This window comes from Methanobacterium spitsbergense (assembly GCF_019931065.1).
Classification (GTDB): Archaea; Methanobacteriota; Methanobacteria; order Methanobacteriales; family Methanobacteriaceae; genus Methanobacterium_B; species Methanobacterium_B spitsbergense.
Genome location: NZ_JAIOUQ010000009.1, coordinates 75,517 through 133,187, shown reverse-complemented (window position 1 = coordinate 133,187; position 57,671 = coordinate 75,517). Strand labels below are relative to the sequence as shown.

Sequence of the window (57,671 nt, the reverse complement as noted above, 5' to 3'; positions counted from 1 at the left end):
ATCCAGCAGGAGATATGGCAGAGATAGATTACTATATACCCGGGTGTCCTCCTAAAGAAAATTTAATCAAGGATGTTCTTGTGCCATTAATAGCGGGAGAAATTCCAGAAATACCTAAGAAATCTGTATGTGCAGATTGTAATCGTACAATGGAACATATTGAATTTGATAAGATCCATAGAAGGATAGAAGGAGAACCAGACCAAGAAAAATGTTTCCTTAGTCAAGGATATGTGTGTCTTGGATCTGTAACTCTTGGAAGATGTGGTGCATTGTGTTCAGCTGCTGGAGTTCCATGCCATGGATGTGGTGGACCTTCAATGGATATTTTAAGAGAGCCTAGTCATGATGTTTACAACTGCGTTATTAACCGTATCGCACATATCTCTAAGATGCCCCACAAGGACGTTGAAAAACAACTATACGATATTGGACATATTGTATACGGATTTGTTATTGGAAGCACAATAATGGAGGATAAAAAAGTTTCCTTGATCCCTCAATTGATCAAGAAATAAAAGGTGATACCATGAAACAAATAGAAATAAGCCCAATATCAAGAATTGAAGGGCATGCAAAGATCACTGTTCAAATGGATGATGCAGGAAATGTTTCAGATGCTCATTTCCATGTAATGGAAATAAGGGGTTTTGAAAAATTTTTAGAAGGTGCTGCCATTGAAGAAGCTCCTAGAATAACACCAAGAATATGTGGAGTTTGCCAAACAGCACATCATATAGTTTCTGCAAAGGCCACAGATGCTGTTTTCGGTTTACAACCTCCAGAAACAGCTCAAAAATTAAGGGAATTAACTTTGCTTGGCCAATATATCCATTCTCATTCACTTCACTTCTATTTCTTAGGTGCACCAGATCTAATTCTTGGACCTGATTCTGACCCTGCAGAAAGGAATGTTGTTGGACTCATCAAAAAGAATCCTGACCTTGCAAAAATGGCAATTAAAACCAGGAAAATTGGACAGGAAATAACATCCGTTGTAGGTGGGAAACCTATACATCCTGTTACATCGATTCCAGGAGGCCAATCAAAGCCTCTTACATCAGAAGAAAGAGATGGTTTACTGCCAAAAGTTAAAGAAGGAATAGGATTAGTTGAGTCAGGTTTAGAAGTAGCAAAACCACTTTTTGAACAATATGCCGATGCCATAGAAACACTTGGACCAATTGAAACCCACTTTGGAAGTTTAACCAATGGAGGAGCTCTTGAATTTTACAATGGACCAATGAAGATGATTGACAAAGATGGAAACTCTGTTTCTGAATTTGACCCATCAAATTACTTGGATCATATTGAAGAAAAAGTACAACCATGGTCCTATATGAAATTCCCATTTATGAAACAACTAGGATTCCCCGAGGGAAACTACCGTGTTGGACCTCTTGCAAGAATAAATATTGCAGACAGCATCCCTACTGAGAGAGCATCTGCACTCTATGGAGAATTCAAAGACAAATATGGAATGGCACAAAACCCATTACTCTATCATTATGCCCGGCTTATCGAACTCATGTACTCGGTTGAAAAAGCAGTGGAATTGTTAGAAGACGATGCAATAATTGGCACCAACATAAGAACCGCACTTAGCGAACCATTAATGAGTACCGACGACGCCAAAAATTCAGACAAGAGGATGAGAGGAGTTGGAGTAATAGAAGCACCAAGAGGTACTTTATTCCATGATTACGAAACAGATGGTGCAGGTATTATTCAAAGAGCGAATCTCATTGTTGCAACAGGCCAAAATAATCTCTCCATGGATATAGGTGTTAGAGAAACTGCCAAAGCCATGATTAAAGGTGACGAAGTATCAGAAGGCCTAAAAAATAGGCTTGAAATGATAATAAGGGCTTATGATCCTTGTTTATCATGTGCTACACACATGATAAATGGTGATTCACCTCTTGTTGTGGATATTCATGACAGTGAAGGAATTCTGGTTAAAAGACAAATAATATAAATATGGGAATTAAATTCCCTGTCCTTATTTTTTTTAATTGATAAAAAAATTCCATAAAAACTCTATTCAGCACTCTACTACTGTTAGAACCATAGATTAATATGTATTTCATATAGTAACACAATTTTTTTATTGTGAATTTAAATTATAGAACTCATTTTCATTAAATTATATCTTTTTAAAAACGATAAACATAATAGCTTGAATATTAAGATTAGATTTTAATTACTATCTTAACTGTGATTCAATGAAAGATCATAATCTAGAGGTGGAACTTGAAAGGATCGTTAATGATCTTGGTAAAGTTGATGGGGTGGAAGGAAGCCTAATTATAGATGGCAATGGAGATATACTGAGCCAACGCATATTACAAGACGTAGATATAGGCTTATTTGGACCAATGGCACATGTAATAACCAGTTCATCAAAAAGGTTACTTAACTCTTCTAATCAGGGAGATATTCAACGAATTTTAGTTGAATCTGAAAATGGAAAAGCATTATTCCTCCATTTGGGGAAAGTGCACTTCATTGTTCTAATGAAAAATCGTGCCAACGTAGGATTGATTATGGTTTCATCCAAAAGGGCAGCAGAAAAAATTGTTGAACTAACCAAGGATCTTGAAATAGTAGCAGAAGAAAAGATATCCATAACGCCTGAACCACTTCAAGCAGAACCAATATCGGATGAACCTAAAGAAATAATTTCAGAGAAATTAGAACCTGAAAAAATTATAGCCGACAATCTTTCAGAACAAAGTAACGATATGGGAATAGATAATGAAATTATTTCATCAGATTCTCAAGTAGAAGTACAAGTTGAGACAAAATCGGTTAAACCTGATATTCCAAAAGAAGAAATAATTTCTGAGGAACATACAGCTAAAGAAGTTGAAATAGATTCAGATGTTAAACAAGGAATATCCATCCCTGTAATAAAACCTCCAATTGCATTTCCCGATATTAAAAAGGTAGTTGAGATACCAGAAAATATAACAGAACGTACCGATTTAATTTTAGATATTTATGAAGCTATATTCCGAGCTATGTCAATTGGTGCAAGTAAGATTATGGGAGTTGCACCAGCAAGAGGGTTAACCCAGAAGTTTCTGCCTATTGAACAGTGCAAAAAATTACTCAATGGAGTTAATGTTAAAAGCAACTCTACAATAGATTTCACCAAGATCAGAGAAAATGCAAATAATATCCCAATTGAGGAGAGAGAATCCCAGTATATAGAAGATTTCACCAGAATTTTAGATGTTGTAACAGATAATTACGGAAAAGTTATGGGTTATGGTGCATTCAGAGGGATGGTAAGACCAGAATTTAAGATTATCACCAATTCATATGGGCCTGTTATGAAAAAACTTGGAATCACCACCAAAATGCATCCGGAAATGGCAGAACTATTCGAATAATTTTAATTAAATCTCTTTTTGGAGTTAAAATTCATTGAAACTCTTTTTACACGTTTTTCTATCTTTTCATTTTAGGATATTTTTACAATCCTCAACTTCTGATAAAAGTTAATAATCATAGTATACAATATGAAAGTGGTGATATGGATGAATGGACCATGGGTTGAAAAATACAGACCACAAACCTTAGATGAAGTTGTGGGTCAAGATCATATAATTTTAAGACTTAAAAGATACGTTAAAGAGGGTAGTTTACCCAATCTCATGTTTACAGGCCCTGCTGGTGTTGGAAAAACAACAACAGCAATAGCTCTTGCAAAGGAAGTACTTGGGGAGTATTGGAGACAGAACTTCTTAGAACTCAACGCTTCTGATGCTAGAGGCATAGATACTGTAAGAAATGATATAAAAAGTTTTTCACGTTTAAAAGCCGTTGGATCTCCTTTTAGAATAATTTTCTTAGATGAAGTAGACAATATGACCAAAGATGCCCAACATGCCCTAAGAAGGGAAATGGAAATGTATACTAAGACATCATCTTTCATATTATCATGTAATTACTCATCCAAGATAATTGACCCTATCCAGTCCAGATGTGCAATATTCAGGTTTGCTCCTGTTAAAGGACATCAAATAATTGGAAGGTTAGAATACATTGCAGAGGCTGAAAATCTTAACATTAGTACAGGTGCAATTGAAAGTATTGTTTATTTTGCTGAAGGTGATGTAAGGAGAGCTGTGAATATTTTACAAGCTTCAGCCTCGTTAGATGAAGAAATAACAGAAGATAGTATACATGATGTTGTTTCAAAGGCCAAACCAAAAGATGTGAGAAAGATAGTAAACAAAGCTCTTGATGGTGACTTTCTAAGCGCTAGGGAACTATTAAGAGATGTTATGGTAGTTCAAGGAACTAGTGGAGAAGATATGGTAACCCAGATCTACCAAGAAGTATCAAGAATGGTTTTAGAAAAACGCATAAGAGAAGATATCTATATAAACTTGATTGAAAGTATTGGTGAAACAGATTATCGGATAAGGGAAGGATCCAATCCAAGAATTCAACTTGAAGCACTTTTAACCAAGTTTTTAATAAATGCAAAGGCAGATTAAATGTTGTGGACAGGAAAATACAGTCCTAAGAATTTTGATGAAGTTCTAGGAAACGTCAAGATAAAAGACGCAATAGTGGAATGGACAGAAGAGTGGTTAATGGGTAATACCCAGAACTGCTTACTTCTAATAGGTCCAGCCGGTACTGGAAAAACTACACTTGCACATTTGGCTGCAAATGAGTTTTCAGAATATATTGAACTCAACGCAAGTGACAAGCGATCATACGACATTATTCTAAATACAATAGGAGAAGCCTCTGCATCAAAATCATTATTTGGAGATGGACTTAAACTAATAATATTGGATGAAGTGGATGGAATTCATGGAACTGAAGATAGAGGCGGAACAAGAGCAATAAGTAAAATCATTAAGGAAGGTCATCACCCCCTTATCATGATGGCCAACGATCCATACAGCAAAAGGTTGAAAAGTCTTAAAACTAAATGTAATACTCTAATTTTGCGTAAAGTTCATACAAATTCAATTGTGGCTCTGCTTAAGAGAATATGTGTTAAGGAGGGTGTTGAATTTGAAGAACATGTTATACGGAATCTTGCTAAAAGTTCAAACGGAGATTTAAGATCTGCAATTAATGATCTTGAGGTAATTGCACGTGGAAAAACAAAAATCACTTCTGAAGACCTTGAACTATTATCCAAAAAAGATGATATTATCAATATCTTCGACTCTGTTAGAACAGTTCTTAAGAGTAAAAATCCTCGTAGAATAAAGGATGCAATGAAGGTCGAAGCAGAACCTTCATTTCTTATTGAATTGATAGCTGAAAATATTCCCCGAGAATATGAAAAGGTTGATGAACTTCAGAAAGCTTATGAAATGATATCTCTTGCAGATATCTATCTTGGAAGGGCATTTAATACACGCGTATATTCCTACTGGAAATACACATACGAACTCATGAGCCTGGGTGTTGCACTGTCAAAGGAAGAGACATACAGAAAATTTTCAAGGTTTACAAATTCATCAATCTTTGCAATGCTCTCTAAAAGCAGAGCAAAACGGGATTTAAAAGATAAAGTTGCCAAAAAAATGGGTGAAAAGCTTCACACATCAAAGAAAGTTGTTAAAGAACAATTCCCATACATGGAAATAATGTTCCAAAACGATGAAACAGCCTATGAATTAGCTACCTATTATGGATTAGCTGATGATGAAGTTAAACTTTTCAGATCAAGAAAAATTAAGGTAAAAAAATCTAAAACTAAAAAATCTGTTCCTAAAGATTCCAAACCAGATAGTTTTAATGGATTTAGATCCAAATCTGCAACTAAAAAATCGGATAGTCCTGCAAAAAAGACAGAAAAATCTTTAAATGAAGAAAATAAAGTTTTAAAATCTGAAAATAAAAAGAAAGATAAAAAAAGGAATAATAAGAAGTTATCAGATACTAAATCATCAGTAAAATCAGAAGATAAAGAAAAAAAATCTGATAAAAATGGAAAAGATAATTCACAGACTTCTCTTTTTAATTTCTAGTGAAACATATTTTCTAATAATATATTTCATTTTTTTATAATTTTCTTTCTTTAACTTACTAATTATTGTATACTTTCCTTATCAACGTACAATGCAGATTTTAAAATATTTTCACGTACATCTGGAATGAATCCTTCAAAAAATTCTATTAGATCACTTTCAGTACTTTCATTAGAATATTTATATTCAAAATCAAGTTTTTCAAGCCATGATACCAACCAAGATCTAGGCACGTTTATTAGGGGATATATTAATTTTAAATTGTTTTCAGTATCATATCTATTTTTTAAACTGTAAACTTCAATTTTTTCACCGTTTAAAATCTTTCCAAGGATTTTTTGCACTTCATCATCCAAATTTAATGGTAATGCAACTGAATCTGCATTATGTTTATTTGCATCTTCTAAATCATTACCATAAATTATTTCGATACCATATTTTCTTTTGTAAGGCTCAATAATTACATCCAGGATAAAATTGGAGCATTTATCATTTTCAATTATAAAAATTCTTTCTCCAGGTTTTAATGAATTTGCAAGAATCCTTGAAGCCCGGGTACATATTTTCTGGAATATTTTTGATCTGCTTATGGAAAAACTTGGAAATTTCTTAATGAATGTTTCCTGTCTTTTATTTGAAAATCTTGAAAATCTTTGATTGTTAATTAAGATATGTTCATCAATTATACTGATAAACCTAGTATCAACACCTATCTGGTGTAAAAATTTAATAACATCCCTATTAATTTGTTTTGGGTTCATTTTTATTACCTACAATTGAATATTAGAATCATCATAGATATAAATAATTTAAATATAATCAAAAATCGCCTAATTTATAATTTAATCTGCTAAGAACTATGATTATCCCAGAAATAATATAAGAATATTTGATTTAATATCCTAGGGGAGTTTTAAAAACCCAATTTTTGTTTATCTTCTTAAATACCCCATACATCTAGATAAGAACTACAATTATTATTCTTACAATTTGGAACAGCCTCGTGAAATTGATTTTACAAAGCCTATTGTAAATATAAATAATCAAAAGTCCATATTATATTCATTAATTGTTAAATTAATACAAGATTGTAGAGGGGTTTTAATTGTTTAAAATCTTCGGTAGAAAATCAGAAGACAATAAACCAGATCTATTAGAAATAACACTTCAAAAACCTGTTGACTGTCTCTGCGATTTCACATACAACTTCTACTGGCAACATAATGGTGAAAATCTAGCTCCTGATTGGAAAGTCCCAGATAATAATTTAACTTTTGGAGATCTTATTAAACATTTAAAAAAAGGCGGTAATCTAAAAATAAATGGGAATGTCGGCCACAGATTATGTTCAAGTATGGGTACTGACTTGGTTTACTTTGGAGGTACAGGTAAAGAAATACCTGTAGGAAATGTATATGTTGATGGCAATGTCGATACCAGAATGGGCATCAGTATGACAGGAGGCAATATCTATGTTAAGGGTCATGTTTCTGAACCAATGGGAAATATTTTAGAGGTTAAATCCGATTTAAAGGGTTATAGAAAATTCAGATCAATAACGGATATTGTCTCAAATGGGTTGAAAGGAGACAATCCACTTGGATTTAAACTGCTAGGTAATAAACTAACCATAAACGACCAAACAGTTAAAGATACAGTTGGAGCCAGACTAGATGTTGATTTTGAAATAATTGTAAATGGAAATGTTGATCTAAGCACAGGAATTTTAATGAGGAATGGCTCTGTTAGAGTGAACGGTACAGCGGGGAAAAATACAGGTGCCCTTATGAATGGTGGTACCGTAGTCATTAATGGAGATACTGATGATTTTACTGGTATCGACATGATTAAAGGTCAAATAATAGTAAATGGTGATGCTGGAAAATTTATGGCAGCCAATAAAAAAGGTGGCGTATTAATGGCACATAAAGGAAGCCCAATACCTCCCACTACAATAAAAACACTTGAAACTTCTGATCAAAATTTATTAATTGTAAATGGGTTCAATCCTAGAAATTTTATCAAGTTTGAATAATTTAATTGTCTCAATATTTCATATTTTTTAGATATATTTTAATATTATTACAATATTTTTATAAATAAATAATTAATTTTTTTCAAATCCAAATTAATGTACAATTTGGGAAAAACCTTTTATCTAATGTCAAACTAATTTTGGTTCATGATCGGAATTCTTGAGAACTTAAGCAATTTTGCCATCTATCTCATTCAAAGTCTTGGTTACTGGGGAGTTTTCATAGGTATGACGCTTGAAAGTGCATGTATACCTCTTCCAAGTGAGATTATAATGACCTTTAGTGGATATGTTGTATGGCAGGGTAACACAAACATGACCTTGCTGGGAATAACTCTTGTAGGGGCAGTTGCTAACCTTTTTGGATCATTAATAGCTTATTATGTAGGTTTAATTGGTGGAAGACCTATACTTGAAAAATATGGTAAATATATTCTTATTACACACAGTAATCTAGAACGTGCAGACAAATGGTTTGAAAAGTACGGATACGAAGCCGTATTCATAAGCAGGGTTCTTCCCGGAATCAGAACGTTTATCTCGCTTCCAGCCGGAATTGCACATATGGATATTAAAAAATTCATTATTTACACATTCATTGGATCTCTTCCATGGACATTTGCATTGGGCTATATTGGAGTTCTCTTAGGCCCACACTGGGATTTGATAGAAAGTTACTTTCATATATTGGATATAGTGGTTATTATTGGAATTATAGGGTTCATAGCCTATATTATTTATAAATACAAATATAAACCAAATAAAAATGTATAAATGGGATTATTTTGATCCCTATTAGACGATTATTAATTTTTTTAATCTTTAAATGATTTATAAAATAATATTAGAATTATAATTTAGAATTTAAAGCTAAAAATCAATTTAAAAAAAGTTATTTATAACAGATGGACTATAGAATGAATTATAAAAATTACAGTTTAGGAGATGAATGAATGGTAAGGGCAAATACATTTTTACTCAAATTAAGATTATTTATAGCCACAACTCTATTAATGTTGATTCTTTTGGCTATAATCATAATCATCACTTCATACTTAGGATTTGGAAGTCCGTTGGTCTTCGCTTCATTCGCCATTGTATTGGTCTTTGTTCAATACATGATAGGTCCTAAGATGGTTGAAACCATGATGCATGTACATTATGTTTCTGAACAGGAAGCACCAAATTTACATGCAATGATTGAAGATCTGGCAATGAAAGCTGGGGTGCCAAAGCCAAAAATAGGAATTGCTGAAATAAACATGCCTAATGCCTTTGCTTTTGGAAGAAGTAAAAAAGACGGTAGAATTTGTGTTACCCGAGGTATATTGAAACTTCTGGATAAGGAAGAACTTGAAGCTGTTCTTGGACATGAAATGTCACATATCAAACATAGTGACATGGCTGTAATGACACTAATTAGTGTTGTTCCATTGATATGTTACTACATATTCATTAGTACACTGTTCTCAGGTGGTAGAGACAACAATGGATACGGTGTTATCATAGGCGTAGCTGCATTAGGTGCGTATTTGGTTGGACAACTTTTAGTTCTATTTGTTTCACGTGCTAGAGAATATTATGCCGATGAGGGAAGTGTGGAATTAGGAGGAAAACCTCATAAACTCGCAAGTGCACTATACAAACTTGTTTATGGATCTGCTACAACAAATAAAGATGAACTGAAGGAAGTTGAAGGTTTAAAAGCATTTTTTGTAAATGATATATCAGATGCAGGTAATGAAATAAACGACCTACAACAGCTTGATGTAAACATGGATGGAGTTATTAGTGAAGAAGAACTTGCAAGACTCAGATACTCAGACACCAAAATTGGTACAACTAAGAGTGTTATGGAACTTTTATCAACCCATCCAAATATGGTTAAAAGAGTTAAAAGACTGTCTGAACTCGTTCAATAACTTTCAGACAATCTTTTTTTTTATTTTAAATTTTTTCAATAAAATGATATTTTGTTATTTACTGTTATCCGATACTTCTTTAATAACTTCTTGAACCCTTCCAACTTGCCCATTTTGTAGTCTTACTTTAATGCCATGAGGATGGAAAGATTTTTTGGTCAATAAATCTTTAACAATACCTTTTGTTCTTTTCCCGGTTCTTTGATCCTTTTTCAATACAATATAAACTTCGGATCCAATTTTAATATTCTTTCGATTTTGTCCATTCATTTTTTCATGTCCAATTAATGATAAATGCCTGTCCATCTGCAAAAAAAATAATGGCAGACATATGTGAAATATTTAACCCAATCAGAGCTAAGAAATGATTCAACATTCTATTTCATAGTTACTCTAAAAATCTAATATACTTTCACAACTCCAATTACATTTGCTGTTGGAAGCCAAGTATTCAGTGGAGTTTTTTCAACTGTTACAGTTTCAACAGATCCATTTGGTAGTGTTGTTTGAGTGTTGATTATCTCGATATTTTTGTTGTCACTAGTTAAATAAACTTGATTCACTTCAATAATAGAAAGTCTCTTAACTATCAACCCATATGTTGGATGTATTGCAACTACAATATCCCCAACAGTTAGATTATTAGTTTTAAGTACTAAAATACTCTGTCCATCTTTTAATGTTGGAACCATTGATGTGCCCTTAACTTTTGCTGCCATGGGTAGTTGATTGATACCGTACTGGGAAAAAATGTTAACATTAGCATTATAACCATATTTAGATGCAATTGATTTGATATCTGATTTTATATTATCAACAGTGCTATTAGGTGATTGTACATCTCCAGAAGCTTTATTTTTTATTTCTTTCTCCATTTCAGAAGGCACAGTCCATACTAAAAATGTTTGGTAGTTTACATTTGTACTGGTACCATCTGTGTTTATTGTTATCGACAGGTTATTTGATTCCACAATAGAATAGATTGATAAAGCTAGAATTAACACTAGTACAACTCCTAAAATTAGCCAATTGTTTGATCTCATCAAATTCACCGCCAATTTCCAAGTTTATATAAAAAATTTTTAGTGGTAACTATGTCTAGTTGACCTGGAGCGGATTTATTATTTAATGATGCAAATGTGATTGGAGAACCAAAAAGAGGGGCAATAATCCTTGTATACATTCCAATATCACCCATTGCAATACCAATAGTATCTTGAACCTGGGATAACACATTCAAAACAACAAGTGTATCAGAAATATTTTGGGGCATCACAGAAAACTTAGCAATAACTCCCAGCTTTTTTTCCCTTCTAACTATTTCTAAAAGAAAATCAATTGAAGGTGTTTTATTAAAATCATGATATGAAATAATGGTAGATTTAGAGCCATTAATAATCTTTTTTAAGTATTCATCTTCAGTTTCAAGCTCTATATCGACAATATTAGCGTGTTTAGCTGCCCCCAGTAGAATATCAATTCTTTCAGACTCTGAACCCTTGAAAAAGCCTCCCTCTTCCATTTTTCTATTGGTTGCAATTAATGGAAAGTTAATTTCCTTGATTATGCTTGAAACATCATCAGGATTGGGATTATTCATTACATCTATACGAAGTTCCAGCAAGTCTGCACCTGCTTCAATTGAATTTTTAGCAGATTGTAAAACAGACTCATAATTTTTTTCAAAAATTGGAACACATATCATGGCTCTGTTATTCAATTCCCATCACAACTCCCATTTCATATCCTGCTAAACAAGGATTAAGAATACTTTTGATAATTATTATTGGGTTTTGTTTCATAAATATTCATATGCAATCCATGAAACATGTAATTGTACAGCAATTAACACTGGATAGATCAATATCTTACACAAAAATCTATAAAAACAAGTTCCCACAATATAGCCCTATACCATGGGAATAGGTTACAAGAACAATTAAAAGGTTTAAAAAATCTAAAATCCGAAATGATTTTGTATTTATAATCTAGTAAAACACAACTTGGTAAATGCAAACTCCAATTTATAATGCATCTTAATTGAAACCCACAAATATTGAAGGTGATCTACTTGAAATTAACATCTATTGGTGCAGATGTTTCAGGAAACGATGTTTCCTGCAGCCGAAACATGATACAAAACATTGAGAATGATATACATAAACTTTTAGATATTGGAGCACATAAAGCTGCCTTAACAAATATTACAGGCGATGACATAGTTATAAGTGCGTTTGTACCGGATGATAAACTTGAAACTATCAATCAGGCAATAGTTGAGATTTTAACAGAAAATGCCGAAGATTTAGGTGATATTGGTGGTATCTCCAAAACTCCAGAAGGAGCCGGCGAAGGCATATCTTATGCCGAAGCTAAAATAAATCAAGATCGTTACCCTGATGCAGTTATACTTGCCTTCGACACTTATGGTGGGGAACCTTTTGTTAAGACTGTTGTAAAATCATCTATAGATGCTGCTACAGGTATGGACAATGTCACAGACATAGGTGGTGGAAACTTTGGAATAGTCAAAATACCCGGTGTAGGCTATGTTTCAGAGGAAACAGATGATCCAGTTATCGCAGCCACAATAGAAGATATTGAAAGTGTTGGAATTGTTGCAGGGGCTATGGTAGGTGCAGCACTTGGAAACAAAAATGTTTATCTAGTAAGAAGAGGAACTCCTTCAAATGTTATTCCAGGAAGTGTAATATTATCTGTTTCAGCTTATATGAATGGTAATGTTATGGATCTGGCTGTACCACTAACACAAAGGATGAAAATTTTAGGATGATATGATTATCAAATTTATATTAATTTTATTGATGGATATTAACAATATAAAACATTAGGGCGTGAAAATATGATAATTCTTGATGAAAACACCAGATGTATTGTACAAGGAATTACTGGTAAACAGGGGTCTTTTCATACTGAACAGATGCTGAATTACAGAACTAATGTAGTTGCAGGTACAAGTCCAGGTAAGGGCGGTCAAAAATTTGGAGAACTTCCTATCTACAATTCTATTGAGGAAGCCAAAGAAGATTTGGATATTAATGCATCTATAATATTTGTTCCAGCATCATTTGCTAAGGATGCTGCATTTGAAGCTATATCCCAATTGGATCTTGCAGTTATTATTACTGAACATATACCAGTTCATGACTCAATGGAGATAGTTGAGTATGCTAAGAGGGAAAAAACAACAATTGTTGGCCCTAATACACCAGGCATAATAAGTCCGGGAGTCGGTAAACTAGGAATTATGCCCACACATATCTTCAACGAAGGAAACATAGGAATTGTTTCAAGGAGTGGAACTCTGACATATGAAGTTGCTAACCAAGTAACCAATTCCGGAATGGGAGAAAGCACATGTATAGGTATTGGTGGAGACCCAGTTGTAGGTCTTGACTTTGCAAATGTTTTACAGAGGTTTGAAGATGATGATGATACTGCTGCAATGGTAATGATAGGTGAAATAGGGGGCAATGCTGAAGAAAAAGCTGCAGAGTACATAAATAAAAACATAAGCAAACCCGTTGTAGCGTATATAGCAGGTGTGACTGCCCCACCAGGTAAACGAATGGGGCATGCCGGTGCAATAATTGAGGGAGAAAGTGGTACTGCTGCAAGTAAAATTAATGCATTAGAAGATGCAGGTGTTTATGTAGCAGAAAGGCCATCTGAAATTGCTGATAGAATCTGGGAGCTTTTGTAATTTTTATTTATCAATTAAATATATCAAAATGTATAGATATATTTAGATTAACAATTTTTAACTAAATTTAATATAATACTTCCCATTAACAACATAAAATTTAAATTTTAAAAAAAAACATTTCAAGTGGGTATTATGGTAGAAGAAAAAGAAATCATAGAAAAGCTATTGAATGGAGAATTGAAGATCCGTCAGATAGATGACCTAGTAGGGGATACAGAGAAATCTGTGGACATACGAAGAAAGTTTATCGAAAACGTTTCAAACACAAAACTTGAACATTTATCCAACTACTCACTTTCAATGGAAGAGGCAATAAAGAGGAATATTGAGAATCCAATAGGAACTATTCAAATACCATTAGGAATTGCAGGACCCCTCGAAGTTCATGGGGAATATGCCGATGGAGATTATTATGTTCCTTTAGCAACAACTGAGGGTGCCCTTGTTGCATCTATTAACAGAGGATTTTCAGTTATTAAAGCTGCAGGAGGAACTTCAGCTAGAATAATAGAAGATAAAATGACAAGAGCCCCTGTTATTAAAACAGAATCTGTTTCTGAAGCTATTAAAATTAAAGAGTGGATAAAACTACATTTCAATGATCTTAAAGAAGCTGCCGAATCAACAACCCGACATGGGAAACTTATTAAAATTGATCCAATAATTATTGTTGGAAAATATGTTTATCCCCGATTTGTTTATACAACTGGAGATAGTATGGGTATGAATATGGTTACAATAGCAACTGATACAGCTCTTAAAATTCTTGTTGAAAAAACTTCGGCCCATGTAATTGCTCTAAGCGGTAATGTATGTGTAGATAAAAAAGCTGCAGCAATTAATCTAATTGAAGGTAGAGGTAAAAGTATAGTTGCAGAAATTTCTATTCCAAGGGAAATTGTAGAGAAAAAACTCAAAACAACGCCCGAAGCAATAGTTGAAGTAAATGTATCAAAAAATTTTATAGGATCTGCAATTGCTGGCAGTATGAGCTTTAATGCACAATACGCCAATATGATAGGGGCTATTTTCCTTGCAACTGGTCAGGATGAAGCCCATATAGTTGAGGGTAGCCTTGGAATAACATTTGCAGAAGTAGTTAATGGAGATCTTTACTTTGCTGTAACACTGCCTGATGTGCCATTAGCTACATTTGGTGGTGGAACAAAAATAGAAACTGCCAGGGAGTGCCTTGAGATTATGGGAGTGTACGGCGCTGGTAAAGTTGGGAAGTTTGCGGAAATTGTTGCGGGAACTGTTCTTGCAGGTGAACTTTCACTCATTGGGGCGCTTGCTGCGGGACATCTTGCAAGGGCTCATAAAGATCTTGGAAGGGGATGATAATTTTTTTTTTGATCCAATTTTTTTTATAATAAATTTTTAAATATTATAACTCTTAGATTAAGTTAATTCTTATGATTACAAATGAATAATTGAACTTCAATTTAAGGAGAAATTTTAATAATGAAAATTACTGAATTAATACAGGAATATCTTAAAATGAGCCGTTATGTTGCACTGGGTACTCTAGACGGTATACTGGCAGTTATGGGTGTTACCCTTGCAGCAAGTGGAGTTGCAAGTGCTGGAGGATTACCAATACCTAACTATGTAATAGGTCTTACTGGGTTAAGTGGAGGTATTGCACTCGCACTTTCAAATGCATTTGGATCTTTTATTGGTGAAAGGGCGGAAGAAGCTCGTAATCTTAGGGAACTCGAACAGAAAATGGTTATTGAAGAGGGGACTCTGGATGATACATTAATACATAGACAAGCAAAAAAAAGAGTATATATGAGCATGTTCACTCATGGTTTTTCTAGTTTTATAGGTTCATTTGTACCTGTTTTACCATTTATCATATTAACAAATCGAACAACAGCTACTTTGACTACAATCACTTTTTGTTTCTTTGCTCTTGTACTATTAGGTATTTATCTTGGGAAAGTATCAAGGAAAAGTCTGCTTAAGACTAGTATCGAAATCGTTCTTATTGGTGTCCTTATAGGTGTTGTAAGCTTTATTATTGGTGGAGGACATTGATTTATTATTTTAATTTATTTCCTATTTTTTAGTATATTATACTCCAAGATCAATCCTGTAAATCTTCTCTATATTATCAACATGGATTTTATAGGCATCCTCTTCGCTTAATATTCCCTGTTTTAGATAATCTTTTGTGCGTCTTGGAACTGTTTTCGGGCCTAAAACTGCACCGGGTCTAGTTTTGTCATCTAGATAATCTGTTTCCATGAAAAAATTATTTCCCTTTTTAAGTCCTTCCTTTATAACAGTTTTTGTTGCAATCAATGACGGTGTGAGCCCATGATTTTCTTCTTTTAGAACGCATGCTCCTGAGAAATGTTTTATAATTCGATTTCTTGGGATTCCAACATCATCTGCCATTTCAGCAAATTCAAGAAATTGTTTAGGTCCTGCTGTCTCAGTGTGTAATTGAACTGGGCATTCTGCATCCTTTGCAAGTTCCATTGCATATGAAATCAGTCTGTTATGAACTTCGAGTTCTTCTTCGGATACATCATAGTGTGGTCTTCCAATTTCACCTATTGCCACTGCTTTTTGTTCTAAAACTAGCATCTGTGCAGTTTCGAGAGCATTTCTCATTAATAATTCTGCTTTCTCAATATCCATACCTGATTTTAATCTGCGTGATAATTCAGCAGGATGGGCACCAACAACTGCAAAGGCTTTTACAGGTGTGCATTTTTTGATTTCTTCAACATATTTTATGACTAATTCCATTGATTCCCGAAAACTGCAGTTCTCATTAACTGTCCATGTAGGTTTATTAGGAACTATCATAAAACTACCACCAGCTCTATGGAACTTATTTGCAATTTCAATTGGCCCTTCACCGTTTATAGGGTCTATATGTATATGGTTGTCTGTCACAGGAATATTGTCCATATTATGAATCCTCCATGGAATAATCCATATAAAATTCAGTTAATCATTAAAGGTGTATATCATCTTTATATTATTTCCAAGTTCATCTGATCCATAAGGGCTTTTTTAAAGACTTCTACAGGCGGTTCAATTCCGGTCCAGATCTTAAATGATTCGACTCCTTGGTACATTAACATTTTAACTCCAGAGATAGGTTTTGCTCCTGCCTTTTCAGCTTCATTCAATAAACCAGTTTTTAATGGATTGTAAACTATATCATTAACAACTAGATCTTCATGCATCATATCTGCTGTTACAATTGGTTTTTGACTTATATTCGGATACATTCCAATTGGAGTGGTATTTACAAGAATATCTGTATCTTTGAGTTCTCTTTCAAGTTCATTTCCAAGATCTGTCACTAGTACATTTGGTTCAAGCTTTTCAACAAGATCATCTCTGAGTTCTGATGCCCTTTCAATGGTTCTGTTAGAAATTACAAGATTTTTCGCCCCACTAAGAAGAATCTGAAATGCGACTGCCCGTGCTGCACCACCTGCACCTAATATCATGACTTTCTTATTTTTAACTGAAGTTATCTCATTAATTGCCCTTACAGCCCCAATTCCATCTGTATTATGGCCTACAGCACCGTTTTTTCCAAATTCTATAGTATTTACAGCGCCTATTAATCCTGCGGCAATATCCAGATAATCTAAATATTTAATTACCTCAGTTTTATGAGGTATTGTTATGTTTAAACCTTTAATCCCCAATGCATATGCTCCTGCTATTGCATCTTCAAGTTCTTCTGCATTCACATGGAAAGGCACGTAAATATTATTCATATCCAACTCCTTAAAAGCTGCATTGTGCATCCCTGGCGATAATGTATGTTCCACCGGGTCTCCAATAATACCAAAAACATTCGTTTTGCCATTTATCATTAAAAGGTACCTTCTTTTACATTTTTATTTAATTTCTTAGAATTATTTGATGGTGTATAATATTTGTTTACTCCATGATATCCTTAATTTTTTCTTGTACTGCTTTCCCAAGTTTAAGATGCTCCCCAACATCAGGATGTACACCATCTAGTTCACTTGCAACAATTATTTTGGAAGTATCAAGGAATTCGCAGTTATTATCTTCAGCAATTTTGGCGTAATACTCTGGTAATTTGCATGATACATCATATGAATCTTTAAATTCTTCTGAAATATTTTCTATCTGAGTTAAGTATGGAGGAGCCATTAAAAGAATTTTAGGTGCTGTACCATCTGGCCCTGATCCACTTTTCTTTATAATCTCAACTAATACTGTTATTCCATGTGAAATTTCCAATGCAGATAATGAAAACCTTTTTTTAAGATCATTGGTGCCTAGAAGTAGAATGCAAAGATCAATTGGTTTATGGGTGTGAAGACAAGGTTTTAGATATTTTAACCCATTTTTAGACTCCTGATAAAGTGGATCATCCAAAACTGTCGTTCTACCATTTAATCCCTCTTCAATGATGGTATAACCCTCAAATAAACCTTTTTTGACTAATCCTGTCCATCTTTCATTTGTTTTCATTCTATCCGGTTTTGCAGGGTTATAACCCCAGGTTATGGAGTCACCATAGCAAAGAATGGTTTTCTCTGTCATGAATTATAGTTTATTCTTTATTTGTAATTAATACTTAGTCAATGATAATTGTATCAGATAATAAAATATATTTATTATGATGTATTATAATGAAAAAGGGTGAATTAAGATGATATAGCAATTTAAAAAAAATAATCAAAATGTTTGAGTTAATGTTTGGTTTTATGAATAAATTGCATTGAATAAAAAAAAGAAGTTGATAATATGTGGGGTAGAAAAGAACATATGATGGGTGGAAGTATGATGAATGAAAAAATGATGGAAATGATGAGTAAAGAAGATATGATGGCTATGTACGCTATGAAATTAGATTTTAAAATAGCTAAGATGGAACTCAAACTTGATTATCTGAAAAAAATGCGTGAAATGTTAAAGAAAAAAATGTGAATTAGAAATGGGTAAAAAAAATTAATTTTACCCATACATCATTTTTTTTTTTATGTATAGAAAAATGGAAAAAATAACTGCCCACTTTTCTTTAATTTAGTTAAAAATAGTTGAAATGAATGTTAAACTATTTTCATTGGATCTCATTTTGATAACTCAGTACGATCTCAGCCCAACCCTTTGGGATAGCTACAGAACCCTCTCTTTTTACAGATAACAGATCCTCTATTAACATTTCCAGTATCCCCAATTCCTAACATATCCACAATATTCTAATCTCAGAAACTTTTTATTGGATAATATTAAACAATTTATGATTATTATCATATTTCTCTTTGTTTGATAAATCTGTAAAAATAGGAAATTTGGGTTATTAGAAATTCTTTTATAATGTGGACTTCATATATTCCAATATATAGGAATTATATTGTTGAACTGTTAACAGCCATATATAATATTAAATAATGAGCCTAAACTGTTGGTTTGAGGTGTATAAATGCTAGCAAAACAGAGATTTGTTCTTGATACAACTGCTTTTACAGATACACAGCTTCGTGATGAATTTGGTGATGGAGATCTATCTAAAACTGTTGATGTTTTATTAGATCTCATTGCAAAATCAAGGATCAAACTCAATATAAGCTGTCACATGCCACCAATAACATACAAAGAATTTACAGATTATATGGCACGTTATGACTGTCCAAATACAACCATGATCAAAGCAGAAACATGGATCGTTAAAAAAACACCAAACCGTTATGATACCAAAATCCCTTCTGAAATTTTCTACGAATATGTACAGGATATGAGGGAAAGGATGAATAAAGGGATGAGGATATCTGAAAGTGGAATTTGGGAGGCTGCTGTTGAATCAATGGTTATGATGTCCCGTGGAGAGAAAAAAGTAGATATAGAAGCCAAAGTTTTAAGTAAAGCCATAACTGACTTTAGAAAACGTTACAGGGCTGCGCTAAGAAAGGGAACTTTGGATAGTGCCCCTGATCTAGATGTACTTCTCCTTGCAAAGGAATTAAAGGCAGGAGTAGTGGCTGCAGATGAAGGTATCAAGGTTTGGGCAGAAAGACTTGGACTGAGATTTTTAAGTGCTAAATCATTTCCTAAAATGATGGAGGAATACCTTCAACATTATGATTAGAATTTTTTAAGATTGCTAATTAAAAAAATTTGCATCATGAAATCTTTTTACTGAATAATAATTAATTAAAAAATTCACTGATTAATTACTGTGAACTACCCCTCCCTTTCGGAAGGAGCTTCTTCCTTCATTAAATCCACTAATGTGGTTTTTTTCAGAGAAGCTTTAATTTCCGTAGTTCCTACGGTACTGATTAGATTAAGTGTAGTATGCTTGGTTATCGCATACGATAATATTAATTATTGTTAAATTATTATTTATATGTAGTGGTTGGATTCATCCCCACCCTCACACATGGAGTATTCTCCAACATTAAGATAAATTATTTAAATATGATCAATGAATAGTTTGTAAATTGAGAAACTAATAATTCATTAATTTTTACCCAGATCATAAGGCAGGAGAAAAAATGGAAATACAAAGACCTAGGGGAACACGTGATTTTCTTTTTAAAGAAATGAAAGAAAGAAAAAGCGTTGAAACCACAATGAGACGAATATTTGAAACTTATGGTTACAGTGAAATAAAAACACCAATTTTTGAAGAACTATCACTATTCACAACCAAATCTGGTGAAGGCATAAAGGATCAAATTTATCATTTCCAAGATAAGGGAGGAAGAGACCTTGCACTTAGACCAGAACTCACAGCACCAGTTGCTCGAATGTATATAAAAGAGCTTCAAAAAACACCTAAACCCGTTAAAATGTACTATTTTGGAAGTTGTTTTAGGTATGAACGACCTCAAAAAGGTAGATGGAGACAATTTTGGCAGTTTGGTTGCGAACTAATAGGCGGAAAATCTCCCGGATCTGAAGCAGAAGTAATTAGTATGGCTGCCCACTGCCTTGAGGAACTTGGACTCAAAAACTTTGATATACACATAGGAAATCTTGGAATTTTAAGGAACATATTAATTGATGCAAATATTCTTGGGAAACTACAAGATCAAGTAATGGGAATAATTGACAAGGGTGATATAGAAGAACTTGAAAAACTACTTCAGGATATTGATTTGGATAGTGATTCTAAGGAATTGTTAATGAAACTCATTGTAATGAAAGGTGATAGTTCCATAATTAAGGATGTTGAATCCCTTATCAACTGCAATGAACATGCATGTAACGCTTTATCTGAGCTTGAAAAGCTTCTTGAATCTCTTAAAGCATTTGGTTTCTCAAATTATGTAGTAAATCTGGGAATTGCACGAGGATTGGATTATTATACAGGAACTGTGTTTGAAATTTATGTACACGGTCTTGGTGCACAAAAACAGATAAGTGGTGGAGGAACCTATAATTTAATAGAGTTATTTGGTGGTGAAAATGTTGAATCTACTGGATTCGCATTCGGTTTTGATAGAGTTATGGATGCCCTTAATAAACAAGAAAAATCAATTGAAATTGAAAGATCAGTAAAAGTCTTTGTTGCCCCAATAAAAAATGATTTGAAACTTAAAGCATTTGATATAGCCCAGAAACTAAGGAAAAATGGCATACCAACCGATGTTGATCTAGTTGGAAAGAAACTTAAAAAAATATTGTCATTTGCAGATTCTATGGGAATAAATTACGTGGTATTAGTTGGTGCAAGGGATATAGAAGAGGGTAATGTTACTGTTAAAGATATGACAAGTGGAGAACAGGAAATAATTGATCTTGAAGATATAATAGACACCTTGAAATCTAAATTAATGATTTAAAAAAAATGATTTTCAAAAAAATTTCATTTTTAATTGTAAATTACTATGAATATAACACAATATGGTGCTGACAGTACTGGGAGATGGTTTGATGGATGAAAAAGATCTAAATCTTAATTTCAGGCATGAAGTTGGGGGAGAAAAACTTGTTATAGCAATAGCACAAGATTATGAAAGTTCTGAAGTGATTATGGTTGCTTATATGAATAAGGAAGCCCTGATGAAAACTCTTGAAACAAAAATAGCCCATTATTGGAGTACATCAAGAAATAAACTTTGGCTCAAGGGGGAAAGTTCAGGACATACACAAGAAGTTCAAGAAGTATTAACTGACTGTGATGAAGATGCAGTTCTTTTGAAGGTCAGACAGAATGGAGGGGCTTGTCATGAAGGTTATTATTCTTGTTTCTTTAGAAAAATTCAAGATGGTGGAAATTTAGAAGTGGTTAAAGAAAAAGTTTTTGATCCTGAAAACATTTATGGAGATAAATGATGAAAATAGTTCCAGATACAAGTGTTATAGTTGATGGAAGAATTACTAAACTAGTTCTTGGTAAAGATTACCATGGATGCGATGTTATTGTTCCAAAGGCAGTTATATCAGAACTTGAAAATCAGGCCAATAAAGGTAGAGAAACCGGATTCAATGGGTTAGGGGAGCTTAAGGAACTTCAAAAACTTTGCAGAGAGGGCAAAATAAAACTTTCATACGTTGGTAGAAGACCCACCCCTGATGAAATATCCCTTGCAAAAGGTGGGGAAATTGATGCCATGATAAGGGACACAGCAGGTGACAACGAAGCAACACTCATAACCAGCGACAGAGTTCAAAAAGAAGTAGCCGAAGCCCAGGGACTGGATGCAATTTATTTGAAGCCTGAAATGATAGGATATAAGGAACTAATAATTGCCAAGTACTTCGACAAAGACACTATGTCAATCCATCTCAAGGAAAATGTCACACCAATGGCAAAAAAGGGAACTCCAGGCAATATAAAACTTGTTAAAATCAGACAACGAATTCTGAAACGTGGCGAACTTGAAAAAATGGCCAGAGAAATTACAGAAATGGCAAAAAGTGATTTTAAAAGTTTCATCGAGATAGAGATGGAAGGAGCAACTGTAGTCCAATTTAGAGAATACAGAATATCAATTGCAAGACCACCATTTTCAGATGGAGTGGAAATAACTGTTGTAAGACCTATTACCAAGGTTTCATTAGATGATTATAAACTTCCTGAGAAACTTTTGGATAGATTAAGAAATAGTGCAAAGGGAATTTTAATAGCTGGGCCCCCTGGTGCAGGTAAAACAACTTTTGCTCAAGCAGTAGCAGAATTTTATAGTAGAGATATCGGGGCAATTGTAAAGACCATGGAATCACCAAGGGATCTTCAAGTTGGTGATGAAATTACCCAATATGCACCATTAGAAAAGGATATGGGGAAAACGGCCGATATATTACTTTTAGTAAGGCCAGATTATACTATATACGATGAACTACGTAAAACTAAGGATTTCCGAATATTTGCAGACATGAGGCTTGCAGGTGTGGGTATGGTGGGAGTTGTACATGCAACTAGACCCATAGACGCTATACAAAGGATAATAGGAAGGGTAGAACTTGGAATGATACCGTCAATTGTTGACACAACCATATTCATAAACGATGGGCAAGTTGCAGCCATTTACGATGTTAAACTCACAGTAAAAGTTCCAACAGGAATGATCGAAGCAGATCTTTCAAGGCCAGTAATTGAGATTAGAGACTTTGAAACAGGTGATCTGGCCCATGAAGTCTATACTTATGGAGAACAGACAATTGTAATGGAAGTTGGTGTAGATAAATATGAAAAATCACCAATAGAGAAGATTGCTGAGAAAGAAATAATCAAAGAGATTCGAAGCAGAATACCCGATGCAACTGTAGAAGTGGATATGAAATCTGATAAGCGTGCAACTGTTCATATAGATGAAAAGAATATTGCCAAGTTGATAGGTAAAAAAGGAAAAACCATTGACGAAGTTGAAAAGAAGATTGGAATAAGTATAGGTGTTGAACCACTGGAAATTAATCAAATTAAAGATATGTTCCCTGTTGAAACAGAACTCTCAGGTAATTATGTAATGCTGAACTTCCAAAAAGATACTGTTGGCACTCCATTTGATATATTGGTTGAAGATGAATATCTATTCACAGCAACTGTGGGTAAAAAGGGAAATATTAAGATTAAAAAAGACATAGAACTTGCAACAATAATAATTCGTGCCATGAAAAAGAATATACCCATCTATGCAAGGATAAGGAAAGAATAAATTAAAATTGAATAATTAACTAAGTATATCCACATGCATATACTTTTCAATGCTCAGATAAATCTTGAGAGTGAATCTATGAAAATCAGCGTATCTACACTGGCATTTTTACCAACACCCCTTGAAGATGTACTAGAATGTCTTGAAAATAGAGGTATAAAATATTGTGAAGTAATAAATGAATATCCCTATAATACAATAGATATGGATGTTATTGATTCTCACGATATTAAAATATCTGTACATTCTCCATTATCAGACATTAATATAGCTTCTTACAACGACTCAATAAGAAGATCCTCAGTTTCCCAGATAAAAAATAGTATTGACCTTGCTTCTTCATTGAACACTGAAATTGTAGTTGTACATCCTGGACACATACCTATACTGGGTAAAAAATTTGAGGACAATATCCTTAAAAACAGTGCTGAATCACTTAAAGAATGTTCCAAATATGCTGATGACAGTGGAGTAATGCTCTGCGTTGAAAACATGCCTGATATTGAAGGATTACTATGTAAAGATATAAATCAACTTGATGAAATTGTTCAGGAACTTGATGCGCACATAACAATGGATGTTGGACATGCCAACAACATGAAATTTCCCATTTCTGAGATGCTTAAATCTCCCAGGATAAAACACATCCACCTTTCAGATAATGATGGAAGTTTTGACAGCCACAATGCCCTTGGAAGTGCAAATATTGATTTTAAATCTTTATTTCTAGAACTTAAAAATATTGATTACAAAGGTATTTTAGTTGTGGAAGTGAATAATCCCCAAGCTGTCTTTGAAAGTCTGGATTTCCTTAAAAAAATAATTTAAAATGGATTTAGAATAAATTTTTTTTTTAAGTAGAATTAAAATATTATAATTCATTTTAAAGAATTTATTTTCATTACATGAACATTAAAAATTTCTAGATATGCCTCTACTAAATCCATTCTTATAAATATCTGTTATTATTGGATGAAAAAATCCTATTTTTTATATATAATTTATAATATAGTCATTGCATAGAAACTAAAAGAAATCGATCTTATAATAAAAAAATAAAAGGGGATGTTTAATTGAAAATTGCAATAATTGGTGGAACAGGAGACCAAGGTTTAGGACTTGCATTGAGATTTGCAAAATCTGGAGAACAAGTTTTAGTAGGATCCAGAGATTTGAAAAAAGCAGATAATGCAGTCAATATTATTAAGAACATGTTAAATGACGATGATCTCCCCAATGTAACAGCAATGACCAATGAAGAAGCAACAAAGAATGGTGACATTATTATTTTAACAGTACCCCTTCAAGCCCAGATGATAACTTTGAAAAGCATTAAAGACCATGTGGGTGGTAAAATATTTGTTGATGCGACAGCTCCTCTTGAAGGATGTATAGGAGGGAAACCAACAAGATTTGTTGATCTATGGGAAGGATCAGCATCTGAAAGATCAGCTGCATTTTTAGGTGAAGAAGCCAGAGTTGTATCTGCATTCTGTAATATAAGTGCTGCAAGCCTTACAAATATAGATGAAGATGTACAATGCGACTGCCTTGTTTCGGGTGATGATTCAGATGCCAAAATACCTGTGATGGAACTTGCAGAAACAATTCCCGGAGTTAGAGCAATTGATTGTGGTCCTCTTGAAAATGCAAGGATAGTTGAAAAAATAACACCACTTTTAATCAATCTAAATATTCGAAACAGAATAAAACTTGCAGGTATAAGAATTACCGGATTATAGACCATTAATAATATGAATTATTAAAATTTGAAGGTCTTAAGCATGGAATATATAAAAAAAACAGCAGAAAATATAACAAAACATGCACTGGAAGTTATCAACAGAATAGATGAAGAACAAGTGGATAAAATGATTGAGGTTATTTCTAAATCTGAATCCACGTTCATAGTTGGTAGCGGAAGATCTGAATTGATTGGTATGGCCTTTGCAATGAGATTAATGCATTTAGGATTTGCTGTATATGTTATAGGAGATGTAACAACACCGGCAATAAAAGAAAAAGACTGTCTAATTGCAATATCTGGTTCCGGTGAAACAAGAACAGTAACAATTGCAGCAGAAACAGCTTCAGACTCAGGAGCATCTGTTATAGGTATAACAACTAATACCTCATCAACACTTGGAAAATTCCTCGATGTTGTGATTAACATAGAGAGTAAATCCAAAGAACCTTGGAAACATTACACATCCCATGTTTTAAAGGGAGTATATGATGATTTAACTCCGATGGGAACTTTATTTGAGGACAGTGCCCATTTGTTCCTTGACGGTCTTATAGCCGAATTTATGGCACGTCTTGGAAAAAAAGAGATCGATCTTAAAAAGAGACATGCAACAATCGAATGAACAGGATAAATAATACAAAAACTAATATTGATCTATTTGTAACGTTAATAATGTATTTATTATACTAAATTATTTTAAGGGTGAATCATGAATTCAGAATTATCAGGAGATTTAGTAATTGTCAGAGAAGGCAATATAGCAAAGATCCATGAGAAAAGTCATTATGGAAATATGACCGAAGATGGACTTCAACTTTCTTTAATTGAAGCACTTTATTTGATGGAAAAAGGAAAATTAGATGTTGAAATAGATTCTGAAGATATTTCTATTGAGAAACTCTTTAAGATCATACGCAAACAAGGATCCTTTGCCAATTATATTGTTTTCAGAGATCTTAGAAATAGAGGATATATTGTTAAAACAGGTTTCAAGTATGGATCAGAATTCAGACTATATGAAAGGGGCAAATCACCAGGAGATGGTCATTCCAATTATCTTGTGAAGGTTGCAAACGAAAATAGTGAATTCTTGATGTCAGACCTTTCAAGTTATGTTAGAGTTGCCCATGGTGTGAATAAAAAACTTTTATTTGCTGTTGTTGACGATGAAAATGATATTACCTACTACAATGTAGAATGGACAAGACCCTAAATATAATTGATAAATTAAGGATATCTTAATAAATTTAACTTTATCATGTGAAATTATGAAGAAATAAAAATTTTTTTGTTATTATGAAGGTGATTCAATTGATAGACCCATGGAGTTCAGCGATTGTAGATTATGAAAAACTCATAGAACAGTTTGGGATAAAACCCTTCTCAGATCTTTTGGATGATGTGGAGAACCCTCCTAACCTTATGAAAAGAGGGATTATTTTTGGTCATAGAGATTACGGAAGAATAGTAAAGGCCATGAGAGAGAAAACTGAATTTGCTGTTGTAACTGGTATGATGCCAAGTGGTAAAATGCATATCGGTCACAAGATGATAGTTGATCAGTTAATATGGTATCAAAAACAAGGCGCAGACATTTATATCCCCATAGCAGATATGGAATCCTACTCTGCCAGAAATATTGAATTTAATGAATCAAGAGAACTTGCAATAACAGAGTATCTCACCAACTACATCGCATTGGGACTGGATTTTAATAAAAAGAATATAAACGTTTATTTACAATCAGAAAACAAACTGGTACAAAATCTTGCATATATGCTCGGCCGCAAGGTTAATCTCAATGAGATGAAAGCAATATATGGATTTACCGGATCAACCAATATTTCACATCTTTACGTACCATTAATACAGGTAGCAGATATATTACACCCACAATTAGAAGAATTTGGAGGTCCTAAACCTACTGTAGTTCCTGTTGGCCCGGATCAGGACCCCCATATCCGTCTTACAAGGGATATTGCAGAACGATTCAAAAACAGATTTAAATTTATTGCACCTTCTTCAACTTATCACAGATTTATTACAGGATTAACTGGAGATAAAATGTCCAGCAGCAAACCAAAAACAGCGATATTTCTTAGCGACAGTCCAGAAATTGCTGCAAAAAAAGTTAAATCTGCAAAAACTGGTGGAAGAGAAAGTTTAGAGGATCAACGCCACCATGGCGGTATACCCGAGGAATGTGTTGTTTACGAGATGCTTCTATATCACCTTGTTAACTCTGATAAAGAACTAAAAGAGATGTACCATAACTGTAAAGAAGGAAATGTTATGTGTGGGGAGTGTAAGAATCATGCATCAGAAATGATGATGAAATTCTTTGAACAATTATCAAAGCGAAGGCAAGTTGCAGAACATGAAGCCAGGAAGATTTTAAGTAATAATGTAAGATAGTTAATAAAGATAAAAAAATATTCATTGACATTAAACAAAAATAACGTAAATCTTGGAGTAGGGTACATAATGCTAAAAAAAGAGAAATATGATGGGTTTTTTGGGGGATTGTACAGAAGAAATGAAAAATTTTTGATACTTTCCACAGCTATATTGTTAATTTCCGTTTTCTTAGGTTTTGCTTTGGCAAGTGTTTTAAGCCCAATACTTGGAGTTATGTTTGGTGAATTTAAAAGAAAGGCTGTTCAAGGACAAATACAACTCACAACCCTTTCTATATTCTTCAACAACCTCAGAGTTTCACTTTTCATCTATTTAGGTGGTCTGACTTTTGGAATTTTTACAGTACTCTTTCTATTAACCAATGGATTATTTATTGGTTATGCAGGGACACAATTTCCACTAGGCGATTACATAATATTCACTATTCCACATGGAATTCCCGAAATTATTGGTATTATTATAGCAGGTGCAGCAGGATTTAGACTGACCAGTTGTATATATCATATCTTAGAGGGATTAACACATATGAAAAAGGATATTTCTATGAGAAACCAGTTCAAATATATTTTAGAATTGAATAGTGATGAATTTTGGGAATCTCTAAAGTTAATGGGAATTGCAGTAGTTTTCCTTTTATTAGCTGCGTTTATTGAAGCAAATATTAGTATTGCATGGGGAAACTACATAAAAACATTGACTTGATGTTTCCACTCCAAAATAATTCTATACAGTAATATTTAAAATTTTAAAATTAAAAAAAAATATTACTAACAATTCAAACTTAATTTAAAAATTACAACGGTGATATAATGATGAAGTGTATAACGTGTGGAGAAGAGTATGACCTTGGGGAAATAATTTACACATGTAGTAAATGCGGATCCACACTTGAAGTTATTTGCAGACCGGATGTTTCCAGGGATATTTTTGAATGTAGAAAATCCACTATGTGGAAGTATAAAGAGTTCATGCCAGTTAACGAATCAAAAATAGTGAGTCTTGAAGAAGGTGGAACACCATTTTGCAAATGTCAAAAAATAGGTGATAAGTTAGGAATTGATCTTTATGTAAAAGTTGAGGGATCAAATCCAACAGGAAGTTTTAAAGATAGGGGAATGAGTGTTGGTATAACAAAAGCAGTTGAACTTGGAGTTGACACAGTGGGATGTGCATCTACAGGCAATACATCCGCATCATTAGCAGCCTATGCTGCGCGGGCTGGCAAACGTTGCATAGTATTATTACCTTCTGGAAAGGTTGCGCTTGGAAAACTTGCACAGGCAATGTTCCATGGTGCAGAAGTTATTTCTATAAAGGGCAATTTTGATGAAGCACTTGAAACCGTTACATCTCTTGCACTTGAAGGGCAGCTTTATCTTCTAAATTCAATCAATCCATTTCGTCTGGAAGGCCAGAAATCTATAGGTTTTGAAGTAGTGGATGATCTTGGATGGAAATCTCCAGACAGGATAATTTTGCCTGTTGGAAATGCAGGAAACATATCAGCAATATGGAAGGGTGTATCAGAGTTCCATGAAGCAGGTTTTATTGATGATCTTCCAATGATGACAGGTATACAAGCAGAAGGTGCAGCACCAATCGCCAATGCAGTACGCAAAGGTAAAAATAGTATTGAACCTGTTAACAATCCTGAAACAATCGCAACTGCTATTAGGATTGGTGCACCAGTAAGTGCACAAAAAGCATTGCGTGCAATATATGATTCCAATGGAATTGCAGAAACTGTAACTGATGATGAGATATTAAATGCACAAAAACTACTTGCAAGAACCGAAGGAATTGGTGTGGAACCCGCCTCAGCAGCATCAATTGCTGGGCTTTTGAAACTTGTAGAGAATGGTGAAGTTGATAAGGGAGAACAGGTTGTATGTATTGTAACTGGTCATCTATTAAAAGACCCTAATACTGCTATAAATGCATGTACTAAGCCTGTTGAGATTGATGCTAATGTTAAAGCTCTTTCAAAGATTATAAACTCGTGATATAAATTTCATCATACAAATTTTTTTTGATAAATCTGGACTATTTCTATATCCTAATTTTTTTCTCATCACTAAATACAACACGATTTGTCATGGCGTGTCCAAAGATGATATAGATCATGATGACATGACCCATTAGCATATAGATCATTAAATAATCTCATAAATATACGATAAATATATAAGGGAGTACGACAACAGTGTATATTAACCATTATATAAAAATGAGGTGATTAATGTGGAATTACCAATTGCTCCAATTGGAAGAATAATTAAAAATGCAGGTGCAGAAAGAGTAAGTGACGACGCTAGAGAAGCTTTAGCAAAAGCTTTAGAAGAAAAAGGTGAAATGATAGCTTCTGAAGCAGTCAAACTCGCAAAACACGCTGGAAGAAAAACTGTTAAAGCATCAGACGTAGATTTAGCTGTTAAAAGACTTTAAATAGTTTTTTCTTTTTTCTTTTCTTTTTTTATCTATATATAACTTCTATTTTGATTGTAATTTTAATATTTAAAATGTAATAATCCACAATATTTTTTAGAAATATTTCATGATATTTCCAGTTATTATCGATTCGATTTTGATCATTTAAAAAATTAGAATAATTATTGAATTTAATATTACAAAATTATATATCTTGAATATAGTTCCTGTTTTGTATATTACCTCGGATAATTGTCACATAATTGTATCTAAGGAAAAATATACGAACAAATGCATATACAGAGTTCAAGTTTGAGTATGTTTCTTCGAGCAAACTATATATAACATGATATTGAAATATGCAATAGACTAATTTTGAACTTGAAAAAATCATTCTATGAATTTAATTTGTTTAGAAATTAGAATTTGATTTATCAGTGTTTTATAACAGTCATTTCTGATCGGAAGAACTTTTATATATACTAAATATAAAAGTATGATCTGCCGATGGATGGTTAAAACCAGATGAAAAAGGAGGTATAATAAATGGCAAAAGCAATGTATGTTAAATTCGATACACCAAAGGAAATAGCTGATAAAGCTTACGAAGCTTTAGAAATAGCAAGAGATACAGGTAAAATAGGTAAAGGTACCAATGAGGTAACCAAGATGATTGAAAGGGGTAATGCTCTATTAGTATTTATAGCAGAGGACATAGACCCACCTGAAATAGCTGCACATTTACCTGTACTTGCAGAGGAAAAAGAAATTCCTTACGTTTACCTTCCAACTAAAGACGAACTTGGAGAAGCAGCAGGTTTAAACGTTGGAACAGCATCAGCATGTATCATTGATGCAGGTGAAGCTGAAGATTTAATCAACGATGTAGTTGAGAAAGTCGAAGAACTTAAAAAATAAGTAAAAGACTATTTTTTACAATGAAAGGCCCATGCCTTTCTCATTTTAACTGAAGGTGATTTATATGGAAGATGGAACTCCTGCTGAAATTATAGAAGTTCTGAAAAGAACTGGAATGACTGGAGAAGTCATGCAGGTTAAATGCAGAATACTAGATGGAAGAGACAAGGGAAGGATACTCACAAGAAACGTCATGGGAGCAATACGGGAAGGCGACATTTTGATGTTACTGGATACAATTAGGGAAGCAAAGGAAATCCGTACCCCATAATTAAAAGGTGTTTAATATGAGAACATGTTCATTCTGTAAGGAAGAGATTGAAGAAGGCACAGGAAAGATGTACGTCAAAAAGGATGGTACAGTATATTTCTTCTGCAGCAGCAAATGTGAGAAAAATCAAATTGGACTTGGAAGAGTTCCAAGAAAAGTTAAGTGGGTTAAAAAATGAAACAGAGAAGTTTTGTAATGCTGAAACCTGACGCAGTCAAAAGAAGGCTTGCTGGAGAGGTTCTTACAAGGTTTGAAAAACGCGGCCTCAAGATCATTGCAACCAAAATGATGATCATAGACAGCGACCTTGCAAAAAAGCATTATGGTGAACACTCTGAAAAACCCTTCTTCAAAGACCTGGTTAATTATATAATATCAGGACCAGTTCTTGCAACTGTAATTGAAGGAGAGGAATGCATAAGTCTAATCCGAAAGATGGTTGGTGCTACAAACCCACAGGAAGCTGACCTGGGAACAATCAGAGGCGATTACGCTATTGATACAGGAAGAAATATTATCCATGCATCAGATTCACCTGCTTCAGCAGCAAGAGAAATATCACTATTTTTCGAAGACTCTGAAATCTGTGAGTACACCCTGCCTGATGAAGAACTAATATACGAAGAACCATAATATCTAGAGCCTTAATTTTTTTAAGCTCTTAATTTCATTTGGAGGTTAAAATTGAAGATTCGATCACCCATAGTGTCTGTTTTGGGTCATGTTGACCATGGAAAAACCACCCTTCTTGATTATATAAGGGGCGGCGCAATGGCCCAAAATGAAGCAGGAGGAATAACCCAACACATAGGTGGAACAGAGATCCCTATGGAAGTAATTGAAACCATATGTGGAGATCTCCTGAAAAAACTGGACATCCGTGAAACAATGCCAGGACTATTTTTCATAGACACTCCAGGACACGAAGCTTTCACAACCCTCCGTAAAAGAGGTGGTGCACTTGCAGATCTTGCAATACTCATAGTTGATATCAAAGAGGGATTCAAACCTCAAACCTATGAGGCACTAAATATACTCAAGACATTTAAAACCCCCTTTGTTGTTGCAGCCACCAAGATCGATAAGATTTATGGATGGGAAACACATGAAGGATTATCATTCATTCAAACCTACAAAAAACAAGCCAACAATGTTCAAGAAAAGCTTGACAATGGTATCTATGAACTTGTAGGGATACTTCATGATGAGGGATTTGAATCTGAGAGGTTTGACAGGGTTGAAAACTTTGCAAAACAAATATGCATTATCCCTATTAGTGCAAAAACTGGTGAAGGAATATCTGAACTTCTAACCATGCTGATGGGTCTTGCTCAACAGTATTTAAAGGAACAACTTCAACTAGAACCTGATGCACCTGCAAAGGGAACGATACTTGAAGTAAAAGAAGAGAAAGGATTGGGTGTAACTGTTGATGCAGTTATATACGATGGTATACTAAGGAAAAATGATACCATAGTTTTAACAAGCCGAGATAATGTCATTACAACAAAAATAAGATCATTATTAAAACCAAGACCACTTGAAGAAATGAGAGATTCCAAAAAACGTTTCTTGAAGGTTGACGAAGTTGTTGCCGCTGCAGGCATAAAGATCGTTGCCCCAAAAATAGAAAACGTTATTTCAGGATCCCCCCTCAGGGTTGCAAGGGGAGACTTCGAAGGGGTCAAAGAAGAAATAATGAACGAAATAGAAAGTATTAAAATAGACACCGATGAAATGGGTGTTATAGTAAAGGCCGATACACTAGGATCGCTTGAAGCACTTGTAAGTATGTTAAAGGCAATGGACGTGCCAATAAGAGCAGCTGATATTGGAGATGTTTCACGAAGAGATGTAGTGGATGCATCAATTGTAAAAAATGCCAATCCTGAGTATGGTGTCATAATAGCATTCAACATTAAAATTCTTCCCTCTGCATCTGAGGAAATAAAAACCACAGGTGTTAAATTATTCTCTGCAGACGTAATATACCAACTCACAGAGGATTATGCTGAATGGACCGCAGCAGCAGCAGAAAGAAAGAAAAAAGAGTGGATAGACGCAATCATACGTCCTGCAAAGATAAGAATTATTCCAAAACTCGTGTTCAGATTCAGTAAACCCGCTATCGCAGGTATTGAAGTTCTTGGAGGTACAGTGAAAAAGGATTATATCCTGATTAGAGACACTGGTGAGAGAGTTGGTAAGGTTGAGAGTATGCAGGATAAGGGTGACAATAAACCATCAACATCCAAGGGACAGCAAGTTGCAATGGCAATTAAAGATGCTGTTTATGGAAAGAATTTTGAAGAAGGCGATGTTCTATATGTGGATATACCCGAAAGTCACTACAAAATCCTTGAAACTGAACTCAAATCAAAACTTTCAGAAGATGAACTTCAAATACTAGAAGAACTAGTCAAAATAAAAAGGAAAGAAGACAATCTTTGGGGATTGAGGGTAGAATATTAATTCCATAATTGAATTAAGAATAAATTTAGATATAATTTAATTGATTCTTTTGAATCAAACCATGATCATTGAATTACACAATGGAAAACGATAAATAATATAGATTATATAGAACCAGAATAAGATGGAGGAGATATATTGGCATTTAAATTAGTTATTTCAGAAGGCGAAAAAAGCCACCAAGTCGAAGTAGAATCTGTAGAGTCAAAAAAACTCATTGGATTAATAATCGGTGAGGAATTCGATGCTTCTCTTGTTGGTTTAGCTGGATACAAGCTCAAAATTACCGGTGGAAGCGATAAAAACGGTTTTCCAATGAAAAAAGATGTAGATGGACAGAGGAGAATAAAGAGTCTTCTGGCCGGTGGTATCGGTTTTAATCCAAAAAGAGATGGACAGAGAAGAAGAAAAACTGTTCGTGGAAACACTGTATCCAACGACATAGTGCAGATCAACACTATTGTTACCCAGAAGGGTGAGAAGGATATAAGTGCAATTTTAGAAAGTGAGGAGTAAAGTTTACGGGTGTAATATCGTGAAAGTACAGTCTGAAATAAACATAGGGCTAGTGGGACATGTTGACCACGGCAAAACAACTCTGACAAAAGCCCTATCCGGCATATGGACAGACACTCACAGTGAAGAGACAAAAAGGGGTATTTCAATTAGGTTAGGTTATGCTGATATAACCTTCCGTAGATGCACCAATTGTCCTGCTCCGCAATGTTTCACAACTGCACTTGTATGCAGTCACTGTGGAGAAGAGACCAGTATCCTTAGAAAGGTATCATTTGTTGATTCACCTGGACACGAAACACTGATGGCAACAATGCTTTCAGGTGCGGCCATAATGGATGGTGCTGTTCTTGTGATAGCTGCCAATGAACCATGTCCACAACCACAAACCAAAGAACATTTAATGGCACTGGATGTAATTGGTGTCAAAGATGTTATAGTGGTACAAAATAAGATAGACATTGTTTCAAAGGAAAGGGCAATAGAAAGCTACAATGAAATCAAAGAATTTGTTAAGGGAACATGCGCAGATGAAGCACCGATAATACCTGTTTCAGCACAGCAAGGTGCAAACATTGATATTCTAATAGAAGTTATCCAGGAAACTATAAGAACACCAAGGAGATCTCTCAGAAAATCACCAAGGATGTTTGTTGCAAGGTCCTTCGACATAAACAAACCAGGATCCAGTCCTGATAATATCCAAGGTGGTGTAATAGGTGGCTCTCTTGTTCAGGGAAAACTCAAAGTAGGGGATGAACTGGAAATAAAACCAGGAATACAAATAAAAAACAAAGGTAAACTGGAATGGATGAGTTTACACTCTGAAATTACAGGCCTAGTGGCAGCAGGAGAGTCTGTTGATGAAATTGGTCCTGGAGGATTAATTGGTGTTGGTACAAAACTTGACCCTGCATTAACCAAAGCAGATTCATTATCAGGATCTGTTGCGGGAAAACCAGGAACATTACCCCCAATCATGCACAGCTTCACAATGAAAACTCAACTCCTTGACAGGGTTGTTGGTACCAAGGAAGAACGTAAAGTTGATCCAATTAAATCATCTGAACTCCTCATGATAAACATAGGTACTTCAACATCTGTTGGTGTGGTAACCAGCGCAAGGAAAAATGAAGTTGAAGTTAATCTCAAACTACCAGTTTGTGCCGAGGAAGGGCAGAGAGTTGCACTCAGCAGACGTGTAGGAGCAAGGTGGAGGTTAATTGGATATGGTATCATCAAATAATTGTGAGGCAGTCATAGACGCAAATTTTTTATGATGGCAGCTCAATTTCACATAGAGATTGTTGGTGAACTTGAGCATATCCTACCTTCATGCAAATTCCTTGTCCCATCAGCTATTTTAAGAGAACTTGGACGCATAAAAAATAGATCTAAGGGCAAAAATCGTGTAGCAGCATCTATAGCCCTTAAAATTGCAACTTCTCCCCCATTTGAAGTTATGGAAATGCAAATAATGGATGGAGAAAGTGTTGATGATGCACTTCTAAGGTTATCAGAAAAATCACGGATATTATGTACAAATGACCGTGAATTAAAAAGAAAAGCCCGTGAAATGAACATAAATATTATTTACCTGCGTCAAAGGAAATATTTAGATGTTGATGGGCATTTAAACCTTTGAATATTATTAAAATATGTTAATATAATTAGAAATATTATAATTATTATATAATTCAATTAGAAATTTTATTCAACCTTTAGGTTGCAGGAGGAATATCTATATGAATCTCTGGAAAGACATACCAACTGGGCCATCGGCTCCAGAAGTGATTTACGCTGTTGTGGAAATTCCAAAAGGATCAAGAAACAAATATGAATATGATAAGGATATGGAAGCATTTGCACTTGACAGGGTTCTGTACTCACCATTCCACTATCCTGCAGAGTATGGTATAATACCAAAAACACTCTGGGACGATGGAGATCCAATGGATGTACTTGTAATAATGGATGAGGCAACATTCCCTGGATGCGTCATAGAAACCAGACCCATAGGGGTCATGAGGATGTTAGACGGTGGAGATAGCGATGATAAAATACTTGGGGTTCCAGTGAATGATCCAAGATTTACAGATATCAAAGATATCAGCAATTTACCCAAACAATTCTTAGACGAAATTGAACACTTCTTCACAGACTACAAAAAACTTGAAGGTAAAAAAACCAAGGTTTTAGGCTGGGAAAATGCAGAAAAGGCATTTGAAGCCATTAAACATTCTCAGGAATTGTATAATGAAATGTAGAACAATCCGAAATGTGTAACCCAATAAAGTTCATACACAATGAAGTTCATAATAAATATTTAGATTAAAAATAAACATTTGCTTAAATTTTATTAAAGCAAAGTAGAGGGATTTGATTGTATTTAGTATCCAAAATAGAAGACACTGTGAGAATTCCACCAAACAAGTTTAGTGATCCTTTAGAAGATGTAGCAGTAGAAATTTTAAATGAAAGCTACGTTGGAAAAATCGATAAAAAACTTGGATTGATGGTAACAGTAAAGGAAATAGAAGAAATAGGCACTGGAAAGGTAATAATGGGCGACGGCGCAGCATATCATGACGTCTTGTTTACAGCCCTTTTCTTCAAGCCAGAACTACACGAGATAGTGGAAGGAGAAGTCATAGAAATAACCGAATTCGGAGCATTTATCCGTATAGGACCTATGGACGGACTTGTACACGTATCCCAAGTTACAGATGACTATATAAACTACGATGGAAAGAGGGGAGCATTGATAGGCAAAGAATCCAAAAAAAGCCTTGAAGAGGGTAACAAGGTCCGTGCAAGAATTGTAGCACTGAGCCTAAAAGGAAAATCCTCCAAGGAAACTAAGATAGGCCTTACAATGAGACAACCCGGCCTTGGAAGATTCGAATGGATCGACGAGGAAAAAAATAAAAAGAAACCTACAAAAAAACCTACAAAGGGGAAAAAATAGATGGTTCTAAAAGCATGCACAAGGTGCCACAGACTTATGGAAGAGGATAGATGTGTAATATGTAACATAGCCTCTTCACGGAACTGGAGCGGCTTTTTAATAGTTGTTGATCCTGATAAATCAGATATTGCTAAGGAACTCAACATAACCCTTCCTGGAGAATATGCTCTGAGGGTAAGATAGTGTTAGTACTAAAAAAAGAGATGAGATCAGAGTTTAAAAAACCTATAGGTACTCTATATCCATCAATATCACATGCAAAGGGTTCATTACTCTCAAAAGGAGATAAAAGTCTGGTAATATCCATAGGTGATGTAACAACACGAAAAATGCTTGATGAAGGTATAATACCCGATATAGGCATTGTGGATAATATGATAGAAAGAGAACCTTCTGATCATGAGATATGTTACGATAATGTTACATTAAAAACAAAAAACCCGTCGGGTACCATAACTGATCAACTATGGAGAACAATTAAGGAAGGTTTCAGGCTAGTTGAAAAGGCTGGATACAACGTACTCATAGTTGTTGAAGGAGAGGAAGATCTCTCTGCAATTCCATGTATTGTTATGGCCCCATCTGGCTCATTAATATTTTATGGCCAGCCAGGAGAAGGCGTTGTACTTTGTGAAGTTGATAAAATGAAAGAAAAGGCAGAAGACCTTATCAAAAAGCTAGAGGAGGCATAAATATGGAAATCAATGTAATTGAAAAAATAGAAAATCCACTTTTAAACAGAACTGAAATACACTTTGACTGCACATATCAAGGAGAAGCAACCCCAAAGGTCTTGGATGTAAAAAATAGATTAGTTGCAACTTTAAATGTTGATAAAAATCTTCTGGTGGTCCACAATCTTAAACCATCCTATGGTGAAGGTAAAGCAAATGGATATGCAAAACTCTACGATTCAGAAGAAAACCTAAATAAAATCGAAATGGATCATGTAGTGATGAAAAACAAAGAAGCAACTAAAGAAGAAAAAGAAGAAGCTGAATAAGGAGGAGTTACAATGAAAAAATTCGAACTCTACGAAATTAAAGATAACAAAATTATAAGAAAAAATCCAGAATGTGTTAGATGTTCACATGGAGTATTCATGGCAGACCATGGCGACCGTTTTGCATGCGGAAAATGCGGTTACACACAGTTCAAGGGTAAAGAATCTAAGAAATAATCCAATTAATTTTAGGAAAAATATTAAAAATAGGTGATTTTTTTTTGAATCTGAGATCTGGAAGGCTTAAAGGTAAGATGACTGCAGATGCAGCATCATTCACATCCTCCATCGAATTTGATAGGAGGATCTTTAATGCCGATATAAAGTGCAATATTGCTCATACAACTATGCTCAAAGAGCAAAGAATAATAGAAGCTGCAGATGCTGATAAAATTATAAAAACCCTTAATGAACTTGAATCTGAGGGAATAAGTGTTTTAAAATTGGATCTTTCTGTTGAAGATATACACATGGCACTTGAAAATTATGTTACAGAAAGGATTGGTGAAGTTGCGGGTTTCATGCACACAGGTAAATCAAGAAACGATCAGGTAGCAACAGATCTCAGACTTATTTTAAAGGAAGAAATAGAAGAAATAGAAGATGATATCCTCAATTTTATAGAGAATATCATTGAAATGGCTTCCCAACATACCGAAACAATTATGGTGGGCTACACCCATCTTCAACATGCTCAACCAACCACATTTGCACATCATTTATTAGCCTATGCAAATGAGATAAGGCGTGACTTTGAAAGGATTGCTGACGCAAAAAAACGTGTGGATATGTGTCCACTTGGTGCTGCGGCCATGACAGGAACAGGTTTTCCCATAGATCGTGATAGAACCGCCCAACTTTTGGGTTTCAGCAGGGTTATGGAAAATTCCATGGATGCTGTTAGTTCAAGGGATTTTATGGCTGAAACAGTTTTTGCTCTTGCAATGCTCTCTTCTAACCTCAGTAAAATAAGTGAAGAAATGATTATTTGGAGTACATATGAATTCCGTTTAATTGAGATATCAGATAAATATTCTTCAACATCGTCAATAATGCCTCAAAAAAAGAATCCAGATGTTGCTGAAATATCACGTTCAAAAACAGCTGTTTTATATGGGGAACTTATGACCATATTATCTATACTCAAGGCATTGCCTCACAGCTACAACAGAGACCTTCAGGAAGTTACTCCTCATCTATGGAATGCTATTGATACGGCCCATTCAATGTTGAATATCATGAACGATATGTTATCCTCAGTTAGTTTTAATGCTGAAAGAGGAATTGAACTTGCAATGGCTAACTTCTCAACTGCAACTGAATTAGCAGATCTTATGGTACGTGAAAATAACCTTCCATTTAGAATTGCACATCAAATTGTTGGAAGAACAGTTAGCGAAGCAATTAGTAATGGAATTCGTCCAGAAGATATTGATTCAAAATTTTTAGATAAAATTGCTAGGGATATAAATGGAACTCCACTTAACATAAGTGAAGAACTGGTCGAAAATGCCTTAAATCCCTATGAAATCATTAAAGCCAGAGATGTCAAAGGAGGTCCCTCTCCAAAGGCAGTTACTGAATCAATTTTAAGTCTAAAAGAATTTGTTAAAGCTTCCCGTAGTAATTAATTTATAAAATTTTTTTTTAAACATTTAAATATTTTTATAGTGTAATTCTCGTAGTTATTTTGGTGGAATAATGATTTAAAAAGCTACTATTATTTTTATACTATTGTGCATAATCTTTTTGGACATTTATCATTCAAAATCAAATGCTAAAATACTGTTATTTGCTATTCTTCATTAAAATTATATAGTTGCGGGTACATAATATAGAGTATGAAATCCAATACAAAACGAGAAGTAATGGGCATAATTGCAATAATCGTGGGTATAATATTTATCTTAGATCCTCCGATTGTAGCTTATCTTCTTGGAGTTTTGCTCATTATATATGGAATACTGGAATTGATAAACAGAGGAATGGATTAATTCAAAAATTGAATTATAAAGTCTTTATTATCAAATCCAAAGCTTGACCTGGCTCTAAAACGCCAGCCCTTGTTTCCCTAAGAATCCTCTGAATGGAAAATCTACGCATGTGTGGATGTGCTTTATGAACCTCATTTATGAGAGGACATCCATATCCGCCCCTGCTTTTTATATTGAAGTATGTTGACAAGGATTTTGTTTCACCCTTTGTCGCTGAAAGCATGGCAGGTAAGTTGATCCTCCATAAACCATCTACAGAAACAATGGATTGGGATCCTGTTGCAAGGAAATCTCCGAATATGAGGAAGGGAATTTCTATTTTTTTTGAATATTCTAATAGTGCAGTTTCTATTATTTTTGAACATCTACCACAAGGATGTAACTTACCTTTTAGTGCTTGATCCACAACAGATTCCATTTTAACATCAATATATTCATGTGGAACATTAAGGCTATTGCAAAGACTTTCTACATTATTTCTAAAATAGGAAGGAAGTATAATATTTCCAGGATTGACAGTAACAGCCAATGGATTAAATCCCATTAACTTGGCAATAATAAGTGAAAAACTACTATCAACACCACCTGAAAGAGCTACTACAGCTTTATGTTTCTCATTGACAGGTATGTTATTTGCCTCTTCTGATTTAAAATTGGATAATTCCATATCGAATTCTTTTAAAAAATCAAAACTATCTAAGTTGTTCATTCTAAGCATGATCATATCTTGCAGATTTTTCAGTGGTTGACTATTTTGATTTTCAATGGAGGTTACTATTTTCTCCAATTTTTTCATTGCCAGTTCCATTCTATAAACCCTTATAATCATGTCAGAATAGGCATCTACATGAATATTGTTCACACCAAGCTCTTCTCTAAGTTTTCCAACAACCCATCCGCCCTTTCCTATTATACTAGACTTTTCTGGTCTGTCAGGTGCTGTTATAATTAGATTTCTTGATATATCATCATAGGTTATTTTTTCAATGAAAAATCCAAGATTTTCGGTGAAGTCAATGTCAGATAATTCAAATGATCCATTTGCAATCAATGGCTTTAAAACACTGCTCAGTGTTTCTACCATATATTCAACTTCTAGTTTCATAATATTCTCCTAAAAAATGAAAGGATATGTTTCTCCAAAGTTAATATTGAAAGTTTTGATTTTATGTTCATTTATCTAGTATAGCGACCCATTAAAGAGCCTTCATCTATTATATGGTCTTTCATTGCCTTTAATAGATCTTGCTTTGTGATCTTTGCGGGAATTTCAATTTCAGTATCTAGGGCATAAACTGTAAAGTAGTATCTGTGGGTTCCATCAGGAGGACAAGGACCTCTGTAACCTACAGTTCCAAAATCGTTAAGCCCCTGTTTTGCACCATTTTCGAGCTCTTCACGTTCCATTACCCATTCAGAAAGTCCAGTTGTGTCAGAGGGTATATTAAATATCACCCAATGTGTCCATGTACCTGATGGTGCATCTGGATCCTCACAGATAATTGCATATTTCACTGTTCCAGAAACACTATCCCACTCTAAAGAAGGTGAAACATTCACACCATTACATGCATATCTGTCGGGTATAGGTTCTCCATTTTTAAATATTTCACTGGTTATTTGGATAGTCATGTATTTACACCCCAAAATATTTGTTTAAATTATTTATAAATGAGTTTCGTAAGATTGTTAAAATACAACTAAAACCCATTAAAATCCATTTTAAATTTATTTCTCATGTTTATTTATTTATTTTTTATATCTAAAGTTATGTTTTTGGTTGTACTTTATAATAATCCATAATTTTTATTCCATCAATGGTTTGGATTATCAATGATCTTATCATCACCTGAAGCAAAGTTTTAATTATGTGATGCATGATCAAAAACTCATTGGTGACATATAAGTTATAACAGTTTTTGATGAAGACAGAATAGCTATATGGGTTATCATTAAACATATAAACAACAAATTTAAATACTATGGAGTCTCAATAATTGAATGAGGTGGTATAAATGACTGAATTACCAGTTGCTCCAGTAGGAAGAATCATAAAAAATGCTGGTGCCCAGAGAATAAGCGACGATGCAAGAGACGAGTTAGCCAAAGTGCTTGAAGAAGCAGGTGAAAAAATAGCTGTAGAAGCTGTTAAACTTGCAAAACACGCAGGAAGGAAAACAGTTAAAGCATCAGACATAGAATTAGCTGTTAAAGCAGCTTAATTCTTTTCTTTTTTTTTATTTTGTAATTTTTTTTGTAATTCTTTATTTGATTAAATTTTGAATTGTGTTAAATTAAATTTGACAAATTAAAAAGTACAAAAATTTTATACTAGAAGCACCCCATAACATTAATAATCTTATTAAATTATAGAAAACTCATTTTTTTGGTGATTAACTTGACAAGAATATCCATACTAGACCATGATCGATGCCAGCCCAAAAAATGCAACTATGTTTGCATTGAATACTGTCCTGGTGTTAGAATGGAAGAAGACACCATCATAATTGATTCAAAAACTAAAAAACCAATATTATCCGAAGAACTCTGTTCTGGATGTGGTATATGTACCAACAGATGCCCTTTCAATGCAGTGAGTATTATAAATCTTCCAGAAGCACTTGACGACCCAATACACAGATATGGTCAGAATTTATTCGAACTTTTTGGATTACCTAACATAAAGGAAGGATCTGTTGTTGGAATACTTGGACCCAATGGTATAGGGAAGTCAACTATCATTAGAATACTTTCAGGAGAATTAAAACCCAATCTGGGGAATTACGATGAAGATGTAGCCTGGGAAGATATTATTAATTATTTTAAAGGTTCTCAACTCCAATCTTATTTCACTAAACTTTCAAAAGGAGATTTGAAAGTTGTTCATAAACCACAGATGGTTGATCTCCTTCCAAAATTTGTTAAAGGAAATGTTCAAAAACTAATGGAAGGTGTAGATGAAAGAGGTGCAATGGAGGAAGTAATTGATTTACTTGAACTTGGAAGTATTTTAAAAAGGGATGTTTCTAAGTTGAGTGGAGGAGAACTCCAAAGAGTTGCAATTGCTGCAGCAGCCCTTAGAGAAGCTGATTTTTATTACTTTGATGAACCTACATCATGGCTTGACGTTAGACAGCGTTTAAATGCTGTTAAGGTAGTTCGAAATCTTGCAGAATCAGGTAAATCTGTTATGGTTATTGAACATGATCTTGCTACTTTAGATGCAATATCTGATTATGTCCATATCTTATATGGTCAGCCTGGAGCTTATGGTGTGGTATCGCATATGAGAGGAGTTCGTGTGGGTATCAATACTTATATTAATGGTTTTCTTAGGGAAGAAAATGTTAGATTCCGTAAACAGCCAATTATTTTTGATGTGAAACCGCCGGCATTGGAAATTGAAGCAGAAGTTCTTGCAGATTACTCATCAATTAAAAAATCTTACGATGGATTTTCATTAGATGTAGATGAAGGTGAAGTACAGCATGATGAAATTATCACTGCCTTTGGACCCAATGGTATTGGTAAAACAACCTATGCAAAAATGCTTGCAGGAGTTACAAAACCCAATGAGGGAAAGATCAATAAAAAAGTAACCATAGCCTATAAACCCCAGTACCTTGTATCAGATTTTGATGGAACTGTACAGGAACTTCTAATAACCACTGCTCCAACCTATGGAACAAACATGTTCAAAACTGAAATATTAAAACCATTTTCATTAGAGGCATTAATGGATAAGGAAGTAAACGAGTTGAGTGGAGGAGAACTTCAAAGGCTTTCTGTAGCTGTAACGCTTTCAAGGGAATCTGAAATATATCTTTTTGACGAACCAACTGCGTTTCTAGATGTTGAGCAGAGATTAAAAGCTGCAAAAGCAATTAAAAGAGTTGTTGAAAGCCGTAATGCAGCTGCAATTATAATAGATCATGATATAGTATTCATAGATTATATTTCTGATCGTGCCATGGTTTTTGATGGTGAACCTGGTGTTAAAGGCCATGCTTCGAGCCCGATGAATCTCAGATCTGCTATGAACACTTTCTTGTCTTCTGTAGGAATCACGTTTAGAAGAGACAAAGAAACTAAAAGACCACGTGTAAATAAATTTGGAAGCTATCTGGACAGGAAACAAAAGGAAAAAGGAGAATATTACTATTTGGATAGTTAAATATTCTTCTACTTTTTAAACAATATTTCCTTTTAAACATCTTTAAACATTCGAAATTTTTTTTATAAAATTAAACTTTTTTTTCGGTATGCAAATAAATAAAACTAAATAATATCCCAATTATAGTCTTTTTTATAATACTTATTCCATTGATTTTTCTGGTGATTCCATGGCAAGCAAAGATGAAAATAACCTTAAAAGACTAAAAGAAATTATCAAAGTTCTTTCTAAATATGAATTTGGTTACTTGATTGAAAAAATTAAATTAAAACATAAAATTCCTTTCATAACTCCATCTTATGATTATGAATCCTTGGAAGAGCTAGATGAATCTGCTCCAGAACGTTTGAGATTTGTTTTACAAGAATTAGGTCCAACCTTTATTAAGCTGGGACAGACTCTAAGCACTCGCCCTGATCTTGTTGGGAGGAAATTTGCAAATGAATTTGCCAAATTACAGGATGATAACCCTCCAATTGAATTTGATGTTGTGAAAGCTTCAATTAAAAAAGAGCTGAAACACCCCATTGAGAGTATTTTTAGTAGTTTTGATGCGGAACCTCTAGGATCTGCTTCTATTGGGCAGGTTCATCGTGCTGTTCTTAAAACTGGTGAGGATGTTGCGGTTAAAATTCAAAAACCAGGTGTTGAACATGTCATTAAAAGTGATATTTCTATAATGGAGTTTTTAGCAAAGAGGATTGATACTTACATTCCGCAGTTTAAAATATACAATGTTCCGGGTATTGTTGAAGAATTTAAACGTTCTATTTTAAAGGAAATTGATTATGAAAATGAGGCAATGAATTTAAAAAGATTCAGCTACAACTTCAAGGATGATGAAACTGTACATGTACCCAAAATATACTCTGATTATTCTTCGTTAAAGATTATAACAATGGAGTTAATTGGGGGAAAAAAGGTTTCTGATGTTACGGAAGCTAAAGGTTTTGATTTGAAATTGATAGCTGAACGTGGTGCAGTATCATATTTTAAACAGGTCATAATGTATGGATTTTTTCATGCAGACCCTCATCCATCTAATATATACATTTTAAATGATAATGTTATTTGTTATATTGATTTTGGGATGATGGGGATTTTAGATGATGAATTCAAACAAAATCTAGCGGAATTGATAATATACTTTATTGATAATAATGTTAGTGGTATGATAAATCAACTCACCTATATGGGTATGATAAATGATAAGGTCGATACAAGATCATTGAAGTACGATCTTACAGATATGATGTATAAATACTACGGAACTGAATTAAATGAAGTTCATGGGGGGATGAACGATCTAATAAATCTAATGCGAAAATATCATGTTTCAATGCCCAGAGAATTTGTACTACTAGCAAGGGGTATTGGAATGGTAGAAGAAACAGGAGAAAAGTTAGACCCTAATTTCAATGCTGTGGAAGTATGCAAACCTATAATGATGAAGGTCATAAGAAAAAAACTCACACCTCTAAACTTCATAGATTATATAAAGAAAAATATTATTGAAACAGAACATGTATTAAAGAATATACCATTAACCATTACAAAAACGCTGTATAAACTTGAAGAAGGAGAAATAAGGATTAAAGTTGAACATGAAGGTCTTGAACGTATAGTAAATAAATTATCTATCGCCATAATACTTTCAGCTCTCCTTATCGGCTCTTCCATGATTATGACTACGGATAATGGGATATTTTTACTTAAATTTCCATATTTAGGTGTTTTGGGTTTTGTAATAAGCGCAATTTTAGCTATTTTCCTAGTTGTGTCAATACTTAAAGATAAAGTGATTTAAATTATTCTTTTAAAAAAATAAATAAAAAACCCATATAAAAATATTATGAAACTGTGGAAATCAAATCATTGCACTATTTACCAAGTTTTAAATGGTAGAAGTAATTCTTTTTTAATTAGTAATCAAAGTACTTCTATCTTAGTAGATACATGTCGTAAAAACTCATGGGAAACACTGACCCTGCAGATTGATAAGCTTTTAGGAAAAAATAATTTATCAAACCTAATTTTAACCCATACACATTTTGATCATGCTGAAAATGCATCTAAAATAAAGGAAAAATATGATTCCAATATAATTTTACATGGAATAGAAGCAGAGTATCTGAAAATGGGTTATGCACCCTTACCTAAATGCAATAATGGAGTCACAAGATTTTTAATTGATGTGATTGGAAAAAAAATGGAATCACATTATAGTTATGAACCTGTAGATCCTGATATCCTGATCGATGAGAATTACAGTTTAAACAATTTAGGGTTCAGTGTAGATATTATACATACTCCTGGTCATTCAAATGGATCAATAAGCGTTATTATCGACGATTCAATAGCACTTGTAGGAGATACATTGTTTGGTGTGTTTGGAAATTCTGTTTATCCACCATTTCAGATGATCCTAAAATTTTGATTAAAAGCTGGAAAAAACTTCTTAATACCCATTGTTCTTTATTTCTACCAGGGCATGGAAATGAAATCAATAGGAAGTTATTAGAAAGTCAATATTATAAATATTCAAAGGATTAATTTAAATTTATTTTTATAAAGATTGAATTAAGTTTTTATAATTCATTAAAAAAAGTTAAGAATTCTAAAGATTAAATTATTTAGAACTCTTGAGTATGTTCATACCTTCAACAAATATCTTAGCAAAATATTTAACATCTTCTGGAGGTATGGAAAAGCTTACACGCAAATATCTATGCCCAAAAACTTTACTTGTATAGGATCCTTCTCGTGTAAAAACCTTCCTGTCTAACAGATATTTTGAAATAGCCAGAGGAGTTACATTTGTATTGTAAATATCAATTGCCAACATGTTACCGTTAGAAGGATATACTGGTATGAATGCTCCTTCCACTTGATCAACTGCCTTTTTGATAATTTCCTGGTTTGATCTTGTTGTATTTTTTATGTGACCAAGCCATTCTTTCTTGGATTTTACCGCAGCTATGGCACCTCTCTGGGAAACTACATTAGTTCCGAGATCGTTTATAACAATACTTTTTATGGATTTTATAACTTCCGGTACGCCTATTACACCACCAATACGCATACCAGCCATACCATAAATCTTTGAAAAACTATAAACTGTTACAGTATGTTCTGGAGCGATCTTGGCCATAAGATGATGATCCTCTGCAAAATCACGATAGGTGATGTCATTAAGTAGGTAAATATCATTGTCTAATGCAATATCTGCGAACTCCTTTAACTCTTCCTTAGTATAAGATGATCCAAGTGGGTTTAGAGGATCAACTAGGGATATCAACTTGGTATTATCATCCATATTCTCCCTTACAAGTTCAGGTGTAAGTTTATAACCACACTCTTCATTGTAGATTGGTACAGATTTCACATGGTCACCAAACCTGCTTGCGAAGTTATCTATTATTAGATAACCGGGATCACATGTTATGGTATTATCTTCAGGTGCCAGAATATCGTTGGTACATAAATAGAGCGATTCTGTACCACCCGCAGTCACAAGAATATCAAACTCATTTTGAAGTCCTAAATCTTTTAGTATAAGCTCTTTAAGTTCTGGAAATCCCTCTGGTGGCGGATATTTATTGTAGTCACGTTTTTTGATGCTATGCATCATTGAGTCCATTATCTGGTTCTCATCATGGAGATGGTTAGTATTTTGACCCATCCAGATCATGTCCTCATCGTTAAATACAAAATTAAAGAACTCATTGGCTGTTTTATAGCCTTTTGGTATTGTCTTTGCAGGTTTTGCGTATTTTTTTGGTGAAATCATATGTCTCACTACACTTTTAAATGGAAATTATTAAAAATAGATATTCAGAATTTTTAGGTTGTCCACCTTTAATAATTCTATTTCATATCCAAATTCCATTTTTTATAAATATTAATCTTTTTTTATTTCACAATTTTCTATTTATTTTATTTTGAAACGATTTAAATTATCATTCCTTGTAAATGATATTAAGAGGAATTGTATGAACAATTTCATATTTATCCTTGTAAATTAACATATTCATATTACCCCCTCAATCCTAGTTCTACTTTGGTATTTCTCCAATATAAAATATTCTAACTTACAAATTTAAGTTCATAATTCAAATGTAGATTAAATTTCTAAATTTGAAGATAATATTTTGAACTCTTAAACAGTTATATATTTTTAGAAATAGACATTTTTTATATAAAAATATAAAAAAACAGTTGATTAGTTTAAATAAATTATATTAAATAAATACAATTAAAATCCCATTTAACACATGGAAACAATACAAATCTGAGGGCTTTTAATTATCCCTGCTTCAAAAATTCATTATTATCCTTTAATTATCTTAATATTCATTAATTTGAGCTTTAATCTTTTTTCCACACCATGCACAATAATTTGAACCTTCAGGATTTTCCCTTCCACAAACTGGACAAACTCCTTCTATTAAAAATTCTTCCCAATCTTTTTTATTAACATTAAAGTTTTTAGTAAATTTTAATTTAGCTCCACATTCACATTCAGAACTAAAATCTTCTGGTTTTTCTTTAGGTTTAAGCTCATAATAGCTTTTACATTTCTTACAAATCAAATAAGCCATTCCTAACACATCCAAAAATAATATTAAATAGTGTAATTTTTTTGTAATATATTTAGTTACAAGTCAATATATTTTTTAACCATTTTAATTTATTTATAATTTTTTGTATCTCAAAACATTTTATATTTTTCAAAATTGACTTTAATAATCTTAAACATCACACTTGTGTTTTTCAATTTATTTAACTTCTGTTTTTTCCAGGTATTTTTCCAATTTATTCTATAAGTTTATTGACACTTTATGGTACAAATACCATTTAAAATTATTTTCTTAAATTTATTCTCTTATTCAATTCCATGATCAACAATTCTGAAACGAGCCCTGAGACCTTCAGGCCTGCTTCGATGCCTTTTTAATATTGCAGACCTTTCACCAAGGCCATTGGCACGTACAAGTTCAACTACTATCTTGCTCCAATATTTAAGAATAGTTCCTCCAACTGGCTCAATAACTCCATCCCCATCAAACACAGAATATATATGATTAGTTATAACCACTGCAATATTATGTTTTCTAGCGATTCTTGATAGTAAAGCCATTTGTTGACCAAGTTCACGGTTAGTTTGAGTTGAATCACCCTCTTTAAGACGGTAGAGTGCAACTGCAGAATCCAATATAATTAATTCCACCTTTTCTCGCTTAGAATCCAGAAGATCTTCTACCTTCTTCAATACTTCGATTTGTTCATTAAAGCTTGTTGGTTCGAATATTAATATATTATTTGCAAATCCATCAAATTGGTTGTTTGATATTTGTTTAACTCGCTCTATAGATAATCCGCCCTCGGTATCTATAAATATGGCCTTATCACCATTTTTAGCACAGCAAACAAGTAGCTGTAAAACTATATTGGTCTTCCCAGAACCTGGAGGCCCGTAAAACTGGGTTAAACAACCTTTTTCTATTCCCCCACCCATAATAACATCAATAGGGGATCCTGTAGGTATCTTCCCATTCTCATTCAAATCCGATAAAACCTTCATAAAAACTCCCATAATCTAGATATCTCTATAATTTCATTCAATAAATCGTGAATAATATAATTGTACTCATTTTCTTAAATAGCGATCAATTAAAATTTCTTAATTTTGATTTGGAATTAATGATAGAAATAAGTTTGCAACATCATAAAACAAAGTACCCATTGAAAATATTAGTAGTACCGATTATAACTTCAATGATCTACATTAAAATATATGAAATAAAGCAAGTTTGACAAAATACAGAAATATTCCCATTAATATATCACAATAAATTTTAAAATATTCCATTAAAAATATAAAAGGATTTCAAAATATCCCTTCAAATATTAACTAAATAATCAAGTATTTTAAATATATCGAATATTGAACAGTAAATTAGATTACAATTTTTTAAATTCATTGAAATATTAGGGCAACTTTTAGATAATTAAATAGGAAAATATAAGAAATTTTCTAAATCATTGATTCGATAAATACTTCGTATCCTGCTCCTTTACGAATTATTTCAGGAGGATATACGGTCATATCAATTACAGTTGATGGTATCCCATGTTTACATATACCTGCATCCAATATCATATCAACCGAAGATCCTAACTGTTTTAATACTTCTTCAGTTGATTCTGGAATATCATGACCTGATATATTAGCACTAGTACTTGTAATTGGGAAATCCTTTGAGAGCTCTCTACAAACTTTGTTATCAGGAATTCGAATTCCTATTTTGTTACTACCTGCTGACAAAAAAGGTGATACATTATTCTTTTTCTTTAAAATTAATGTGAATGGCCCCGGTAGGATTTTAGCTACAACCTCTTCGGTTTTTAAATCCATATATGCAATCTTTTTTATGTCCTGAATTCTTGAAACACATATTGATAATGGTTTATTTTTAGGCCTTTTTTTAATTGAAAAAACCTTTAAAATTGCTTTCTCATCTAATATGTTAGCCCCAATTCCATAAACTGTATCTGTAGGATAAACTATTATAGAACCTTGCTTCATTACATTTCTGGCAATTTCTATTTTATCGGATTCTGGAATATCTTCATTTATTTTTATGATCTTCATTAATAACTCACCGTAATTTTTCCATTTCCTATCCAAAGTATATATCCATTGAAGGTCCATATTTAGTTTTATGCTGAACCGTCTCCGACCACAAGTTAAAATGTTTTTGGATCCCATAGCCAAAAGAATCCGTGTGAATCCTAACATCCTAACAATAATTGGCCTATTAGTAAGTTTTTTATCTGCATACATGTTCGCAACTGGCAATCTGCTTTTGGGAGGTCTTTTTATAGCTTTAAGTGGATTTGTAGATATGTTAGATGGTGCTGTAGCAAGAAACAATTATCAAACAACAAAGTTTGGTGGAGTGCTTGATTCAACTGCAGACCGGTTTGGAGATGCATTTATAATAATTGGAATAATATATGGTGGATATGTAAATTGGATCTTCGGTATACTTGCATTGCATGCATCTCTAACAGTAAGTTATGTCAGAGCCAGAGCCGAATCTGAGGGTATAGAATGTAATGTTGGAATTGCAGAACGTGCAGAACGTCTGGTAATAATAATGATAGGAGCATTTCTAAGTTATTTCACCAGTGTACAACTCTTAAACATGAATCCTTTAGGAATAGCCATAATTCTTATAATGATCTTAGGATATGTAACAGTATTCCAAAGAGTATATCACTCATGGAAAGAACTTAAAGGTCTTTAGAATCTTTACAAAAAGATATCTCCTTTTTAATTTTTTTTGCTTGAATTATAATACATTATGATAAAAAAAATTATTTATAAAAAGGTGTTTTGTCAATCAATTTTCTAATAATTTTTAACTAGGAAAATAAAAAAAAATCTAATTCTATTCAATTTTTTTATTGAGATAATATCTAAATAATAGAGTGTGCAGAATTTAGATTTAACTGAAGAGGATGATATTATGGATGCGATTGAAAGAATTGAAAAAGATATTGTATTATTTACAAAAAATATAAAAGAAATAGAATCAATAAAAATTGATGAAGACGAGAGAAAAGTTGTGGAAATGGCCATAAATTACAGGAAAGACACAGACTACTACCTTGAAAAAAAGGATTATCTAACATCATTTGGATGTATAACCTATGCACATGGACTTCTAGATGCAATACGCCTTTTAAACAAACTTATATAAATTAATAATAGTTATAATTCATGATCCTAAAACCGGGGATAAAATGAGAAATCTATTCAAAAGGGAGTCTAAAGTTGAGCAATACTCAAAAGACCATGTAGAAATGGTATATGAATGTTTAAACCAGCTAAAAATGTTAATGACATATTTTTATGCTAATGACTTTGATTCTGTAAACGAGAAAGTTGAAGAAATTTCAAAGTTGGAACATGATGCAGATGATGTACGTAGAAAAATGGAAATAGAATTTTTCAAAGGGGCATTTTTACCATTTGATAGAGAAGATAGAATAGTTCTCGCAGAACAAGTTGACAGTGTCGCAGATATGACCCGGGAAACAGCATATGGAATATGTTTGAGCCAAATCAATTTCCCGGATGATTATAAAAATGATTTTTCAGATCTTATAGATTCAGTATATGACACAGTATCCGCCCTTAAAAAATGCATCGAACTATTAGATGAAGATCTTGGCGAAGCACTCACAAAGGCACACGAAGTTGAAAAATTGGAAGATGCCGTTGATAAAATAGAAAGAAAAATACTAAAAAAACTGTATATAGAGTATAAAAATGGTGAAATAAATATACTTACACATATTGAACTTAAAAGTACTGTTTTAAGGCTTGGAAACATAGCTGACCGTGCAGAAAATGCCTCTGACAGAGTACCTATCATAGTGGCCAAGAGAAAAGGTTAAAAAAATATTATAATTTACAGTTAAAAACTAAATTTAGAAATAAAATGCCATCTAAAGACATTGAAAAAAGTTTGAAAGATGCATCATACGATTTAAAGTTCCTTTTAAATAGGGGTTATAGGAAAAAAGTTGCATTGAATTTCGTTGCAAATAAATATCTTTTAGACAAAAATGCACGAAATTATCTGGCTAGGAAGGTTTTTTCAACTTTAACATCCTTTAATCGAATAATTAAAATAGTTAATATTAGCAGCATAAATAATAAAGCTATTTTTATAGATGGTTATAATGTTCTAATAACAGTTGAAAGTATCTGCAATCATGAATATAGTTCGATTATAATTTGTGATGATGGAGTTTTAAGGGACACAAATGCTATTTTTGGCAGATATAAAATCAATTCACACACTGAAATTGCTTTGATCAACATTATTAATTTATTAAAACTATATCGTCCCAAATGTGTTTATTTTTTGTATGACAGCCCTGTGAGTAAGAGTGGTGAACTTGCTAAACTAACAAATTCACTGTTAAAAAAGAATAAAATCCAAGGAAATGCGGTAACAAATAAAAATGTAGATTATGAACTTGTAAAACTAGTAAAACACCATGATGGCATAGTTGCAACAAGTGATGGGGTTGTAATGGATAAGGTAGAAAATATTCTGGATATACCCCGCGAGATATTCAAAAAACTGTTGAAATAATGGTTTTTAAAAATAATAAATGTTATGATAAAAAAATTAAATATAATGGATAGGTTTGAACCTAATCCATATCTTTCATTCTACCTTCTAACATTTTTAAAACGCCAGGAAGACTTGTATATTCCATTTCATCTGCTGGTAATCTGTGGGGTTCGAATGGCCCATGTCTTCTCATGTATTCTGCTACCTCTGATGCAAGTGCTCTTGATCTGTCAAATGCTGGGTCGTCAAACATATCTAATGGTCCTACTAATTCTGAGTTGTTAATCTGGAATCCAAGTGCAATTACCCGTGGAGGTCCGTCAAATCTTACAGGTGTAGCATTTCTCTGAGCTACAGGCATTAATGGGCCATTATGTGAACCTCTCATCCATCCACTTACAAGGTGGGGGAATGCAAATGGCTCAACTACTTCACCGGCTGCTGGGAATCCTGATTGTGATCTTACTATAGCAACTGGGTCATCTTTACCAATATATTGGCCAGCCATAAGATTTAATCTTTCTGTACTTATTGAAGCTGCTATTTCGTTATCGCTCCTTCTAGTGACATGTTTTATTACATATCTTCCAGTTGAGCCGAGTAATGCAAGTGCATCATACATTTCATCGGGACAAGACATTGTAACTTTTTTATGCTCAATAACATCAAATATCTCAAAATCATATCCTCCGTGGAGAGAAGGATCTATAACAAGTCCAGCTGTGTTAAATGGATCTGCAAACATTTTAAATATGGGCATGTTAAATGCGCCTGGTTCTGTTTTGTCGCAACAGAAAACAATTACTGGATCAGATGGTCTTTCTTTGAATTCCATCTCGGCACACCCAGGACCCATTCCTTTAATATTGCCAGAAAAGGTGTCTGAAAGTAGATCTTGGCCTGCACCGTAAAGTTTAAGGCTTTTTGCAACTTTTGTGGCTTCTATAAATGCATTCCATGCTAATCCATGAACTTCTTCATTTTCCGTTCCATTTCTGTGGGTCATTATCAGGTCAATGTCATCACCACAGTTGGTGATATGATAATCCACCAGAAGTTCTTCTTCCTTTGCCTTTGCAAGTATTTCATCACATTTATTAAGCAAAGCTACGTGAGTCTTTGCATGTCCAGCTATACTGCCGACATCCGCTTTAATTACACTAATAGTAGTTTTCATATAATATACCTCCAAAAATATCATAAAAATTTTCAAAACAGCGTTATAGGCAATTTGAGGTTATAGAAGTTTGATTAGAATTAAATTAACCAAACTTTTGTTCAAAAATTGACCTAAAAACAGCCTGAGCTGTCAATATCAACCTATCCTATGGAGTAGTTTATGAAAGGAAATCCATATAAAAGTTACTATAGGAAGTCCTTGAACATCATATCTATTGGAAAAAATGCTGATTCAATATCTAAAAATTATGCTATCACATTCATATAAGTTTAGATCTTATTTCTTCTGCCATTTCCATGGTTTTTGACGATCCTCCCAGATCTGGTGTTAAAAATTTTCTTTCATTTAACACATCCAAAAGAGCATTCTCGAGTTTTCGAGCTTCTGAAGTTTCTCCAAGGTGATCCATCATCATCACAGCTGATAATATCATGGCGGATGGATTTGAAATTCTAAGACCTGTTATATCCGGTGCAGAACCATGAACAGGTTCAAATAATGCATTATTATCCCCAATATTTGCAGATGGAACCATTCCCAAGCCACCTACTAATCCGGCGCCTTCATCAGAGAGAATGTCACCAAAAAGATTGGTTGTGACTATCACATCAAAATTATCCGGCTTAGTTATTAGGAACATAGCAGCAGCATCAACGTATTTATCTTCTGAATGAATCTTAGGGAAATCGTTTGAAATTCTATAAAATGCGTCCTTAAAAATTCCATCAGTTTTCTTCAAAACATTGGCCTTGTGAATTGCAGTTACTTTTTTTCGATCATTTTTCTCGGCATATTCAAATGCAAATTTGCATATTTTCTCAGATGCATCATTCGTAATGACTCTTAATGCTGTTGCGCCATCAGATGTGTATTCTTCTATGCCTGAGTAGAGTCCTTCTGTGTTCTCTCTTACTATTACCAGATCAAGGTCATTGTACAAACAGTTCGTGCCGAGATATGATTTTACAGGCCGGATATTAGCATATAGATCTAATTCCTTTCTCAAAGTAATTATTGCACTTTTCTGCCCTGGAACAGTTGTAACCGCTCCGAAAAGTGTTGCATCAGATCTTTTTGCTTTTAATATGGTTTCATCAGGAATAGTGCTTCCTGTATCTTGGAAACATGCATTTCCAGCACAAGCCATAGTATAATCTAGTTTAAGATCAACTGCTTCAAGTATGTATAAAAGGGCTTGGATAACTTCTGGCCCCACACCATCTCCTGGAATCAAAGTTATTTTGTACATTTGTAATCACTTATTTTTAGAATTTAACTTCATTTTAGATATATGCTAATATATTGTATTCTGTTATGATTTTCTATAGGCCATATGTTAATTCTAAATTAAGGAATTAATATTTGTAACAAATAAATTGAGCCATATAACTAATCTTGGAATTTATCAATTAATTTTCCTTAAATTTTATTGACCAAAATTCTTATAAACAGATCATGAAGTTTTTATTCCGATTATATTTTCAACATCTACCAACTTCCAAACAAAGGATCTTTCTTCTTTAATTATGGATTCCACTTCATCATTAGGCGAGTGTCCTAAAGCTGCGAGAACATTTTTTGAAAGAGATTTATCATGTATAAGATTTACAAAAAGTTTTCTTACTCTTAATTTCTCATTATAATCTTCTATTTGTTTTATACTACCTTGTAACGTTACAAATCTGTACTCTGAAAGGTTATCTTCGTATTTCTCTATCTCAACAGCAACTTTAGGGTTTTTTTGAAACCTTTTAATTTTCTTCCCATACTTAGTTGATAAGAAATATATGAATTTACCATCAAAAGCATATATAAATGGGGCTATATATGGATATTCTCCTTTAAAACCTATTCTACTTACATAACATTCTGCTATCAATTCATCATACTCTTTTTTGTTCATTAATGGAACTTTATGGACGTGCATGTTTGATCTCCTTTATTTCCATAAACAAATTTGACAATATATTACGACCTACTTCATGACATATTGGAAGAAATTCAGCATATTTCTCAGTTTTTCAAATATACTACCATTATCATGAGCCAATTATACCTGCAAGGCTCAAATCATATGCATTACTTGAAATCAAGTATGGTTTTTCAACAGTCTCATAATTATCATCAAATTTAACTCTCACTTAAATTATTAACCTCGAGGAGTATTTACTTAACTAATAAGAATTATATTAATAATTGAATTATATTATTTAATACTTTATTACTGGATTCGGTGCATAACTTAATCTTATATCTTACTATATTTCATGAAATAAAAATTTTCAAATCAGATCTATTTAATTTTTTTTTTTACAAAATAGAACTAAATTGGTGAAAATCAATATTTTGTTCAATTTTACTAACTATGAGAAAAGTATTTTATAATTAAAATAAGAGCCTAATCAAGAAAATGCTGCCTAATAACTATTTTCAATTATTATTATCAAATCATTACTTCGTCATACTGCCCTATGACGAAATGGATTTACCTAACTTTGGATTAAGTTCTAAAGGTTATCATAATATAACTTTGCGTTACATACTATATCTTTGCATAACTTTGCGTTACATACTATATCTTTGCATAACTTTGCGTTACATACTATATC

General features: G+C 33.4%; 65 protein-coding genes (1 of these 65 running past the window's edge). 49 read left to right on the top strand and 16 right to left on the bottom strand.

Translation table 11 applies throughout. The features are described 5' to 3' along the window. The 5 genes from K8N75_RS08570 to K8N75_RS08550 form a co-directional block, all read left to right on the top strand. Positions 1 to 518, top strand: partial view of an NADH-quinone oxidoreductase subunit B family protein gene (locus K8N75_RS08570; RefSeq protein ID WP_223791657.1) — the 3' portion only. 394 nt of this gene lie to the left of the window's left edge; 518 of the gene's 912 nt are visible here — the last part of the coding sequence; its start codon lies off the left edge, out of view; it ends in the stop codon at positions 516 to 518. Positions 519 to 529: 11 nt separating this feature from the next. Then, complete coding sequence (locus K8N75_RS08565) at positions 530 to 1,978, top strand: Ni/Fe hydrogenase subunit alpha (protein ID WP_223791656.1); 1,449 nt, start codon at positions 530 to 532, stop codon at positions 1,976 to 1,978. A 247-nt stretch (positions 1,979 to 2,225) separates the two neighbouring features. Continuing rightward, positions 2,226 to 3,398, top strand: coding sequence for a roadblock/LC7 domain-containing protein (locus K8N75_RS08560; RefSeq protein WP_223791655.1), 1,173 nt, complete (start codon positions 2,226 to 2,228; stop codon positions 3,396 to 3,398). A 147-nt stretch (positions 3,399 to 3,545) separates the two neighbouring features. Next, the gene (locus K8N75_RS08555) at positions 3,546 to 4,511 is read left to right on the top strand and encodes a replication factor C small subunit (RefSeq protein WP_223791654.1); all 966 of its coding nucleotides are present in this window, start codon (positions 3,546 to 3,548) and stop codon (positions 4,509 to 4,511) included. Beyond that, complete coding sequence (locus tag K8N75_RS08550; protein ID WP_223791653.1) at positions 4,512 to 6,011, top strand: replication factor C large subunit; 1,500 nt, start codon at positions 4,512 to 4,514, stop codon at positions 6,009 to 6,011. Positions 6,012 to 6,073: 62 nt separating this feature from the next. Here the strand turns inward: K8N75_RS08550 and K8N75_RS08545 are convergent, their stop codons facing one another. Further along, complete coding sequence (locus K8N75_RS08545) at positions 6,074 to 6,772, bottom strand: tRNA lysidine(34) synthetase (RefSeq protein WP_223791652.1); 699 nt, start codon at positions 6,770 to 6,772, stop codon at positions 6,074 to 6,076. Positions 6,773 to 7,116: 344 nt separating this feature from the next. Between K8N75_RS08545 and K8N75_RS08540 the strand changes: the two genes are divergently transcribed. From K8N75_RS08540 to K8N75_RS08530, 3 genes are all read left to right on the top strand, one after another. Then, the gene (locus tag K8N75_RS08540; protein ID WP_223791651.1) at positions 7,117 to 8,046 is read left to right on the top strand and encodes a hypothetical protein; all 930 of its coding nucleotides are present in this window, start codon (positions 7,117 to 7,119) and stop codon (positions 8,044 to 8,046) included. A 147-nt stretch (positions 8,047 to 8,193) separates the two neighbouring features. Next, positions 8,194 to 8,820 carry a DedA family protein gene (locus K8N75_RS08535; protein ID WP_223791650.1) on the top strand — a complete coding sequence of 209 codons (627 nt, stop codon included), beginning with the start codon at positions 8,194 to 8,196 and terminating at the stop codon, positions 8,818 to 8,820. A gap of 179 nt (positions 8,821 to 8,999) precedes the next feature. Then, on the top strand, positions 9,000 to 9,968 hold the full coding sequence (locus K8N75_RS08530) for a zinc metalloprotease HtpX (protein WP_223791649.1): 969 nt from the start codon (positions 9,000 to 9,002) through the stop codon (positions 9,966 to 9,968). Positions 9,969 to 10,022: 54 nt separating this feature from the next. Here the strand turns inward: K8N75_RS08530 and K8N75_RS08525 are convergent, their stop codons facing one another. The 3 genes from K8N75_RS08525 to aroD form a co-directional block, all read right to left on the bottom strand. Then, entirely contained in the window at positions 10,023 to 10,238 is a 216-nt protein-coding gene (locus K8N75_RS08525) for a YwbE family protein (protein ID WP_223791648.1), read from the bottom strand. Positions 10,239 to 10,369: 131 nt separating this feature from the next. Beyond that, positions 10,370 to 11,011, bottom strand: coding sequence for a S24 family peptidase (locus K8N75_RS08520; protein WP_223791647.1), 642 nt, complete (start codon positions 11,009 to 11,011; stop codon positions 10,370 to 10,372). Positions 11,012 to 11,016: 5 nt separating this feature from the next. Next, complete coding sequence (aroD, locus tag K8N75_RS08515; protein WP_223791646.1) at positions 11,017 to 11,688, bottom strand: type I 3-dehydroquinate dehydratase; 672 nt, start codon at positions 11,686 to 11,688, stop codon at positions 11,017 to 11,019. Between the two features lie 351 nt (positions 11,689 to 12,039). Between aroD and K8N75_RS08510 the strand changes: the two genes are divergently transcribed. The 4 genes from K8N75_RS08510 to K8N75_RS08495 all read left to right on the top strand — a co-directional run bounded on the left by K8N75_RS08510 (position 12,040) and on the right by K8N75_RS08495 (position 15,738). After that, entirely contained in the window at positions 12,040 to 12,762 is a 723-nt protein-coding gene (locus tag K8N75_RS08510) for a hypothetical protein (RefSeq protein WP_223791645.1), read from the top strand. A 69-nt stretch (positions 12,763 to 12,831) separates the two neighbouring features. Then, entirely contained in the window at positions 12,832 to 13,692 is an 861-nt protein-coding gene (sucD, locus tag K8N75_RS08505) for a succinate--CoA ligase subunit alpha (RefSeq protein ID WP_223791644.1), read from the top strand. Between the two features lie 135 nt (positions 13,693 to 13,827). Next, positions 13,828 to 15,036: a hydroxymethylglutaryl-CoA reductase (NADPH) gene (gene hmgA, locus K8N75_RS08500; RefSeq protein ID WP_223791643.1), complete on the top strand. Its 1,209-nt coding sequence runs from the start codon at positions 13,828 to 13,830 to the stop codon at positions 15,034 to 15,036. Positions 15,037 to 15,159: 123 nt separating this feature from the next. Further along, entirely contained in the window at positions 15,160 to 15,738 is a 579-nt protein-coding gene (locus K8N75_RS08495) for a TIGR00267 family protein (RefSeq protein ID WP_223791642.1), read from the top strand. 36 nt (positions 15,739 to 15,774) lie between these two features. Here the strand turns inward: K8N75_RS08495 and K8N75_RS08490 are convergent, their stop codons facing one another. The 3 genes from K8N75_RS08490 to K8N75_RS08480 form a co-directional block, all read right to left on the bottom strand. Then, on the bottom strand, positions 15,775 to 16,623 hold the full coding sequence (locus K8N75_RS08490; protein WP_223791641.1) for a TatD family hydrolase: 849 nt from the start codon (positions 16,621 to 16,623) through the stop codon (positions 15,775 to 15,777). A gap of 65 nt (positions 16,624 to 16,688) precedes the next feature. Further along, on the bottom strand, positions 16,689 to 17,549 hold the full coding sequence (locus K8N75_RS08485) for a shikimate dehydrogenase (protein ID WP_223791640.1): 861 nt from the start codon (positions 17,547 to 17,549) through the stop codon (positions 16,689 to 16,691). A gap of 67 nt (positions 17,550 to 17,616) precedes the next feature. After that, positions 17,617 to 18,252, bottom strand: coding sequence for an SGNH/GDSL hydrolase family protein (locus K8N75_RS08480; protein WP_223791639.1), 636 nt, complete (start codon positions 18,250 to 18,252; stop codon positions 17,617 to 17,619). A gap of 204 nt (positions 18,253 to 18,456) precedes the next feature. Between K8N75_RS08480 and K8N75_RS08475 the strand changes: the two genes are divergently transcribed. The 29 genes from K8N75_RS08475 (at position 18,457) to K8N75_RS14105 (ending at position 40,550) form a co-directional block, all read left to right on the top strand. Continuing rightward, positions 18,457 to 18,639: a hypothetical protein gene (locus K8N75_RS08475; RefSeq protein WP_223791638.1), complete on the top strand. Its 183-nt coding sequence runs from the start codon at positions 18,457 to 18,459 to the stop codon at positions 18,637 to 18,639. A gap of 496 nt (positions 18,640 to 19,135) precedes the next feature. Further along, complete coding sequence (locus K8N75_RS08470; protein WP_048191200.1) at positions 19,136 to 19,798, top strand: RNA ligase partner protein; 663 nt, start codon at positions 19,136 to 19,138, stop codon at positions 19,796 to 19,798. A gap of 409 nt (positions 19,799 to 20,207) precedes the next feature. After that, complete coding sequence (gene hisS / locus K8N75_RS08465) at positions 20,208 to 21,500, top strand: histidine--tRNA ligase (RefSeq protein ID WP_223791637.1); 1,293 nt, start codon at positions 20,208 to 20,210, stop codon at positions 21,498 to 21,500. Between the two features lie 91 nt (positions 21,501 to 21,591). After that, complete coding sequence (gene hisI, locus K8N75_RS08460; RefSeq protein WP_223791636.1) at positions 21,592 to 21,993, top strand: phosphoribosyl-AMP cyclohydrolase; 402 nt, start codon at positions 21,592 to 21,594, stop codon at positions 21,991 to 21,993. Beyond that, on the top strand, positions 21,993 to 23,816 hold the full coding sequence (locus K8N75_RS08455; protein WP_223791635.1) for a PINc/VapC family ATPase: 1,824 nt from the start codon (positions 21,993 to 21,995) through the stop codon (positions 23,814 to 23,816). The genes hisI and K8N75_RS08455 overlap by 1 nt, the downstream gene beginning before the upstream one ends. Before the next feature lie 78 nt (positions 23,817 to 23,894). Further along, the gene (locus tag K8N75_RS08450) at positions 23,895 to 24,644 is read left to right on the top strand and encodes a sugar phosphate isomerase/epimerase family protein (protein WP_223791634.1); all 750 of its coding nucleotides are present in this window, start codon (positions 23,895 to 23,897) and stop codon (positions 24,642 to 24,644) included. A gap of 245 nt (positions 24,645 to 24,889) precedes the next feature. Next, entirely contained in the window at positions 24,890 to 25,558 is a 669-nt protein-coding gene (gene npdG / locus K8N75_RS08445) for an NADPH-dependent F420 reductase (RefSeq protein ID WP_223791633.1), read from the top strand. A 42-nt stretch (positions 25,559 to 25,600) separates the two neighbouring features. Then, on the top strand, positions 25,601 to 26,185 hold the full coding sequence (gene hxlB / locus K8N75_RS08440) for a 6-phospho-3-hexuloisomerase (protein WP_223791632.1): 585 nt from the start codon (positions 25,601 to 25,603) through the stop codon (positions 26,183 to 26,185). A gap of 87 nt (positions 26,186 to 26,272) precedes the next feature. Then, positions 26,273 to 26,776 (top strand): tRNA-intron lyase, encoded by a 504-nt coding sequence (endA, locus tag K8N75_RS08435; protein ID WP_223791631.1) that lies wholly within the window; start codon positions 26,273 to 26,275, stop codon positions 26,774 to 26,776. Positions 26,777 to 26,874: 98 nt separating this feature from the next. After that, positions 26,875 to 27,978 (top strand): tryptophan--tRNA ligase, encoded by a 1,104-nt coding sequence (locus tag K8N75_RS08430; RefSeq protein WP_223791630.1) that lies wholly within the window; start codon positions 26,875 to 26,877, stop codon positions 27,976 to 27,978. Positions 27,979 to 28,047: 69 nt separating this feature from the next. Then, positions 28,048 to 28,683, top strand: coding sequence for a stage II sporulation protein M (locus K8N75_RS08425; RefSeq protein ID WP_223791629.1), 636 nt, complete (start codon positions 28,048 to 28,050; stop codon positions 28,681 to 28,683). Positions 28,684 to 28,790: 107 nt separating this feature from the next. After that, positions 28,791 to 29,984 carry a threonine synthase gene (gene thrC, locus K8N75_RS08420; protein WP_223791628.1) on the top strand — a complete coding sequence of 398 codons (1,194 nt, stop codon included), beginning with the start codon at positions 28,791 to 28,793 and terminating at the stop codon, positions 29,982 to 29,984. Between the two features lie 238 nt (positions 29,985 to 30,222). After that, positions 30,223 to 30,426 carry a histone HfoB gene (gene hfoB / locus K8N75_RS08415; RefSeq protein WP_048191214.1) on the top strand — a complete coding sequence of 68 codons (204 nt, stop codon included), beginning with the start codon at positions 30,223 to 30,225 and terminating at the stop codon, positions 30,424 to 30,426. A gap of 528 nt (positions 30,427 to 30,954) precedes the next feature. After that, on the top strand, positions 30,955 to 31,326 hold the full coding sequence (gene rpl7ae, locus K8N75_RS08410; protein WP_048191215.1) for a 50S ribosomal protein L7Ae: 372 nt from the start codon (positions 30,955 to 30,957) through the stop codon (positions 31,324 to 31,326). Between the two features lie 64 nt (positions 31,327 to 31,390). Beyond that, on the top strand, positions 31,391 to 31,597 hold the full coding sequence (locus K8N75_RS08405; protein WP_013644212.1) for a 30S ribosomal protein S28e: 207 nt from the start codon (positions 31,391 to 31,393) through the stop codon (positions 31,595 to 31,597). A gap of 16 nt (positions 31,598 to 31,613) precedes the next feature. Then, the gene (locus K8N75_RS08400) at positions 31,614 to 31,775 is read left to right on the top strand and encodes a 50S ribosomal protein L24e (RefSeq protein ID WP_013644211.1); all 162 of its coding nucleotides are present in this window, start codon (positions 31,614 to 31,616) and stop codon (positions 31,773 to 31,775) included. Further along, positions 31,772 to 32,230, top strand: a complete 459-nt coding sequence (gene ndk, locus K8N75_RS08395) for a nucleoside-diphosphate kinase (protein WP_223791627.1) — start codon at positions 31,772 to 31,774, stop codon at positions 32,228 to 32,230. Before K8N75_RS08400 ends, ndk begins: the two co-directional genes overlap by 4 nt. A 51-nt stretch (positions 32,231 to 32,281) precedes the next feature. Further along, positions 32,282 to 34,069 carry a translation initiation factor IF-2 gene (gene infB, locus K8N75_RS08390; RefSeq protein ID WP_223791626.1) on the top strand — a complete coding sequence of 596 codons (1,788 nt, stop codon included), beginning with the start codon at positions 32,282 to 32,284 and terminating at the stop codon, positions 34,067 to 34,069. 138 nt (positions 34,070 to 34,207) lie between these two features. Next, positions 34,208 to 34,585: a 30S ribosomal protein S6e gene (locus tag K8N75_RS08385; RefSeq protein WP_223791625.1), complete on the top strand. Its 378-nt coding sequence runs from the start codon at positions 34,208 to 34,210 to the stop codon at positions 34,583 to 34,585. Between the two features lie 19 nt (positions 34,586 to 34,604). Continuing rightward, positions 34,605 to 35,831, top strand: a complete 1,227-nt coding sequence (locus tag K8N75_RS08380; protein WP_223791624.1) for a translation initiation factor IF-2 subunit gamma — start codon at positions 34,605 to 34,607, stop codon at positions 35,829 to 35,831. 30 nt (positions 35,832 to 35,861) lie between these two features. After that, a complete protein-coding gene (locus tag K8N75_RS08375) occupies positions 35,862 to 36,230 on the top strand; it encodes a type II toxin-antitoxin system VapC family toxin (RefSeq protein WP_223791623.1) in 369 nt (122 codons plus the stop codon). A 100-nt stretch (positions 36,231 to 36,330) separates the two neighbouring features. Next, positions 36,331 to 36,852, top strand: coding sequence for an inorganic diphosphatase (locus K8N75_RS08370; RefSeq protein WP_223791622.1), 522 nt, complete (start codon positions 36,331 to 36,333; stop codon positions 36,850 to 36,852). Between the two features lie 116 nt (positions 36,853 to 36,968). Next, positions 36,969 to 37,553 (top strand): DNA-directed RNA polymerase, encoded by a 585-nt coding sequence (rpoE, locus tag K8N75_RS08365; RefSeq protein ID WP_048191226.1) that lies wholly within the window; start codon positions 36,969 to 36,971, stop codon positions 37,551 to 37,553. Next, positions 37,554 to 37,736, top strand: a complete 183-nt coding sequence (gene spt4, locus K8N75_RS08360; RefSeq protein ID WP_223791621.1) for a transcription elongation factor subunit Spt4 — start codon at positions 37,554 to 37,556, stop codon at positions 37,734 to 37,736. After that, positions 37,736 to 38,245: a GTP-dependent dephospho-CoA kinase family protein gene (locus K8N75_RS08355; protein ID WP_223791620.1), complete on the top strand. Its 510-nt coding sequence runs from the start codon at positions 37,736 to 37,738 to the stop codon at positions 38,243 to 38,245. Before spt4 ends, K8N75_RS08355 begins: the two co-directional genes overlap by 1 nt. Before the next feature lie 2 nt (positions 38,246 to 38,247). Beyond that, positions 38,248 to 38,556, top strand: a complete 309-nt coding sequence (locus tag K8N75_RS08350; protein ID WP_223791619.1) for a 30S ribosomal protein S24e — start codon at positions 38,248 to 38,250, stop codon at positions 38,554 to 38,556. A gap of 12 nt (positions 38,557 to 38,568) precedes the next feature. Continuing rightward, on the top strand, positions 38,569 to 38,733 hold the full coding sequence (locus K8N75_RS08345) for a 30S ribosomal protein S27ae (protein ID WP_048191234.1): 165 nt from the start codon (positions 38,569 to 38,571) through the stop codon (positions 38,731 to 38,733). 44 nt (positions 38,734 to 38,777) lie between these two features. Then, positions 38,778 to 40,187 carry an argininosuccinate lyase gene (gene argH / locus K8N75_RS08340; RefSeq protein WP_223791618.1) on the top strand — a complete coding sequence of 470 codons (1,410 nt, stop codon included), beginning with the start codon at positions 38,778 to 38,780 and terminating at the stop codon, positions 40,185 to 40,187. Between the two features lie 237 nt (positions 40,188 to 40,424). Then, on the top strand, positions 40,425 to 40,550 hold the full coding sequence (locus tag K8N75_RS14105; protein WP_255590894.1) for a hypothetical protein: 126 nt from the start codon (positions 40,425 to 40,427) through the stop codon (positions 40,548 to 40,550). Between the two features lie 13 nt (positions 40,551 to 40,563). Here K8N75_RS14105 and K8N75_RS08335 read toward each other — a convergent pair whose 3' ends face one another. Together K8N75_RS08335 and K8N75_RS08330 are read right to left on the bottom strand one after the other, a co-directional pair. Next, positions 40,564 to 41,655, bottom strand: a complete 1,092-nt coding sequence (locus tag K8N75_RS08335) for a 7-cyano-7-deazaguanine synthase (RefSeq protein ID WP_223791617.1) — start codon at positions 41,653 to 41,655, stop codon at positions 40,564 to 40,566. A gap of 71 nt (positions 41,656 to 41,726) precedes the next feature. Beyond that, entirely contained in the window at positions 41,727 to 42,182 is a 456-nt protein-coding gene (locus K8N75_RS08330; RefSeq protein ID WP_223791616.1) for a YbhB/YbcL family Raf kinase inhibitor-like protein, read from the bottom strand. Between the two features lie 383 nt (positions 42,183 to 42,565). On the opposite strand from K8N75_RS08330, the gene K8N75_RS08325 reads away from it, so the two are divergent. From K8N75_RS08325 to K8N75_RS08310, 4 genes are all read left to right on the top strand, one after another. After that, positions 42,566 to 42,772: a histone family protein gene (locus K8N75_RS08325; RefSeq protein WP_048191238.1), complete on the top strand. Its 207-nt coding sequence runs from the start codon at positions 42,566 to 42,568 to the stop codon at positions 42,770 to 42,772. A 176-nt stretch (positions 42,773 to 42,948) separates the two neighbouring features. Then, the gene (locus K8N75_RS08320; protein ID WP_223791615.1) at positions 42,949 to 44,724 is read left to right on the top strand and encodes a ribosome biogenesis/translation initiation ATPase RLI; all 1,776 of its coding nucleotides are present in this window, start codon (positions 42,949 to 42,951) and stop codon (positions 44,722 to 44,724) included. Positions 44,725 to 44,893: 169 nt separating this feature from the next. Continuing rightward, positions 44,894 to 46,531 carry an ABC1 kinase family protein gene (locus K8N75_RS08315; RefSeq protein ID WP_223791614.1) on the top strand — a complete coding sequence of 546 codons (1,638 nt, stop codon included), beginning with the start codon at positions 44,894 to 44,896 and terminating at the stop codon, positions 46,529 to 46,531. A gap of 45 nt (positions 46,532 to 46,576) precedes the next feature. Further along, positions 46,577 to 47,161 (top strand): MBL fold metallo-hydrolase, encoded by a 585-nt coding sequence (locus K8N75_RS08310; protein ID WP_223791613.1) that lies wholly within the window; start codon positions 46,577 to 46,579, stop codon positions 47,159 to 47,161. 192 nt (positions 47,162 to 47,353) lie between these two features. Here K8N75_RS08310 and K8N75_RS08305 read toward each other — a convergent pair whose 3' ends face one another. From K8N75_RS08305 to K8N75_RS08290, 4 genes are all read right to left on the bottom strand, one after another. Next, positions 47,354 to 48,514 (bottom strand): pyridoxal phosphate-dependent aminotransferase, encoded by a 1,161-nt coding sequence (locus K8N75_RS08305; protein ID WP_223791612.1) that lies wholly within the window; start codon positions 48,512 to 48,514, stop codon positions 47,354 to 47,356. 556 nt (positions 48,515 to 49,070) lie between these two features. Beyond that, positions 49,071 to 49,325 carry a zinc-ribbon domain-containing protein gene (locus K8N75_RS08300; protein ID WP_223791611.1) on the bottom strand — a complete coding sequence of 85 codons (255 nt, stop codon included), beginning with the start codon at positions 49,323 to 49,325 and terminating at the stop codon, positions 49,071 to 49,073. A 284-nt stretch (positions 49,326 to 49,609) separates the two neighbouring features. Then, on the bottom strand, positions 49,610 to 50,308 hold the full coding sequence (gene radB, locus K8N75_RS08295) for a DNA repair and recombination protein RadB (protein WP_223791610.1): 699 nt from the start codon (positions 50,306 to 50,308) through the stop codon (positions 49,610 to 49,612). A gap of 453 nt (positions 50,309 to 50,761) precedes the next feature. Next, on the bottom strand, positions 50,762 to 51,379 hold the full coding sequence (locus K8N75_RS08290) for an L-threonylcarbamoyladenylate synthase (protein WP_223791609.1): 618 nt from the start codon (positions 51,377 to 51,379) through the stop codon (positions 50,762 to 50,764). Positions 51,380 to 51,449: 70 nt separating this feature from the next. Here K8N75_RS08290 and pgsA point away from each other — a divergent pair, with 70 nt between their 5' ends. The 4 genes from pgsA to K8N75_RS08270 all read left to right on the top strand — a co-directional run bounded on the left by pgsA (position 51,450) and on the right by K8N75_RS08270 (position 53,900). After that, entirely contained in the window at positions 51,450 to 52,037 is a 588-nt protein-coding gene (pgsA, locus tag K8N75_RS08285; protein ID WP_223791608.1) for an archaetidylinositol phosphate synthase, read from the top strand. Positions 52,038 to 52,259: 222 nt separating this feature from the next. Then, positions 52,260 to 52,493 (top strand): DUF357 domain-containing protein, encoded by a 234-nt coding sequence (locus tag K8N75_RS08280; protein ID WP_223791607.1) that lies wholly within the window; start codon positions 52,260 to 52,262, stop codon positions 52,491 to 52,493. Between the two features lie 43 nt (positions 52,494 to 52,536). Then, positions 52,537 to 53,193, top strand: a complete 657-nt coding sequence (locus K8N75_RS08275) for a TIGR00153 family protein (RefSeq protein ID WP_223791606.1) — start codon at positions 52,537 to 52,539, stop codon at positions 53,191 to 53,193. A gap of 44 nt (positions 53,194 to 53,237) precedes the next feature. Next, positions 53,238 to 53,900: a DUF434 domain-containing protein gene (locus K8N75_RS08270; RefSeq protein WP_223791605.1), complete on the top strand. Its 663-nt coding sequence runs from the start codon at positions 53,238 to 53,240 to the stop codon at positions 53,898 to 53,900. A 61-nt stretch (positions 53,901 to 53,961) separates the two neighbouring features. Here the strand turns inward: K8N75_RS08270 and fbp are convergent, their stop codons facing one another. The 3 genes from fbp to K8N75_RS08255 all read right to left on the bottom strand — a co-directional run bounded on the left by fbp (position 53,962) and on the right by K8N75_RS08255 (position 56,989). Further along, positions 53,962 to 55,059 carry a fructose-1,6-bisphosphate aldolase/phosphatase gene (fbp, locus tag K8N75_RS08265; RefSeq protein WP_223791604.1) on the bottom strand — a complete coding sequence of 366 codons (1,098 nt, stop codon included), beginning with the start codon at positions 55,057 to 55,059 and terminating at the stop codon, positions 53,962 to 53,964. A 262-nt stretch (positions 55,060 to 55,321) separates the two neighbouring features. Further along, positions 55,322 to 56,311, bottom strand: coding sequence for a homoisocitrate dehydrogenase (gene aksF / locus K8N75_RS08260; protein WP_223791603.1), 990 nt, complete (start codon positions 56,309 to 56,311; stop codon positions 55,322 to 55,324). A gap of 204 nt (positions 56,312 to 56,515) precedes the next feature. Further along, positions 56,516 to 56,989: a pyridoxamine 5'-phosphate oxidase family protein gene (locus tag K8N75_RS08255; protein ID WP_223791602.1), complete on the bottom strand. Its 474-nt coding sequence runs from the start codon at positions 56,987 to 56,989 to the stop codon at positions 56,516 to 56,518. Positions 56,990 to 57,671: the final 682 nt, after the last annotated feature.

What these genes read in the sequence shown, in the direction of transcription:
- K8N75_RS08565 (WP_223791656.1), top strand. Translation starts at nt 530, where the DNA reads ATGAAACAAATAGAAATAAGCCCAATATCAAGAATTGAAGGGCATGCA.
- K8N75_RS08560 (WP_223791655.1), top strand. Translation starts at nt 2,226, where the DNA reads ATGAAAGATCATAATCTAGAGGTGGAACTTGAAAGGATCGTTAATGAT.
- K8N75_RS08555 (WP_223791654.1), top strand. Translation starts at nt 3,546, where the DNA reads ATGAATGGACCATGGGTTGAAAAATACAGACCACAAACCTTAGATGAA.
- K8N75_RS08550 (WP_223791653.1), top strand. Translation starts at nt 4,512, where the DNA reads ATGTTGTGGACAGGAAAATACAGTCCTAAGAATTTTGATGAAGTTCTA.
- K8N75_RS08545 (WP_223791652.1), bottom strand. Translation starts at nt 6,772, where the DNA reads ATGAACCCAAAACAAATTAATAGGGATGTTATTAAATTTTTACACCAG.
- K8N75_RS08535 (WP_223791650.1), top strand. Translation starts at nt 8,194, where the DNA reads ATGATCGGAATTCTTGAGAACTTAAGCAATTTTGCCATCTATCTCATT.
- K8N75_RS08530 (WP_223791649.1), top strand. Translation starts at nt 9,000, where the DNA reads ATGGTAAGGGCAAATACATTTTTACTCAAATTAAGATTATTTATAGCC.
- K8N75_RS08525 (WP_223791648.1), bottom strand. Translation starts at nt 10,238, where the DNA reads ATGAATGGACAAAATCGAAAGAATATTAAAATTGGATCCGAAGTTTAT.
- K8N75_RS08520 (WP_223791647.1), bottom strand. Translation starts at nt 11,011, where the DNA reads ATGAGATCAAACAATTGGCTAATTTTAGGAGTTGTACTAGTGTTAATT.
- sucD (WP_223791644.1), top strand. Translation starts at nt 12,832, where the DNA reads ATGATAATTCTTGATGAAAACACCAGATGTATTGTACAAGGAATTACT.
- hmgA (WP_223791643.1), top strand. Translation starts at nt 13,828, where the DNA reads ATGGTAGAAGAAAAAGAAATCATAGAAAAGCTATTGAATGGAGAATTG.
- K8N75_RS08495 (WP_223791642.1), top strand. Translation starts at nt 15,160, where the DNA reads ATGAAAATTACTGAATTAATACAGGAATATCTTAAAATGAGCCGTTAT.
- K8N75_RS08490 (WP_223791641.1), bottom strand. Translation starts at nt 16,623, where the DNA reads ATGGACAATATTCCTGTGACAGACAACCATATACATATAGACCCTATA.
- K8N75_RS08485 (WP_223791640.1), bottom strand. Translation starts at nt 17,549, where the DNA reads ATGATAAATGGCAAAACGAATGTTTTTGGTATTATTGGAGACCCGGTG.
- K8N75_RS08480 (WP_223791639.1), bottom strand. Translation starts at nt 18,252, where the DNA reads ATGACAGAGAAAACCATTCTTTGCTATGGTGACTCCATAACCTGGGGT.
- K8N75_RS08475 (WP_223791638.1), top strand. Translation starts at nt 18,457, where the DNA reads ATGTGGGGTAGAAAAGAACATATGATGGGTGGAAGTATGATGAATGAA.
- K8N75_RS08470 (WP_048191200.1), top strand. Translation starts at nt 19,136, where the DNA reads ATGCTAGCAAAACAGAGATTTGTTCTTGATACAACTGCTTTTACAGAT.
- hisS (WP_223791637.1), top strand. Translation starts at nt 20,208, where the DNA reads ATGGAAATACAAAGACCTAGGGGAACACGTGATTTTCTTTTTAAAGAA.
- hisI (WP_223791636.1), top strand. Translation starts at nt 21,592, where the DNA reads ATGGATGAAAAAGATCTAAATCTTAATTTCAGGCATGAAGTTGGGGGA.
- K8N75_RS08455 (WP_223791635.1), top strand. Translation starts at nt 21,993, where the DNA reads ATGAAAATAGTTCCAGATACAAGTGTTATAGTTGATGGAAGAATTACT.
- K8N75_RS08450 (WP_223791634.1), top strand. Translation starts at nt 23,895, where the DNA reads ATGAAAATCAGCGTATCTACACTGGCATTTTTACCAACACCCCTTGAA.
- hxlB (WP_223791632.1), top strand. Translation starts at nt 25,601, where the DNA reads ATGGAATATATAAAAAAAACAGCAGAAAATATAACAAAACATGCACTG.
- endA (WP_223791631.1), top strand. Translation starts at nt 26,273, where the DNA reads ATGAATTCAGAATTATCAGGAGATTTAGTAATTGTCAGAGAAGGCAAT.
- K8N75_RS08425 (WP_223791629.1), top strand. Translation starts at nt 28,048, where the DNA reads ATGCTAAAAAAAGAGAAATATGATGGGTTTTTTGGGGGATTGTACAGA.
- thrC (WP_223791628.1), top strand. Translation starts at nt 28,791, where the DNA reads ATGATGAAGTGTATAACGTGTGGAGAAGAGTATGACCTTGGGGAAATA.
- rpl7ae (WP_048191215.1), top strand. Translation starts at nt 30,955, where the DNA reads ATGGCAAAAGCAATGTATGTTAAATTCGATACACCAAAGGAAATAGCT.
- K8N75_RS08405 (WP_013644212.1), top strand. Translation starts at nt 31,391, where the DNA reads ATGGAAGATGGAACTCCTGCTGAAATTATAGAAGTTCTGAAAAGAACT.
- K8N75_RS08400 (WP_013644211.1), top strand. Translation starts at nt 31,614, where the DNA reads ATGAGAACATGTTCATTCTGTAAGGAAGAGATTGAAGAAGGCACAGGA.
- ndk (WP_223791627.1), top strand. Translation starts at nt 31,772, where the DNA reads ATGAAACAGAGAAGTTTTGTAATGCTGAAACCTGACGCAGTCAAAAGA.
- K8N75_RS08375 (WP_223791623.1), top strand. Translation starts at nt 35,862, where the DNA reads ATGATGGCAGCTCAATTTCACATAGAGATTGTTGGTGAACTTGAGCAT.
- K8N75_RS08370 (WP_223791622.1), top strand. Translation starts at nt 36,331, where the DNA reads ATGAATCTCTGGAAAGACATACCAACTGGGCCATCGGCTCCAGAAGTG.
- spt4 (WP_223791621.1), top strand. Translation starts at nt 37,554, where the DNA reads ATGGTTCTAAAAGCATGCACAAGGTGCCACAGACTTATGGAAGAGGAT.
- K8N75_RS08350 (WP_223791619.1), top strand. Translation starts at nt 38,248, where the DNA reads ATGGAAATCAATGTAATTGAAAAAATAGAAAATCCACTTTTAAACAGA.
- K8N75_RS08345 (WP_048191234.1), top strand. Translation starts at nt 38,569, where the DNA reads ATGAAAAAATTCGAACTCTACGAAATTAAAGATAACAAAATTATAAGA.
- K8N75_RS14105 (WP_255590894.1), top strand. Translation starts at nt 40,425, where the DNA reads ATGGGCATAATTGCAATAATCGTGGGTATAATATTTATCTTAGATCCT.
- K8N75_RS08335 (WP_223791617.1), bottom strand. Translation starts at nt 41,655, where the DNA reads ATGAAACTAGAAGTTGAATATATGGTAGAAACACTGAGCAGTGTTTTA.
- K8N75_RS08330 (WP_223791616.1), bottom strand. Translation starts at nt 42,182, where the DNA reads ATGACTATCCAAATAACCAGTGAAATATTTAAAAATGGAGAACCTATA.
- K8N75_RS08325 (WP_048191238.1), top strand. Translation starts at nt 42,566, where the DNA reads ATGACTGAATTACCAGTTGCTCCAGTAGGAAGAATCATAAAAAATGCT.
- K8N75_RS08315 (WP_223791614.1), top strand. Translation starts at nt 44,894, where the DNA reads ATGGCAAGCAAAGATGAAAATAACCTTAAAAGACTAAAAGAAATTATC.
- K8N75_RS08310 (WP_223791613.1), top strand. Translation starts at nt 46,577, where the DNA reads ATGAAACTGTGGAAATCAAATCATTGCACTATTTACCAAGTTTTAAAT.
- K8N75_RS08305 (WP_223791612.1), bottom strand. Translation starts at nt 48,514, where the DNA reads ATGATTTCACCAAAAAAATACGCAAAACCTGCAAAGACAATACCAAAA.
- K8N75_RS08300 (WP_223791611.1), bottom strand. Translation starts at nt 49,325, where the DNA reads ATGGCTTATTTGATTTGTAAGAAATGTAAAAGCTATTATGAGCTTAAA.
- radB (WP_223791610.1), bottom strand. Translation starts at nt 50,308, where the DNA reads ATGAAGGTTTTATCGGATTTGAATGAGAATGGGAAGATACCTACAGGA.
- K8N75_RS08290 (WP_223791609.1), bottom strand. Translation starts at nt 51,379, where the DNA reads ATGAAGATCATAAAAATAAATGAAGATATTCCAGAATCCGATAAAATA.
- pgsA (WP_223791608.1), top strand. Translation starts at nt 51,450, where the DNA reads ATGCTGAACCGTCTCCGACCACAAGTTAAAATGTTTTTGGATCCCATA.
- K8N75_RS08280 (WP_223791607.1), top strand. Translation starts at nt 52,260, where the DNA reads ATGGATGCGATTGAAAGAATTGAAAAAGATATTGTATTATTTACAAAA.
- K8N75_RS08275 (WP_223791606.1), top strand. Translation starts at nt 52,537, where the DNA reads ATGAGAAATCTATTCAAAAGGGAGTCTAAAGTTGAGCAATACTCAAAA.
- K8N75_RS08270 (WP_223791605.1), top strand. Translation starts at nt 53,238, where the DNA reads ATGCCATCTAAAGACATTGAAAAAAGTTTGAAAGATGCATCATACGAT.
- fbp (WP_223791604.1), bottom strand. Translation starts at nt 55,059, where the DNA reads ATGAAAACTACTATTAGTGTAATTAAAGCGGATGTCGGCAGTATAGCT.
- aksF (WP_223791603.1), bottom strand. Translation starts at nt 56,311, where the DNA reads ATGTACAAAATAACTTTGATTCCAGGAGATGGTGTGGGGCCAGAAGTT.
- K8N75_RS08255 (WP_223791602.1), bottom strand. Translation starts at nt 56,989, where the DNA reads ATGCACGTCCATAAAGTTCCATTAATGAACAAAAAAGAGTATGATGAA.